Origin of the sequence: Kerstersia gyiorum, from assembly GCF_048595715.1 — a bacterium.
Classification (GTDB): Bacteria; Pseudomonadota; Gammaproteobacteria; order Burkholderiales; family Burkholderiaceae_B; genus Kerstersia; species Kerstersia gyiorum.
This window is the reverse complement of sequence record NZ_CP169556.1, coordinates 1034549-1092219: the sequence shown is the minus strand read 5'-3', so window position 1 is coordinate 1092219 and position 57671 is coordinate 1034549. Positions and strand designations below refer to the sequence as shown.

Annotated in this window: 48 protein-coding genes, 1 tRNA gene and 2 pseudogenes (1 of these 51 cut by a window edge); 18 read left to right on the top strand and 33 right to left on the bottom strand. The window is 58.0% G+C overall.

The window, feature by feature from the left end; genetic code table 11:
- The first annotated feature begins 62 nt into the window (after positions 1-62).
- Positions 63-3650, top strand: a complete 3588-nt coding sequence (locus ACEW7X_RS04785) for an AAA domain-containing protein (protein ID WP_127773415.1) — start codon at positions 63-65, stop codon at positions 3648-3650.
- Positions 3651-3688: 38 nt separating this feature from the next.
- Here ACEW7X_RS04785 and ACEW7X_RS04780 read toward each other — a convergent pair whose 3' ends face one another.
- The gene (locus tag ACEW7X_RS04780) at positions 3689-4054 is read right to left on the bottom strand and encodes a type II toxin-antitoxin system RelE/ParE family toxin (protein ID WP_127773414.1); all 366 of its coding nucleotides are present in this window, start codon (positions 4052-4054) and stop codon (positions 3689-3691) included.
- On the bottom strand, positions 4054-4344 hold the full coding sequence (locus ACEW7X_RS04775) for a type II toxin-antitoxin system ParD family antitoxin (RefSeq protein ID WP_127773413.1): 291 nt from the start codon (positions 4342-4344) through the stop codon (positions 4054-4056). Before ACEW7X_RS04775 ends, ACEW7X_RS04780 begins: the two co-directional genes overlap by 1 nt.
- A gap of 623 nt (positions 4345-4967) precedes the next feature.
- Here ACEW7X_RS04775 and ACEW7X_RS04770 point away from each other — a divergent pair.
- From ACEW7X_RS04770 to ACEW7X_RS04760, 3 genes are all read left to right on the top strand, one after another.
- On the top strand, positions 4968-5144 hold the full coding sequence (locus tag ACEW7X_RS04770) for a hypothetical protein (RefSeq protein WP_420177692.1): 177 nt from the start codon (positions 4968-4970) through the stop codon (positions 5142-5144).
- Positions 5141-6352: an MFS transporter gene (locus tag ACEW7X_RS04765; protein ID WP_420177691.1), complete on the top strand. Its 1212-nt coding sequence runs from the start codon at positions 5141-5143 to the stop codon at positions 6350-6352. The genes ACEW7X_RS04770 and ACEW7X_RS04765 overlap by 4 nt, the downstream gene beginning before the upstream one ends.
- 252 nt (positions 6353-6604) lie before the next feature.
- Positions 6605-7396 carry an alpha/beta hydrolase gene (locus tag ACEW7X_RS04760; RefSeq protein ID WP_420177690.1) on the top strand — a complete coding sequence of 264 codons (792 nt, stop codon included), beginning with the start codon at positions 6605-6607 and terminating at the stop codon, positions 7394-7396.
- A 341-nt stretch (positions 7397-7737) separates the two neighbouring features.
- Here ACEW7X_RS04760 and ACEW7X_RS04755 read toward each other — a convergent pair whose 3' ends face one another.
- Positions 7738-8502: an SDR family oxidoreductase gene (locus ACEW7X_RS04755; RefSeq protein ID WP_068374083.1), complete on the bottom strand. Its 765-nt coding sequence runs from the start codon at positions 8500-8502 to the stop codon at positions 7738-7740.
- A gap of 309 nt (positions 8503-8811) precedes the next feature.
- Between ACEW7X_RS04755 and ACEW7X_RS04750 the strand changes: the two genes are divergently transcribed.
- Positions 8812-9891 (top strand): RNA methyltransferase, encoded by a 1080-nt coding sequence (locus tag ACEW7X_RS04750; protein ID WP_420177689.1) that lies wholly within the window; start codon positions 8812-8814, stop codon positions 9889-9891.
- On the opposite strand, the gene ACEW7X_RS04745 is transcribed toward ACEW7X_RS04750, so the two are convergent.
- Both ACEW7X_RS04745 and ACEW7X_RS04740 read right to left on the bottom strand, forming a co-directional pair.
- Positions 9885-10961, bottom strand: a complete 1077-nt coding sequence (locus ACEW7X_RS04745; RefSeq protein ID WP_420177688.1) for an ankyrin repeat domain-containing protein — start codon at positions 10959-10961, stop codon at positions 9885-9887. The two genes, ACEW7X_RS04750 and ACEW7X_RS04745, sit on opposite strands and share 7 nt — an antisense overlap.
- 165 nt (positions 10962-11126) lie before the next feature.
- On the bottom strand, positions 11127-11807 hold the full coding sequence (locus ACEW7X_RS04740) for a hypothetical protein (protein ID WP_420177687.1): 681 nt from the start codon (positions 11805-11807) through the stop codon (positions 11127-11129).
- A gap of 439 nt (positions 11808-12246) precedes the next feature.
- On the opposite strand from ACEW7X_RS04740, the gene ACEW7X_RS04735 reads away from it, so the two are divergent.
- The gene (locus ACEW7X_RS04735) at positions 12247-12375 is read left to right on the top strand and encodes an entericidin A/B family lipoprotein (RefSeq protein WP_083969731.1); all 129 of its coding nucleotides are present in this window, start codon (positions 12247-12249) and stop codon (positions 12373-12375) included.
- A gap of 277 nt (positions 12376-12652) precedes the next feature.
- Here the strand turns inward: ACEW7X_RS04735 and ACEW7X_RS04730 are convergent, their stop codons facing one another.
- Together ACEW7X_RS04730 and dbpA are read right to left on the bottom strand one after the other, a co-directional pair.
- Positions 12653-14524, bottom strand: a complete 1872-nt coding sequence (locus ACEW7X_RS04730; RefSeq protein ID WP_420177686.1) for a DUF3857 domain-containing transglutaminase family protein — start codon at positions 14522-14524, stop codon at positions 12653-12655.
- 79 nt (positions 14525-14603) lie between these two features.
- A complete protein-coding gene (gene dbpA / locus ACEW7X_RS04725) occupies positions 14604-15992 on the bottom strand; it encodes an ATP-dependent RNA helicase DbpA (RefSeq protein ID WP_068374106.1) in 1389 nt (462 codons plus the stop codon).
- A gap of 212 nt (positions 15993-16204) precedes the next feature.
- On the opposite strand from dbpA, the gene ACEW7X_RS04720 reads away from it, so the two are divergent.
- Positions 16205-17740, top strand: a complete 1536-nt coding sequence (locus ACEW7X_RS04720; protein ID WP_420177685.1) for a phospholipase D family protein — start codon at positions 16205-16207, stop codon at positions 17738-17740.
- Between the two features lie 25 nt (positions 17741-17765).
- Here ACEW7X_RS04720 and yddG read toward each other — a convergent pair whose 3' ends face one another.
- Positions 17766-18659: an aromatic amino acid DMT transporter YddG gene (yddG, locus tag ACEW7X_RS04715; RefSeq protein ID WP_420177684.1), complete on the bottom strand. Its 894-nt coding sequence runs from the start codon at positions 18657-18659 to the stop codon at positions 17766-17768.
- 138 nt (positions 18660-18797) lie between these two features.
- On the bottom strand, positions 18798-19982 hold the full coding sequence (locus ACEW7X_RS04710; protein WP_420177683.1) for an MFS transporter: 1185 nt from the start codon (positions 19980-19982) through the stop codon (positions 18798-18800).
- A 168-nt stretch (positions 19983-20150) separates the two neighbouring features.
- Here ACEW7X_RS04710 and ACEW7X_RS04705 point away from each other — a divergent pair, with 168 nt between their 5' ends.
- Positions 20151-21077, top strand: a complete 927-nt coding sequence (locus ACEW7X_RS04705; protein WP_420177682.1) for an AraC family transcriptional regulator — start codon at positions 20151-20153, stop codon at positions 21075-21077.
- Between the two features lie 20 nt (positions 21078-21097).
- On the opposite strand, the gene ACEW7X_RS04700 is transcribed toward ACEW7X_RS04705, so the two are convergent.
- From ACEW7X_RS04700 to ACEW7X_RS04690, 3 genes are read right to left on the bottom strand one after another with little or no spacing between them, the layout of a single operon-like run.
- On the bottom strand, positions 21098-21421 hold the full coding sequence (locus ACEW7X_RS04700; protein WP_420177681.1) for a DUF3817 domain-containing protein: 324 nt from the start codon (positions 21419-21421) through the stop codon (positions 21098-21100).
- Positions 21422-21450: 29 nt separating this feature from the next.
- Entirely contained in the window at positions 21451-22458 is a 1008-nt protein-coding gene (locus tag ACEW7X_RS04695; protein WP_420177680.1) for an arsenic resistance protein, read from the bottom strand.
- Positions 22459-22463: 5 nt separating this feature from the next.
- On the bottom strand, positions 22464-23591 hold the full coding sequence (locus ACEW7X_RS04690; protein ID WP_420177679.1) for an NAD(P)/FAD-dependent oxidoreductase: 1128 nt from the start codon (positions 23589-23591) through the stop codon (positions 22464-22466).
- A 130-nt stretch (positions 23592-23721) separates the two neighbouring features.
- Here ACEW7X_RS04690 and ACEW7X_RS04685 point away from each other — a divergent pair, with 130 nt between their 5' ends.
- The 4 genes and pseudogenes from ACEW7X_RS04685 to ACEW7X_RS04670 all read left to right on the top strand — a co-directional run bounded on the left by ACEW7X_RS04685 (position 23722) and on the right by ACEW7X_RS04670 (position 26337).
- Complete coding sequence (locus ACEW7X_RS04685) at positions 23722-23964, top strand: hypothetical protein (protein ID WP_420177678.1); 243 nt, start codon at positions 23722-23724, stop codon at positions 23962-23964.
- Between the two features lie 65 nt (positions 23965-24029).
- Positions 24030-24105 (top strand) — tRNA-Gly (locus ACEW7X_RS04680).
- Between the two features lie 232 nt (positions 24106-24337).
- A pseudogene (locus tag ACEW7X_RS04675) lies at positions 24338-25663 on the top strand (tyrosine-type recombinase/integrase); the annotation flags it as partial.
- Positions 25664-25713: 50 nt separating this feature from the next.
- The gene (locus tag ACEW7X_RS04670) at positions 25714-26337 is read left to right on the top strand and encodes a response regulator transcription factor (protein ID WP_130487182.1); all 624 of its coding nucleotides are present in this window, start codon (positions 25714-25716) and stop codon (positions 26335-26337) included.
- Between the two features lie 290 nt (positions 26338-26627).
- Here ACEW7X_RS04670 and ACEW7X_RS04665 read toward each other — a convergent pair whose 3' ends face one another.
- From ACEW7X_RS04665 to ACEW7X_RS04640, 6 genes are all read right to left on the bottom strand, one after another.
- Positions 26628-27608 (bottom strand): hypothetical protein, encoded by a 981-nt coding sequence (locus ACEW7X_RS04665; protein WP_130487183.1) that lies wholly within the window; start codon positions 27606-27608, stop codon positions 26628-26630.
- A gap of 16 nt (positions 27609-27624) precedes the next feature.
- Positions 27625-28461 carry an abortive infection family protein gene (locus ACEW7X_RS04660; RefSeq protein ID WP_130487184.1) on the bottom strand — a complete coding sequence of 279 codons (837 nt, stop codon included), beginning with the start codon at positions 28459-28461 and terminating at the stop codon, positions 27625-27627.
- 92 nt (positions 28462-28553) lie between these two features.
- The gene (gene tnpC, locus ACEW7X_RS04655) at positions 28554-30095 is read right to left on the bottom strand and encodes an IS66 family transposase (RefSeq protein ID WP_420177910.1); all 1542 of its coding nucleotides are present in this window, start codon (positions 30093-30095) and stop codon (positions 28554-28556) included.
- Between the two features lie 65 nt (positions 30096-30160).
- Entirely contained in the window at positions 30161-30490 is a 330-nt protein-coding gene (gene tnpB / locus ACEW7X_RS04650) for an IS66 family insertion sequence element accessory protein TnpB (protein WP_253104750.1), read from the bottom strand.
- Complete coding sequence (gene tnpA, locus ACEW7X_RS04645) at positions 30487-30894, bottom strand: IS66-like element accessory protein TnpA (RefSeq protein ID WP_420177454.1); 408 nt, start codon at positions 30892-30894, stop codon at positions 30487-30489. The genes tnpB and tnpA overlap by 4 nt, the downstream gene beginning before the upstream one ends.
- Positions 30895-31329: 435 nt before the next feature.
- On the bottom strand, positions 31330-32037 hold the full coding sequence (locus ACEW7X_RS04640) for a hypothetical protein (RefSeq protein WP_130487185.1): 708 nt from the start codon (positions 32035-32037) through the stop codon (positions 31330-31332).
- A 496-nt stretch (positions 32038-32533) separates the two neighbouring features.
- Between ACEW7X_RS04640 and ACEW7X_RS04635 the strand changes: the two genes are divergently transcribed.
- Positions 32534-32881, top strand: coding sequence for a hypothetical protein (locus tag ACEW7X_RS04635; protein ID WP_130487186.1), 348 nt, complete (start codon positions 32534-32536; stop codon positions 32879-32881).
- Positions 32882-32903: 22 nt separating this feature from the next.
- Here the strand turns inward: ACEW7X_RS04635 and ACEW7X_RS04630 are convergent, their stop codons facing one another.
- From ACEW7X_RS04630 to ACEW7X_RS04610, 5 genes are all read right to left on the bottom strand, one after another.
- Positions 32904-33767: a phage integrase N-terminal domain-containing protein gene (locus ACEW7X_RS04630; RefSeq protein ID WP_130487335.1), complete on the bottom strand. Its 864-nt coding sequence runs from the start codon at positions 33765-33767 to the stop codon at positions 32904-32906.
- A 760-nt stretch (positions 33768-34527) separates the two neighbouring features.
- A complete protein-coding gene (locus ACEW7X_RS04625; protein ID WP_130487187.1) occupies positions 34528-35694 on the bottom strand; it encodes an STY4528 family pathogenicity island replication protein in 1167 nt (388 codons plus the stop codon).
- A 157-nt stretch (positions 35695-35851) separates the two neighbouring features.
- Positions 35852-36337, bottom strand: coding sequence for an ASCH domain-containing protein (locus ACEW7X_RS04620; protein WP_130487188.1), 486 nt, complete (start codon positions 36335-36337; stop codon positions 35852-35854).
- Entirely contained in the window at positions 36321-36914 is a 594-nt protein-coding gene (locus tag ACEW7X_RS04615) for an EVE domain-containing protein (protein WP_242611467.1), read from the bottom strand. Before ACEW7X_RS04615 ends, ACEW7X_RS04620 begins: the two co-directional genes overlap by 17 nt.
- A complete protein-coding gene (locus ACEW7X_RS04610) occupies positions 36905-38491 on the bottom strand; it encodes a GNAT family N-acetyltransferase (protein ID WP_242611468.1) in 1587 nt (528 codons plus the stop codon). The genes ACEW7X_RS04615 and ACEW7X_RS04610 overlap by 10 nt, the downstream gene beginning before the upstream one ends.
- A 292-nt stretch (positions 38492-38783) precedes the next feature.
- On the opposite strand from ACEW7X_RS04610, the gene ACEW7X_RS04605 reads away from it, so the two are divergent.
- The 3 genes from ACEW7X_RS04605 to ACEW7X_RS04595 all read left to right on the top strand — a co-directional run bounded on the left by ACEW7X_RS04605 (position 38784) and on the right by ACEW7X_RS04595 (position 40459).
- Positions 38784-39062: a DUF1778 domain-containing protein gene (locus tag ACEW7X_RS04605; protein WP_130487189.1), complete on the top strand. Its 279-nt coding sequence runs from the start codon at positions 38784-38786 to the stop codon at positions 39060-39062.
- The gene (locus ACEW7X_RS04600) at positions 39050-39574 is read left to right on the top strand and encodes a GNAT family N-acetyltransferase (RefSeq protein ID WP_242611469.1); all 525 of its coding nucleotides are present in this window, start codon (positions 39050-39052) and stop codon (positions 39572-39574) included. The genes ACEW7X_RS04605 and ACEW7X_RS04600 overlap by 13 nt, the downstream gene beginning before the upstream one ends.
- Positions 39575-40024: 450 nt before the next feature.
- Positions 40025-40459: a transposase gene (locus ACEW7X_RS04595; protein ID WP_420177677.1), complete on the top strand. Its 435-nt coding sequence runs from the start codon at positions 40025-40027 to the stop codon at positions 40457-40459.
- A gap of 1135 nt (positions 40460-41594) precedes the next feature.
- Here the strand turns inward: ACEW7X_RS04595 and ACEW7X_RS04590 are convergent.
- The 10 genes and pseudogenes from ACEW7X_RS04590 to ACEW7X_RS04545 form a co-directional block, all read right to left on the bottom strand.
- A pseudogene (locus ACEW7X_RS04590) lies at positions 41595-41922 on the bottom strand (nucleotidyl transferase AbiEii/AbiGii toxin family protein); the annotation flags it as partial.
- A gap of 75 nt (positions 41923-41997) precedes the next feature.
- Positions 41998-42141: a hypothetical protein gene (locus ACEW7X_RS04585; protein WP_420177943.1), complete on the bottom strand. Its 144-nt coding sequence runs from the start codon at positions 42139-42141 to the stop codon at positions 41998-42000.
- A 235-nt stretch (positions 42142-42376) separates the two neighbouring features.
- A complete protein-coding gene (locus ACEW7X_RS04580) occupies positions 42377-43201 on the bottom strand; it encodes a nucleotidyltransferase domain-containing protein (RefSeq protein WP_420177676.1) in 825 nt (274 codons plus the stop codon).
- 190 nt (positions 43202-43391) lie between these two features.
- On the bottom strand, positions 43392-44402 hold the full coding sequence (locus ACEW7X_RS04575; RefSeq protein WP_068372033.1) for a hypothetical protein: 1011 nt from the start codon (positions 44400-44402) through the stop codon (positions 43392-43394).
- Positions 44403-44601: 199 nt separating this feature from the next.
- A complete protein-coding gene (locus ACEW7X_RS04570) occupies positions 44602-46053 on the bottom strand; it encodes a TolC family outer membrane protein (RefSeq protein WP_420177675.1) in 1452 nt (483 codons plus the stop codon).
- 120 nt (positions 46054-46173) lie between these two features.
- A complete protein-coding gene (locus ACEW7X_RS04565) occupies positions 46174-47532 on the bottom strand; it encodes an HlyD family type I secretion periplasmic adaptor subunit (RefSeq protein WP_420177674.1) in 1359 nt (452 codons plus the stop codon).
- A 2-nt stretch (positions 47533-47534) separates the two neighbouring features.
- The gene (locus ACEW7X_RS04560; protein WP_420177673.1) at positions 47535-49346 is read right to left on the bottom strand and encodes a type I secretion system permease/ATPase; all 1812 of its coding nucleotides are present in this window, start codon (positions 49344-49346) and stop codon (positions 47535-47537) included.
- 244 nt (positions 49347-49590) lie between these two features.
- Positions 49591-50424, bottom strand: a complete 834-nt coding sequence (locus ACEW7X_RS04555) for a hypothetical protein (RefSeq protein WP_130487206.1) — start codon at positions 50422-50424, stop codon at positions 49591-49593.
- Between the two features lie 79 nt (positions 50425-50503).
- A complete protein-coding gene (locus tag ACEW7X_RS04550; RefSeq protein WP_420177672.1) occupies positions 50504-53371 on the bottom strand; it encodes a TonB-dependent receptor domain-containing protein in 2868 nt (955 codons plus the stop codon).
- Positions 53372-53836: 465 nt separating this feature from the next.
- Entirely contained in the window at positions 53837-54769 is a 933-nt protein-coding gene (locus tag ACEW7X_RS04545) for a helix-turn-helix domain-containing protein (RefSeq protein WP_068372012.1), read from the bottom strand.
- 258 nt (positions 54770-55027) lie between these two features.
- On the opposite strand from ACEW7X_RS04545, the gene ACEW7X_RS04540 reads away from it, so the two are divergent.
- Together ACEW7X_RS04540 and ACEW7X_RS04535 are read left to right on the top strand one after the other, a co-directional pair.
- Positions 55028-56299 (top strand): MFS transporter, encoded by a 1272-nt coding sequence (locus tag ACEW7X_RS04540; RefSeq protein WP_420177671.1) that lies wholly within the window; start codon positions 55028-55030, stop codon positions 56297-56299.
- Positions 56289-57671, top strand: the 5' portion of a protein-coding gene (locus ACEW7X_RS04535; RefSeq protein ID WP_420177670.1) for an ABC transporter ATP-binding protein. It continues 387 nt past the right edge of the window; the window shows 1383 of its 1770 coding nt (coding positions 1-1383); its start codon is at positions 56289-56291; the stop codon falls past the right edge of the window. The genes ACEW7X_RS04540 and ACEW7X_RS04535 overlap by 11 nt, the downstream gene beginning before the upstream one ends.

The window sequence follows — 57671 nt, the reverse complement described above, 5'->3', positions numbered from 1 at the left end:
TTTATACTGAACCTTACTCCCATTCCCTCTGCCTAACGGCATGTTCCTGTTTGTGGCTTGTTATGACTCTTGGTGACGACTCACGTATCTTGCAAAGTTGGCGCGCTTTCATCGAGGCCAGCGAAATAGAGAAAAGCAGGATTTCCTCAAAGACCGTCAGCCAGGATCAGCAGCATCAGTCGCAGCCCGAGACTTGGGAAGAAGATGAGACCGGCATTACCATTACCCTGCCTCAACACAAGTTCGAGCTGCTCAAGCGCCGCTACGTGACGGTGTCGGAAGACGGAACACCCACAGCGGCCTCCTTGCAGCTCGGCTTTCCTGTTTTTACCATTCCATCGCTGCACTCCACTGCCTTCCTGCCACTGTTCCGCTTCAGCCTGCCACCGGATTGGCTACTGCAGGATCAGCCCTACCTGCATGTCCCGCTCAAGCAAGGCAACCTGGTCAAGCCGATGTTCGGTGCCTTCCGCACCGTGCTGGACCTGGACCCTGAGGAGCTCGGCAAGGATCGCCATGCTCTCAGTATCATGACTGCCTGCATGGGCCGGGAAGAAGGTGATTGCGCCAGTGTCTACCAGGACTTCCTGGCATGGCTGAACGACAACCAGACGGCTCCCAGGCGCCAGCTGTTCCAGGAAACCGGCTTCGATATGCTGTTCAGCGAAGAGAAGCTAGAAAATGCTCAGGTCAAGCGGGTACTGGTCGAGTACGACACGCTGGCAGCCAGCGGCCTGGCCTCCTACCCGCTGCTCGCAAGCTATATCAAGAAGCAGGCCAAGCCTGGCGATACCCCACCCTGGGGCACACTGCCCTACGGCCTGTTCGAACGCGAACACGCGCTGGGACGCGGCCAACTACATACGCTGTCGCGCATCGCGGCCGGCGATGAACTGGTAGCTGCCCAAGGCGCGCCCGGCACCGGCAAGACTACGCTGTTCATTTCCCTGATCGCCGGCCAGATCGTCAGGCGCGCACTGAGCATCATTGCCGGGAAGAATGCCAATCTCGGCGTCATTGTCACGTCTACGGCGATCAAGGCAGTCAGCAATATCGTCGATGATCTTCGCAAGGACAGCGCTTTCGCCGACCTCAACTGGCTGTATTTTGTCGGCGGCAGCAAAAAGCGCATCGAAGAGGAATGTCAGCGCCTAGACGCCCTGCTCGCCGAATTCTGCGTGACGGAGTACGACGCCCAGGTGCAACAGGCCAGCCGTGCCGCGCTGCTGGCCCTCCAGACCGAGATCGACCAGGGCCACGCCGCGTACCAGGCGCTCGCTGCCCCATTCGAACAGGCTCGCCAAGCCCTGGGCGAAGAAGCCCCCCACACCACCCAGGATCGTTTGGCGCGCGTGCGGCAAGCCTTGCTGGAACGTGCCGGGCAACTGGGCCTGACGCCGCCGTCGAGCGAAGGCGATGAATTGGCCGGCATGCTGGCGCATTGCGACGCAATATACCGCCAAGCCGAAGCCACCGTGCAAGCCGACCTTGCGGCCCGAACCGCACTGCGCGCCAGCCTGGCCCGACTCGGCCGTCCGCTCTTGCCTCCGGAACGCTATGCTGACTGGCTGGCGAGCGATCTGGCCCAGGCTCTGGCCCACCATTTCGGAAACTACCAATCTTCCCTGCTGGGCCGCATCAGCAGCCTGTTTGGCGCAGGCCGCCACGAACAGGCGCGTGCCCACCTGCGATCCCTTTACGCCAGGGAATTGTCCGAGTTCGGCCTGTACCAGGCGTCATTGGAAGAGATGGCAGCGTTGGCGCGCAACCATAAGGATTTTTTCCAGCACCATCATGGACAGCAACACCTGGCCGTGCTCCAACAAGCGCCGGACTCACTTGAAACCGCCCGCTCCCTCTCAGCCCTGGCGACCGAAGCCAGAGAAATACTGCACCAGGAAGCCTTGCTGAGAACTGTGCTTGAGGGTGAACGGCAATTGGCGCAACACTACCCCGAAGGCGACTGGCCCAATGTCCTGCGACTGCGCTACGTCAAGCAGCAACGCGCCATGCTGGAGTACGCCATCACCTTCCTGTGGCAGGAAAATCTGAGGTGCAAGGATGAGATCGCTGAGGTGCTGCGGGTTTGGTCAGACCAGATCCGAGGCCAGAAGAACAGCGGCTACTACCATTGGCACGACCGGCGCGAGGAGTTCTTCCGGTTGCTGTCGCTCGCCTATCCCGTCCTGACTTCCACGCTGGTATCGGCGCAACGATTGGCCGGTTTCCACAAGCTTGAGGACGCATCATCCCATAAGCCGTTCCATCTGGCGCTGATTGACGAAGCGGGGATGGTGTCGGTGGAATCCGTCGTTCCGCTGCTGGCTCGCAGCGAACGTGCCATCATGGTGGGCGACCCGATGCAATTGGAACCCATCAGGATCTTGTCGCAACCTATGACCGAATCCCTGCGGGAGCGCCATTTCCAGAACCGGGACACACTCTACGAAGCCATGTCCCCGATGCTGGCGACCGCCTACCATCGCGCTGCCGGCACCATGAGTGGTGCACCTGGCGAACTCGGTAGCAGCATCGTGCTCGATGAACATCGCCGTTGCCAGCCAGCCATCGCCGACCTGTTCATCGCCATCGCCGGCTACCGCGGTGTGCATGTGATGACCTCCCCACCCGCACCCGCTATTGCGCAAGCTTTCGAACGCATGGGCAGCCACCCGCTGATGTTCTATGGCGTGGAGGGCCGTGCCGGGACACAGGTCAATACCAACCTCGACGAGCAGGAAGCCATCGGCGCCGTCCTCGACAAGCTAGAAGAAGCAGGCTATGACCTGAAGCGACATGTCGGCATCATCACGCCCTATGCGAACCAAAAACGCGCGCTGATCAGGCTGCACGGCACGCGGCTGGCGCACACCGACGACAACAATCGCATCGGCACGGTCCATCAATTTCAGGGCACGGGGTTCGAAGTAATCATCTATTCCCCCGTCATTTTTCGTCCGCAGGACCGGGACGGTTTCCAGAACAACAAGCCCAATCTGCTCAACGTCGCCATCTCTCGCGCCAAGCAGCAATTCATCGTGGTCGGCAACCACCGCCGCCTGCTGGCAGCGGGCAAGTCCCTGGGCACGATGGCCCGCATTGTCGGCAACGGCTTCCTGCTGGACAGCGAAAACCAGAGCGCGTCTTTCGAAACGGCCCAGGCACGCCAGCCCAACCCGCGCTATGTGCTGGACTGCGACCACATCGCCACCTTCGAACGCCTGCTTCAGGAATGCACCACCAGTTTCCGTATCATCGTTCCCTGGCTCAGGCTGCGTTCTATGGAAGAACATCCCCAGCTGAACTTGCTCAAACGGGCGCAAACTCGAGGAATCGCGGTTTCCGTCCATTATGGCTACCATCACCAGCGCTATGACACCGGCAAAGAGGACGACGCCGAGCTGGTGCAGGCGTATCGCGACACGCTGGGCACAGCAAACGTCATCCGCATCCCGGAAGGCACACATGAAAAAATCCTGATCGTCGACGACACGACACTGGTCATCGGCAGCTGGAACTGGCTGTCACATTCTTACCATCGCTATTGCGCGCTACCCGCGCAACGCCGCCTGGCCATCCGACACGAAACCAGTGTGCAATTCGAAGACCCTGATTTTTGTGCGCAGTTGCAGCAGCGCATCAGTGCGTAGGAAATCTCATCAATCGAGCCACCATACACGGCCGCCAACTACACCCAAGACTTATCTCCCTCCAAATGCCGCGTCAACTCCATCGCATCGTGCAGTACGCGGCCGATGACGATCATGTCATTCTCTACCCGATAGATAAGAAAATGCCTAGGCCTGTGAACCATGCCGCCTGCCACACGAGCCCGATCGCGGCTTAAACGTAGATGCCAGGATCGCATCCCGCCCCCCAGTTCCGAGCGTTCACTGCTTCCTGCACGAGATGGTTGCGTCGCAATGTCGCGCAGCGCGGTGACGATTAGTGTCTCATAGCGCTTGCGCGCCAAGTCGCCAAATCGCTCATGCGTCCAGGCCAAAATATCGACAATGTCTTCCTGCGCGATGGCCGATAGTCGATACCGCATCATTATTTTCTACCGGCAACACGCTCGGCGGCCTTGCGGCCAAGTTGCCCGATGGTGTCTTCAAGCTGGTCATCCGAGATATCCGCATAACGACCGGCCTCAATATCCGCCCAGCCTCGATTAGCCGCTTCACGCAATGCCAGGATCTTCGCCGCTTCCATACGCTCACGCTGCTCGATCAAGCGCAGTCCTTCGCGCAGAACCTCACTGGCATTCTGGTAGCGTCCTGTTTCCACCATGGACTCGACAAAGTCGTATTGATGCTCGGTGAGCACCACGTTACGTGTAGGCATGATATTGGGCCTCCATTGTGATACCTGAATGTAGCATCATTGGCATATTATGCCAATTCAGGCCTTTCATGGTGCGGGAAGCTTAAGAAATATCTTTATCACCTTAACCACTCCCCAAAACTAGTACAAAATTCAGCCATCCATTAACCGAGGTGTACATAAAACATCTTTTAAGTCAATGGATTGCTCGGTAGTCGGTTAGCCCGTCTCCCGCTCCATATATAGTTCTGCAGAGTTCCACGGAAGTCTGCAAGTCATTGAAAACAGGGGCTTCGGCCCCTTTTTCGTTGCTGCAAGTTCCACTGCAGTCCAGCCACCATCAATCAATACTGCCCCACCCACAACGGTACGGGTGACGGCTGTCGCGGCTTGTTGCCGGGTCTATCCGACGCCACGCGCATGACGCTGCTGGTGCGCCGCATGATAGACAGCCCTTGCGCCAGAAAGGCCTGGCGGATACCTTGTATCCAGATTCCGCATCTTGGACGCAGGTGCTAACGCAATTGCACAAGGCGCAGGTGCCCAGTTGTTCCTGCAAACCGGCCCGATCGGCGCACAAAATATATCGTTCTGACGCCTACGGTCCGCAAGATTGCCGCAGGAATCCTGACCAAGAGTGGGAGATGAAGCACACCATTCTTGCCGGGCTGTCGCCGCAGGCATTGGAAGGCACTCGCCAAGCCAAGGGAAAGATTTCAATTCACTTTGATAAGACGGGCGAATATCCCAGCAACACAGGGAGCCAGGCTGAATGCCGGCCGCCCCATACACTCCTGCAAAACATAGTCACTGAAAAATGAAAATCAAAGGATCGCCATTCTCCTGGGTCAGTTTCGCCATGATCGTGGGCGTCATGGGGACGGCGCTCATCAGCCCCCTGTACGGTTTGTACAAAGACACCTGGCAGTTGCAGACCAGCGACATCTCGCTGATGTACGTTGTCTATATGGGCGGCGCGCTGCTCGGCCTGCTGTTCCTGGGGCGCCTGCCCGACCGCGTCGGCTTTCGGCCGATGATGCTTTGCGGCCTGGCACTGTCCTTGATTGGAACCGCCATTAGCCTGTTCGCCTGGGACATGACGAGCCTGAATGTCGGGCGCTTCATCGTGGGCGTGGCGTCGAGCATGCTCACTACCAGCGCGACACTGGGGCTGTCCAGGCTGTCACGGCATGCCAACCCTCAGCATGTCGCCATGATGACGGGGTTTCTGATGGCATTCGGCTTCGGCCTGGGGCCGCTGGTGGGCGGAATTATCGGTCAATGGGGTCCGGCACCTTTGGTCATCACGTATATCCCTACCCTGCTGCTTGGCGCCCTGGCACTGGCTGCGCTGTACCGCCTGAAATTGCCTGAGAGCGCTCGGGCTGCGCCGGGCCAGCGGCTGCGTGTGCAGGATATTCTGCCCTCGTTGACCTGGCCGGAAGCCAGCGCCTCCAAGGCCTTCGCTCTCACCTGTTGCCTGCCCCTGATGGCATTTGGCGTCTTTGGCCTTTACACCTCGATGGCGCCGCTGTTCCTGGATCTGCTGCTGCCATGGCATGGCCCGGTGGTGAGCGGTACCACTATCGCCCTGATTCTCTTTACCTCCGCCGCTGTGCAAGTCCTGACCGCACGCCTGCCTACCCACTTGACTGGCGCGCTCGGTCTGATCAGCCTGGCCTTGAGCAATGCGCTGCTGATGGTGAACCTCTGGATCAGTTCAGCAACCCTGTTTGCGCTGGGCGTTCTGCTCACTGCACTGGGCCATGGAATGACCATGATTGCCGGCATGAGCATGGTCAATCGCCTTGCCACAGCCAATAACCGCGCAGGATTGCTGGCCACCTACCTGGTGGTTGGCTATGTCGGCAGCATGGTTCCCATGATGGGCATAGGCTGGATTGCCGATCATTGGGGCATGAATGCCGCGATCTGCACTTTCTGTTCGATGGTCATCCTGAGCGGTAGTCCAGTTGCCGTGATGTTTCACCGACATCCGAAAATCAGGCCGGCTGCAGCGCAAGCCTAGTATGGTTCATACTGAATACCCAGGTTTTCGACGTCAATTTATAATGACTGATTATTGATATCATTCACAATAAATTCAAAAAACCTTATGTTGCGCCGACGCTTCCTACTCATGGCTGCATGTATGCCGGCTTGTCCCTTCGCCCAGTCACCCACAGCCCCCGCCCAATCCCAGCCCCCCAGACGCCGCTGGGACGAGCCGATTGGCCCGACGGTCGCGGATTTGCCGTCTGAGTATTACGAATTTGATCGTTTGCTGTTCGATTCCCGAGATGGCAAGCGCCATTACCGGGTGTATATCGGAGTGCCGCGCAAGCCGGCGCCGGCCCAAGGTTACCCGGTCATCTACATGCTCGATGGCAACGCCGCCATGCATACCCTGCAAGACCAGGATCTGGCCGCCTTGTTCACGGACAACCCTCCGGTACTGGTCGGTATCGGTTACGACGTGCCTTCCCGGCACGATGTGATGGCGCGGGCTTTCGACTACACGCCCCCCATCCTGAACCCGGACGGTACAGCACAGACAGGTACCGTGAACCGGGGCCGTCCCGGCGGAGGCGCTGACCTCTTCCTGGATATCATCCAGGAAGCCATCCGACCTGCTGTCGAAGCGCGTGTCTCTCTGGACCCGGCGCGGCAGACCCTCTGGGGGCACTCGTTCGGCGGCCTGTTCACCCTCTACACCCTGGTTACCAGGCCGCTCATGTTCCAGCGCTATGTCGCCGGCGACCCTTCAGTCGGCTGGGGCGATGACGCGCTGCTGAAACGCGCAAACAGGTTTCATGCAGACCAGGCGCCAAAGGCCATCGTCAGGGTGCTGGTAGGCCGAGGACGTCCCGCCGCCAATCCCGACGCTACCCCAGCCCCCTCATCCGGCCCGGTTTCCACGATTCCGCCTGGCCGGGAAAGCACGCATGCGCTGGTGAACAGGCTCGCGCATGAAGGCATGGACATTACCTTCCAGGCGTTCCCGGAGCAAAGTCACGGTGAACTCTTTGCCACCTCATTGCGTCCTGCGCTGGCATTGGCCGCAACACGCTAGCTACCCTGGGCGCATAGCGACGGCAGCCCCTAGCTGCAGCAAAGGGGCTTCAAGCGCAATCATCACTATCACGGAACGCCAATCGCGTTTGATGCTGCTGGACTCCAGCAGGTCATCTAAGGATGATAATCCGCGAAATCCAGCCCTAGCCCATCGTCGGATATCAAAATACTAGTGCATGCGCCCACCTGCTGAGCCAGGCTGTGCATGACCGCCAGTTTTTGATTCGGGATGAAATACCAACCTGTCGCGACAGCCCAACCCGCCAGTATGCTTTTGCCTTGCCGCGTCATCGGCGGCAAGGTGAAAGTCTCGCCCTGCCAGGGCTGCCGCAGAACCGTTTACTGCGCCGTATACCCGCCATCAATCACCAGTTCGCTACCTGTCACGAACTTCGATTCATCCGAGGCCAGATACAGAATGCCGTAGGCAATGTCGTTGGGTTCGCCCAGGTGGCCCACCGGATGCAGGCTGACGAGGCGTTTGTAGGCATCGCTCTGTTCATCCTGCGCCAGTTCCTGCACCAGCGGCGTCCAGATATAGGCCGGATGAACCGAGTTGACGCGGATGCCGTAGCGGGCCTGGGCGCAATGCAGGGCGGCTGATTTGGTAAAGATGCGCACGCCCCCTTTGCTGGCGTTGTAGGCGGCCAGGTTGGGGTCACCGATCAGGCCTTCGATGGAAGATAGGTTGATGATGGAGCCACCACCGCTTTTCTTCAGTGCTTCAATGCCGAAGCGCGTGCCCAGGAACACACCGTCCAGGTTGATGTCCTGAACCTTGCGCCATTCGGCCAGCGTGGTTTCTTCCACATTCTTGCCCAGCGCAATCCCGGCGTTGTTAACCACGACGTTTAGTTTGCCGAAGGCATCAAATGTGGCGGCAATGGCTTTTTCCCATTGATCTTCCTTGGAAGCATCATGCTGCACGAAGATGGCCTCGCCACCCTGCGCCTTGATCGCGCTGACGACGGCCTGGCCTTCTTCGACTTTCAGATCGGTTACCACGACCTTGGCCCCTTCCCGGGCCAGCAATTCTGCCGACGCCTTGCCGATACCCAGTGCAGCGCCCGTAACCAGAGCGACTTTTCCTGCTACACGACCCATTTCAATCTCCTTTGAAAAAGCATGAACGACAAGATGGCACTTAGGCCGGGATATGCATACAGGGTACTCTAATAAAAGGAAAACCGACGACTCGCCTCTCCAGGCCGTCAAGTACGCCCCGACAGCCGTGCTTCTGCCCACCAGCGGGAAAAACTCAACGCCACCAGCACAGGCATAGGCCGGCACCTGCCGCCATGATTGACATGGCACAGGCATCGTCACGCCATCGGTTCAACGCATGCAGCGATGGACGACCGATGCTCCTATCGGCCTGCGCAGCCATCTGCAGGCAAGGTAGAATCCGCTCCCATGCGTTTCTCTGATTTCATCCAGCGCCTGACCTCCCTCAATGCCCTGCCGGTTCACCGCGGCCGCATCCTGCGCGCCTGGCTGAGCGGGCAGGCGCTCGATAGTGGAACGCAGCGGCGGCCCGCCGAGCATTTTCTGCCGCTGAGGCTGCGCCAGGCCCTGCCCGCCCTGACGGCGGAGCTCGATGGGCTGGCCCACGTGCATTCGGAACATCCGGGCAATGATGGCTCACGCCTGCTGATACAGCTTGCCGACGGCCAAATGGTGGAAAGCGTGCTGCTGCCGCGCGGCGGGCTGTGTGTTTCCACGCAGGTGGGCTGCGCCGTGGGCTGCCGTTTCTGTATGACCGGCAAGAGCGGCTTGCTGCGTCAGGTGAGCAGCATGGAAATACTGGCCCAGGTGGTGCTTGCGCGACGTCTGCGCCCGGTCAAGAAGGTGGTGTTCATGGGCATGGGCGAACCCGCCCATAACCTGGATAACGTGCTAGAGGCAATCGAGCTGCTCGGCACCGAGGGTAATATCGGGCACAAGAACCTTGTGTTTTCCACCGTGGGCGACCCGCGTGTCTTCGATGCCTTGCCCAGGCAGCGCGTTAAACCGGCCCTGGCGCTTTCATTGCATACGACCAAGGCTGACTTGCGCGAGCATTTGCTGCCGCGCGCGCCCAAGATTGCGCCGGATGCCTTGATAGAAATGGGGGAACGATATGCACGTGCGACGGATTACCCCATCCAGTACCAATGGACACTGCTCAAAGGCGTCAATGACGGCGATGACGAGCTGGACGCCATTCTGCGTCTGCTCACAGGCAAGTTCTGTGTGCTGAATATCATTCCCTTCAATAGCCTGGAAGGCGATGACTACCAGCGCCCTGATCCGGAACGGATCCGCCACATCATGCAATACCTGCACGGCAATGGCGTGCTTACCAAGGTCAGGAACAGTGCCGGGCAGGATGTGGACGCCGGCTGCGGGCAGTTGCGTGCACGCGCCGTGGGTGAAGGGAAAGTGGTGGAAATGCGGCGCCGGCGTCCTGGGCAAGCGGCGGCACAGCCGGTGGCGCTTGCCATGCCTCACTGATAATCGCCATCCAGCACGCCATTCATGTACTTGGCAGGGTTCGCCATGAAGGCCTTGAAGGTGGCCAGGTCGGCGTATTCCTCGTGCTCGATGTCCCAGTAGCCAATGCGTCCTTTGGTCGGATTCCAGACAAGGACGACATCGGTGTAATCGCCGGATTCCTTGCTCAGCCGCAACACCTTCCTGCGGCCGGCTTTCATCGGAAAGATGTCTGTCAGCGCAAAGAACTCAAAGAAACCGAAGTCGCAATCCGGCAATTCGATACGCCGTTGTTCTCCCTGCAGGAATGCCAGCATTTCCGGCGGCAGCTTGTAGGGTTCAAGCTCACGCAACCTGTGCGCCACGCTATGCAGCTCGGCAGGTTCCAGTGACCGGAAATAGGCAGCCAAGGCTTCATCGCCTTCTTCCAGAGCCACCGTGTAGGGACGCTCGCCATCCCGGCTCGTTGCCAGGACGTCCGCGCCATGATCCACCAGCAGGCGGCACATGCCCTTGTCGCGGTTACGCGCAGCTACCAGCAACGGGGTCGCACTATCGGAGAAAACCTGGTCCTTTTCCTTGAAGTTGACGTCGACGCCATGCGACAGGAAAAAATCAACCACCCGTTTCTTGCGCTCGAAGACGGCTGAACGGAAAGCCTGACCACCATGTTCCGCTGCGGCATGACCAAGGGCATGGATTTCCGCCAGGTGTTCGGTTTTTCCACCGTACAGGGCCTGCATATAGGCATCGCCGCCCACTTTCCGTTCGGCATGCACATCGGCGCCCTGCTGTACGAGATAGCGCATCATGGCCGGATCGGTGTAGCGTGCAGCAATCGGAAAAGCCGGTTCATCGGCCTGGTTCAAGCTGGCGCCATGCTCAACCAGCCACTGCACCGACGCACTCGCATTGACGCACAAGGCCAGTACCAGCGGCCTTTCCTGGATGTGTTTGCTCAAGGACAGCGGGGCTTCTATATCCCAGCCTGAAGATAAAAAGGTATCCAGGGCGACAGCATCCCCTGCCAGCAATGCCTCGACAACGGGCGGCACCTGTTCAAAACTGCCCAGGTCTGCGATCTTGATCATAATAGGGTCATTTCCAATTTATGTGCCCTGCCGCCTTCACAGTACGGCAAGGTATGCAATGCCAGGCAGCCCCGGCGGGCGGCCCCCGCGCACCAGGGTGCCACAGCAATCACGCAAAGTGCAGACCCGGCCAACGGCCAGAACAGCCATGGCCCGCCGCACGCTTCAGACTGACGCCCGCAACGCGGCAAGCATGCGGTCATGTGCGGCCTTGAGGGCCTGGCGATCGCACAGCCCCTCGCCATGCGCCCAGCGATAGATGATGTCCTGCAAGGAGGAGGCAGACACTTCCTGCGGCAAGGGCGAAGCCAGTTTACGGGCCAGGCCACGCGTCGGGCTGCGATCCTCCCCTGACCGGCAGCCTTCGTCGAGCATGGCGGTCAGGGCGGCAACACGGCCTGTCTCACCACGTTGCTCTTCGATCAAGGCCAGCAGGGACAATCCAAACGACACCGGCATCCAAGCAATGTAGTCGCCGGTAAAGCGTTCTGCGGCCAGTGACGCAAGCTGCGCCCTGGCATTTTCAATATCGCCGGCAATATAGGCATCGTAGGCATCATCCACCCGTTCCTCCATGCTCTGGGTCGGCGCGGGCAGCGCTGGCGCCTGTGCCAGGTGGGCGGGCGTCACGCTGGCGGCATCCTCGTGCCATACCGCATGGACGGCAAGATTGCCGGCCCCCTTGATTTCCGTCCCGTCGATGAAGGACACCACGGCGTATTCCCCTTCCTCGTCTTCCCAGCTGACCTGGTCTATTTCCGGCGAAAGTCCGGTGGCATATAGCACCCGATACCCCTCGCCCACGTCCCTCAGCGTGGTATTTTCAATCGGCGCCTCAGCTTGCATTTGATCCATTGCTCCCATGATTTTCGTGCGGCATTTTCCAACGGGCCGCCGCCAGGGCTTCCGGATATCCGGCCTGAAGCCCTGGATTGTCCACGCGGCGGCGCAACAAATTCAGGCTGAACATGATACGGGATCAACCAGCGCCCCTCGTGTCCAGTCGTATCGACCCGTATCCGCAGGCGAATACCGGCAAACCTCGGCGAGGCCGCCATGCAATCATCCGCCAGAACGCGCCAAACATGACAAGGCGCAAAACGCAAAACGCGGGACATTCGTAACCGTGTCTTCCAAGCAGCGGCAGGAATGCCAACTTTTGCTATTCTGGAGATCAACACCTGCTACGCGGCGAACGTTGCGCCGCATGCTCATGAACCAGGCACTGCCCGCCTGGGCCGCCATCAGTTCTTCCATCCTTATCCTGATTTTTCACGGAGGTTGTATGAACAAAAAAGCCCTTATCCTCGCAATCGCAATGCTTGCCACCACCCTCGCCGGCTGCAATACGGTGGATGGCATAGGCAAGGACATTGAACGTGGCGGTGAAAAAATCCAGGAACAAGCCCAATAGTGTCGCCCGTTGTTCCCAGGTTTTTTCAGACGTTTTTCCAACCACTCCGTTTCTCTTGATCCAGACCGAATTGCCTCGGGTAGCCTTGCACGGCGCCCGAGGCAATCTTTCTCCGCCATGCCAGGGCCAATCCCCCTGTCGTCATCAGATGTTCAGCCAAGAACGCCTGGGGGTGCCCGCCACCTGGCCACGGCTTCAAGCCATGGCCTGCATCATCAAGAGACAGCCAGCCCGCAAGGGTTCCCCTGGCCCCATTCAGGCTGACGGCAACTGACCATCAAGACTGGGGCAACTGAACCGCCAGGTGCAATTTTTCAATGCAGCGGCGGCTTTCCTCGATCAGCTTGCCGAACTCGGCGCTGTTGATTTCGTCGTGGCTCAACCAGCTGATTTTCTGCGCTTCGCGGTAGCGGTAGTGGTAGCCCTCAGGCGTCGGCTCGGCCTGCAGGTCGATGTCGAACCAAGTGCTGCGCACCTTGCACTGCTGGGCAGCTTCGTCGATCTTGCCGCCTGACAGCGTGACGTCATAAGTGACGATCTGTGGTTCGCCCTGGTAGAGATCGGCCAACTGCCCTTCGCTGCGGTATTTGATGAAAGCTTCCCATTGGCCAGCCAGGTCTTCGCGATCATAGAAATACTGCGCGCCACGACGCTCCAGGGCACGGCCGTCGGTCAGTTGGGCCTTGATGACATAGCCGGGCTGCACCACAAAAGTGCTGTCGTCACGCTCCAGCGTGCAGTCCCTGACTTCCTTGGCAAATTTCCGGCATAGTTCCTGGTCCGTGCTGGTACGGCCGGAAAAGCGGTCCGTCACGCTGACATCCATCAGCAGTGCATTGGACAAGGCTGCCTGCGCTTCGACCCGGGCTTCACCACCAGGCAGGTAATGCTCGCTGCGTGTCACCAGCAGAATGTCGCTGGGCAATTCCATGGGGATAGTTTCGCGTCGCACCTGTCCGTCCGTCCCGAGTACCAATGCCCAACGCTGCTGGATATCAGGCATGGTACGCCCCGGTGCGAACACCGGGTTGGTCGGGTCCAGCCACCAGACCTCGCCATCCACCTCGGCGCGCACGATGGCGTGGTTGGGCGCGTACATGCCGGGAATCAGAAGGTCACGGGCCATGTCGCCACGACTGACGAGCGTCGGTTCGGCCTTGATGCCAGCAGCCTTGAGCATGGCGCTCAGCAGCACCGCCAGATCTTTGCAATCGCCATATCCGTTGCGTTCGATTTCCGCCAGCGTAAAGGGCACGTAGCCGCGCCCGCTGGCACGCCAATCGCCCAGATAGCGATAGGTGTCGTTGATGTACTGCATCAAGCCGGCCACTTGCTGCGCCACCGGCTTGCCCTGCACCGCAGCAACCGCCGCAGCCGCGCCCTTGGGCAATTCAGCAGAGAGAATTTCGTTGTAACGCACCGCGAACGGACCGATATTTTCCTGCACATCCAGTGAACTTCCGAGTTCCAGGCGAGGTGCATGGCGCAGGTAGGCGTTACCGGCTTCGTTGATGTAATTCAGGTACAGCGGTGGCTGCTTCAGGCTAAGCCTGATGGTTTTCTTGTCGGCACTCTGTTCAATGTCATAGGCATCCATCATCTCGCCACGCATGACCATCGGCCGCTCCGACGTGAACTTGGCTTCGAAACGATCATCGCGCACCGGCATGGGCTGGCGGTTGAAGACATAGTGAAACTGCGTGCTCAACGGCTGGGCAGAAAAGTGCTCGCGCAGGGTGTAGCTGATACGGGTACCGACACGCAGGTTGGGGAACGCCAGGGATGTCTGGTGTTCGCGCAGAAAACCCTGGTCGGGATTGGGCGCCGTCCGCGTATCTATCTGCGAGGCGTCCAGCGGAACCGGTGGTTCTCCCGGCTGGGTCACTTCAGCTTTTTCCACCGTCAGGCTGTCATTCTCGGCATAGCTGCGGTCAATCCGCGACAGCATGTCGCGGCCACTGGGCTTGAGGATGGTGAAACTGTAGGTGCTCAGGCAATCCGTGCTGTTGTCGGCGTTGAACTGGCAGTCGAACTCAATTTCACCGGCCAGGGGCGCTTCGGAGACCGGTTGCAATGCCGCGTAGACTGGCGTAGCTGCGCAAAAGACGCTGACCGCAAGAAGGGAACGGGAAAAAGGGAGACGGGACATCAGTACCTTGGTATGAAACGTTTGAGCCAGGCAAATTTTGCCACGAACCTGGCCCATCCATTTCATGGCAGGCCCTGATTCAGAATTCCTCCAGAAAACGCATGCGGAAGCGTTTCCCCTTGATATTGCTGTTGGAAAGCCGTGAAAACGCCTGTTTGGCGATCTTGCGGTCCAGGGCCACGTAGGCGTTGTATTCGGTAATGTTGATCTTGCCCACTTGTTCGAATACCAGGCCGCCGTCTCCCGTCAGCGCCCCCAGCAGATCGCCCGGGCGCAGCTTGTCTTTCTTGCCCCCCTGGATGCAGAGGGTGATCATGGGCGCGCGCAACGGACGATCCGCCTTGGGCCGCAAGGCCTTGATGTCGGCCCAGACCAGCGGCGTGCCCTGGTATTGCTCAATCAGGTTGGCCCAGCGCATTTCGTCCGGCGAACACAGGTTGAGCGCCAGCCCCTTCTGGTCGCCCCGGCCGCTACGGCCGATACGGTGGATATGAACCTCGGTATCCTTGGTCACGTCCACGTTGATCACCGCCCCCAGGTTCTGGATATCCAGGCCGCGGGCCGCCACATCGGTGGCCACCAGCACGGCGCAGCTCTGGTTGGCAAACTGGATCAGGATTTCGTCGCGCTCGCGCTGTTCCAGGTCACCATTGAGCGCCTGCGCGCTGATGCCTGCGGCCTGCAGGCGTTCCACCAGGTCATGGCTGCGGATCTTGGTATTGCAGAACGCCAGCGTCGATACTGGCCGGAAATGCCCCAGCAGGGTTGCCACGGCATCCAGCCTTTCGTTGTCTTCGATTTCATAGAAGATCTGCTCGATGCGGCTGGCATCATGCTGCGCCTGCACCTTGACCTCGACCGGGTTGCGCAGGAACCGGGCGCTGAGTTTGCGGATGTTTTCCGGGTAGGTCGCCGAAAACAGCAGTGTCTGGCGCTTGGACGGGCAACGCGAGGCGATGGCGACGATATCGTCATGAAAACCCATGTCCACCATGCGGTCGGCTTCGTCGAGTACCAGCGTGCTCAGGCCGGACAGGTCCAGGCTGCCACGTTCCAGGTGGTCCTGGATGCGGCCCGGCGTCCCCACCACCAGATGCGCGCCGCGCGCCAGTGATTCCACTTGCGGACGTGCCGACGTTCCCCCACACAACGTCAATATCTTGACGTTAGGAATCAGGCGCGCCAGCCGGCGCAGCTCCTGGGCCACCTGTTCGGCCAATTCGCGAGTGGGGCAGACCAGCAACGCCTGGGGCGTCTGCTGGTGCGGCCGCAGCGTCTGCAGCACCCCGAGGCCGAAGGCAGCCGTCTTGCCGCTGCCTGTCTTGGCTTGCGCGATGAGATCACGGCCCTCCAGGATAAGCGGCAGGCTTTGTGCCTGGATGGGCGTCATCTGTTCGAAACCCAGGCTTTGCAGGTTTTCCAGCAAGGCGGGCAACAGGGGCAAGGAAGAAAATGGCGTCTGGGTCACAATAGAACGGATCGCTAAAACCGCGAAAAATGGAATCGACCGACAGTGTATGCCGGCCTGGCCTGCTGCGGGCGCAGCAAAGGCGTGCCAGCCAGAAATACACTGCCTGAATCCCGCAAGCAGGCATAGGCCCGCGCTGCGCCAGCGCCGGAAATTTATGTGACAATCCCCACACGACATCGACACGTAGACGCACCAGGCAAAGGACAGCCATGTTACGTAGCGGGATTGCCATCATCGCGGCAGGCCTGGTGTCCTCCTGTGGCCTGCCCCCGCTGGATAACCGCAGTGAATCCCAGGCGACCATGACGCAAGAAGGACTGGATACACGGCTGGGCCAAAGCCTGGCACCGTTGGCCGCACAGCACCCCGGCCTGTCCGGCGTACTGCCGCTGACGGACTCACTGGATGCATTCGCCGCCCGCATTCTGCTGATCGCCGCTGCCGAACGCAGCGTCGACGTTCAATACTATATCTGGCGCGACGACATCACTGGCAACCTGCTGCTACGAGCACTCCACGACGCCGCACAACGCAAGGTACGCGTACGGCTGCTGCTCGACGACAACGGCACGAATGGCCTGGACAGCAAGCTCGCACTGCTGAACGCCGAGCCCAACGTCGAAGTGCGGCTGTTCAACCCCTTCCCCTTCCGTGTTTTCAAGCCGCTGGGCTTCCTTACCGATTTTCGCCGGCTGAACCGGCGCATGCACAACAAATCCCTCACCGTCGATGGCCAGGCCACCATCGTCGGCGGGCGCAATATCGGTGACGAGTATTTCGGCGCCACGCAAGCTGTCGCCTTCGCCGACCTGGATGTACTGGTAACCGGCCCGGCCGTCAACGCTGTTTCCCTGGATTTCGACCGCTACTGGAACAGTCCGTCCGCCTATCCGCTGGAACAACTGATTTCCCCCCCCGGCAGCCGCAAAACCCAGGCGTTGCTGCAGGACGAAGCCAACGCCGCGCTGGTGCCCAAGGCCCATGCCTACGTGCAGGCCATTACCCAATCCCGCTTCATCGAAAACCTGCATGCCGGCCAACTGGCTTTCCTTTGGGCCCCGGTACGCCTGGTCAGCGACGACCCTGCCAAGGCCTTGGGCCAGGCTTCGCCCGACAAACTACTGATGGCGCGCCTGGCAGACGTACTAGGCACGCCAACCCATTCGGTCGACCTGATTTCCCCTTACTTCGTGCCTACCAGTCAGGGCGTGGAAGCCTTCGGCAAACTGGCTGAACAAGGGGTGCATTTGCGGGTTCTGACCAACGCCATGGAAGCCACTGATGTACTTGCAGTACATGCAGGCTACGCCAAATACCGCGTGCCCTTGCTGGAACAAGGCGTGGAGCTGTACGAATTGCGGCGCAATTCCGATTCCGAACGGCCCAGGGAAAAGGCCGGCCCCTTCGGCAGTTCAGGCTCCAGCCTGCATGCCAAGACCTTTGCCGTCGATGGCGAACGTGTTTTCGTCGGCTCGTTCAACTTCGACCCGCGCTCGGCGCAGTTGAACACCGAACTGGGCTTTGTGATCGAAAGCGCCGCACTGGCCCAGGCCATGTCCCAGGCCTTCGATCACAGCGTGCCCCGTTACGCCTACCAGCTGGAACTGGATGACAAGCATGAAATCGCCTGGCTGGAACAAGGCCCTGATGGCGTCATCCGGCATACCAGCGAACCGTCAACCTCATTCTGGAAGCGGACGTACCTGCGCCTGTTGTCCATTCTACCGATAGAACCTTTGCTGTAGCGTTCGTGCAGGCCACCCGGCTGACCTAGCCTGTGCGTGCACGGCTGCGCGTTGCCACCCAGCAAAGTATTGAGCCTGCGCACACCATGCCCGCCCCCTGCCAGAACGCCAGGGACAGCGGCGTATTCAATAGAAGCGCGGCCAAGAGCGCCGATAGCACCGGTATGAAATATGAGGCCCCCGCCAGGATGGTGACGTTGCCATGCAGAATGCCAACATTCCAGGCCGCATAGCCAAACCCCATGGCCGCTGCCGCCAGCAACAGGTACACCACGCTCTGCCATGACCAATTCATGGTTTCGCCGCCCATGGCGGCATATTTGATCCACAGCGCCAGCGCGACCAGCATGAAGAAGAAGGTCACGCCATTGCGGCCTTCTGCCATGCGCGCCGTCACGGTGCAGTACACCGCCCAGATCACCGCGCCGGCAAAGGCCAGGCCATAGCTCAAGGGGTTGTCGCGCACGTTTTCCCACATGCCGCCGATATCCAGCCCCTGATCACCGCCCAGCACCCAGCACACGCCTGCGATCGCGATGACAAAACCCGGGATAATCAGCCAGCTGGCTTTCTGCCGATTGAACAGAATGGCGAAAACCATGGTCAGCGCCGGCCACAAGTAATTGACCATGCCGACTTCAATCGCCTGACGACTGGTATGCGCGTAGCCAATGGAAAGCGCCAGGCACAGTTCATAGGCCACGAACAGCAAGCTGCCCCAGAACAGATAGCGGCGGGGAAATTCGCGTATCCGGCTGGGGCCTACCGTTAGCAGCAGGAAAATGGAAGCCACTGTATAGATCAGCGCCGCGCCCCCCGTCGCCCCGAAGTACTCGCTGACGCCGCGAATCAGGCCAACAATGGCACTCCACAGCACCACCGCGATCAAACCCACCAAAGTCGCCTTGCGTGCATTCATCTCTTGCAACCTCTTCCATGCCACCCTGCCGCCCCCGATGGCCGGGAGCGGCGCAACCATCTAGTTTATCTGCTGGTGCGGGCCGGCCCAATGCCCGGTGCCATGAAGCATGGCACGCATGGAAGACCGAGCGACGAATCAGGCCTGGGCCAGTATCTGCTGCTGCGTATTGAGGCGGTTGCGCATGCACCAGGCCAGCAGGCAGGCCACGCACAGAACGCACAGGACTGCACCCAGCGTATAGCGCAGGCCCATGGAATCCGACAACAGGCCGAACAGCGGCGCCACCATGCCACCGATGGACATGGCCAGCCCCAGGGTGATACCACTGGCGGTCGCCTGATTACGTGGCAGGTAATCCTGCGCCAGCGTCACCTGCGGGGCAAACGGCAGGAACATGCACAGCCCCAGCAGCAGGGTGCAAACCCAGGCCATGGTAGGCGAAGACGCCAGCACCAGCCCCGCCAGCGATGGCAGTGCCAGCAGATAGCCCATGCGAATGGCTGGCATGCGTCCCCAACGGTCGCCTATCCAGCCGCCCAGCAAAGTGCCTGCAGCGCCTGCCGCCGTGAATGTCGTCAATGCCGCCGCCCCTTCAAACGCTGTGCCGCCCAATTCGCGCGTCAGATACAGCGACAGCATGGACACCACCGTCACGTAGGGAATCGACCAGCCGACAATCACCCCGCACAGCAGGAAAAACGCCTTCCAATCATTCTCCGCCAGGATCTTCCTGCCCCCCACGGCCAGCGCTGCCGGCTGCGACGCCACCACCCGCCTGCGGCCATCGTTGCGGGTCCAGACCATCCAGACACCGAGCATGAACAGCGCCGGGATCACCAGCAGCCAGCTGAGGCCCAAGGCGCCGCCACCAACAACCGCAGCTGCCAGCAATGGCGCGAACGACGCCCCGATCGTGCCACCCACCGAGAAAACACTCATGGCTTTCTGCGAAGCGCCACCCGCCACCCGGGCGGCAACCGTTGCCGGCGGATGATAGGCCGCAATGCCCAGCCCACACAGCGTTGCTGCAATCCAGCTGCCCCAGTAGGTCGGGCTCATGCCCATCAGCACCAGGCCGATGGCCGCCACCATGAAGCCCAGGGGCACCATCCACGGGCGCGCGGCACGATCCACGTACAGGCCGAACAGCGGCTGGACAACACTGGACAAGGCCGTGGCGGCGAGCATCAGCCCGCTGACGGCGGTATAGCTGTAGCCACGTTCCAGCGCCAAGAAAGGCAGCAGGGCCGGCACCAGCCCCTGGTAAAAATCGTTGACGGCATGGGTACCCGTCAGCAGGCCAAGACGGGCGCGGTTCATGAGGCCCTCCCGGACGGGCGGGCAGGCATGGATGGCATGGACATCATTGATTCCTCGATACAGGTAAATGGAAATGGGAATCAACGCATCTTAAAGATCGGCCGAATTGCAATCCTGCGAAAAAAGCACAACAATCGTCGCGAAAATGACAAGCGGTCAGGAATACTCATGCCAGATGTCCAACCTTCGCCTGACGACCTTCAGTGGGCGACCACGCGCCCCGGCCTGGTCCGCGTACCAGACCCGCATGCCTCGCCCATGCAGGGCGAACACACCGCCAGCCCTGTCGTGGCCTACGGCACGGACATGCCGGCCAACGCCCATATTCCGCCTCATACGCATAGGCGGGCACAATTGCTGCACGCTACCGAAGGCGTCATGCTGATCCGTGCGGAATACGGCAGCTGGGTCGTGCCGCCGGGATGCGCGGTCTGGGTGCCGCCCGGCATCTGCCACGACATCCGGATGGCCAACCAACCCGTCGCCATGCGCACCATCTTCGTGGAACCGGGCCTGCGCCCCACCCTCTGGCCGCACTGCCAGGTCATCGAAGTTGCGCCGCTGCTGCTGCAGCTCATCCTGGCGGCAACCCGACTGCCGCTGGACTACCCGGCAGGCGGCCGGGAAGAACGCATCATGAGCCTGATTCTGGATGAGATCGAAACCGCCCATCCGCTGGCGTTGCATGTGCCCATGCCCGCCCATGCCGGGCTGCGCGAACGCTGCCGGGCCTTCATCGCCAGCCCGGCCGATGCCGCCAGCCTGGAAAGCTGGGCCGATGGCCTGCACATGCATCCCCGCACGCTGGCACGCCTGTTCCAACGCGAAACCGGGCTGAACTTCGGCGCCTGGTGCCGGCGTACGCGCCTGCTGCTGGCCGTACCCATGCTGGCGTCGGGGGCTTCCGTGCTGGAAGTGGCCCTGGCGCATGGCTACGACAGCCCCAGCGCCTTCAGCGCCACCTTCCGGCAACATTTCGGAACCACCCAGTGCCTATCAGCCAGGCCGATCAACCCGGCCTGTGGCCTTCCTGGCGGCACCAGGCTGAACCTCGGGGCAAATCCTGGGAAAAACCGTCTACCTGCCGGGTGGTGAGGCCCGGCCCTGCCAGATGATCAGCGCTGCGCCACGTGACCAGACAGCAAGCCACGGCGCTGGAACCAGATTTCCAGCGGCCAGGTCACCAGCGGCGGAATCGCGGCCAGAATCGCCAACCAGGCATCGCTGGCCTGCCAGCGCAGGCGTTTCGCCGCCACGATTGCCACGACGAAATAGACCAGGAATGCCAGCCCATGCAAGCGTCCGAACCACCAGACCAGCTGATCCGTCGTGCCCGAGCCGTATTTGAGATACATGCCCAGGAGCAGACCGGCCCAGGTAATTGCCTCTATCAGCGCACATACCTTGAAAAGCCTTGCAATACCGGACTGCTGTGCCATAAATCCACCCATTTTGCTGACGATGAGAATCAATCCGGGATTGTAGCCCGCCCCATCGGCCCGGCGGGACCGCAGCGCGCCTTCTGGCCAAGCAACAGATGGCGCAGCAGTGCCAGATGGGGAAACTCCAGCAACATGCCGGCCACGATCGCGGCATACACCAGCGGCTGCCCTGGCAATACGGCCATCGTGACGGCCAGCATCAGGGGTGCGTTGCGCGCCGCCAGCGTCATCGTCAACAGAACATGCTCGGGATATTTCAAGGCACACCAACGACTGACGGCCTCGCCCAACAGAAATGTCACGGCGAAAAACAGCATGGCCCCCAGCAACAGGAAAGCGAAATTTTCAGCCTGCGACACAATCACCGTGATATTCGCCGAGAAAATCTCCAATACCAGCACTGCCAGCACCCAGGGCACCAGACGGTCAGTCCAACGCAGTACCTGCTGAAAACAGCCATCACTCAGGAAGTGGCGCAAGCCCTGGTGCAGCAGCACGGCAACCGCCAGCGGCAGCAAAAACCATTGCCATAGCGTTATCCACGGCATACCGGCGTCCAACGCCGCCTCCTGCCCGGCAAATAACGGCAGATACACCGGGTACAGCAACAACTGCATGGCCATGTTCAGGGGAATCAACGCCGTTCCCAAGGCCACATTGCCATTGGCAAGACGCGTGAAGCCCAGAAACCAGTCGGTACATGGCGCCATGAAATAGATCGCCAGGCCAAGCATCAGCAAAGGCTGCCCCGGCAACACCAACCGGGCAATGGCGTACCCCAGCCAGGGCACGACGGCAAAATTGAGCACTACGGCCAAAACCAGAAAACCGGCCTGGGTTGCGGACCGGCCTATCGCCCCACGGCGCCCGGGCACGCCAAACAAAAGCAGGCTCACCAGGCACAGCAAGGTCGCATCGACATGCCCCTCCAGCCAGGCGGCAGCGGGCGGCATCACCTCGCCAATCAACGCCCCGCCCAGCATCGCAGCCACCAGCAACAGGGAAAATCCCGCGCCCGGCCATTGCCTGCTCATCGTTTTCAACACTCGCAACCCTCGCAGCATTCACTATTGCCAAACGGCCCCCATGCACCGGCCCCGGCTTGCAGCTGTCCAGCATCCAGCCCCAAGCGCTCTGCAATCTGGGCGGCCACCAAACCGAAACGCTGCCGGAACTTGTAGATGAAGCAGTAAATCCGCTCGTCCTGACGCACCTGCGGCCCCACCAGAAACAGGCCTGCCGCGCGGGTGGACTCATCGCAGGCACTCAGGGCAATCGCACCATCGGGGCGCCTGTCCCACAAGCCCGAAATCTGGCAGGCGCCGCCCCCTTTGACAAACCCCGTACCCAACACAGGCGGCTGGGCGGCGCTCCACTGCCTGCCATCCGCTGCTTCAATCCGGAAACCGCCGCTGCGCAGGCGGCTTACACCCGTCACATCCACGCCGAACACGATCTCCAGGCGCTTGCTGTCCAAGGCCTCATACATACGCTCACGGCTATAGGGCGACAGTGACAGGCTGGGGTCGTAACTCCCTTGCGGGTCCCAACTCTGCTTGCGCACCAGCAGACGCACCTTGCAGCCCTGCCGCACCAAATTCACCGTCGCATCCACGCCGCTTTCATAGCCGCCGATCACCGTCTGGTGCACGGGCCGGAATGCCTGCCAGTCTTCCACCTGGGCATAGTGATGACACCATTGCGCGCCAGGAAACGGCGCAAGCGCCGGAAACTGGAACTCACCGGCAGCCCAGATCAGAAAACGCGTCTGCAGCACGCCCTGCTGCGTGCGCACCTGGAACCCGCCGCCAGGCAAGGCTTCCACCAGTTGCACGCGGCAACGCGACACCACCGGCAAATCGTGACGCGTCACCAGCAAAGAAAGGTAATCGGCATACTGCGCGCCCGAAGGATGCTCCGTGCCACTGAAAATCGCCGGGGAACTGTACTCAGTCACCGCATTGAGGTCCGCCAGCCCAAACGGATTGCTATGAAACGAAGGCGTGATGAACCGTGTTTGCCTGGGCCAGCGCCGAAACGATTCACCCACATCCCCGGCTTCCAGCACGCCGTAGCGCAACCCTGGCAACCGTGCCAGCGCCACAGCCATCCCCACCCCGGCGGCTCCCGCGCCCACCACCAGGACATCAAGCTTGCCTGTCAACATGAACGAACACTCCCTGCCGCCCCCCAGGATTCCTCTACAGACCTGCCCACCATTGCCATCACTCCCCACAGAACATGAAATGTTATAACATATTTAAATTGAGATTCATTTCCGCTGGAGCCAGAACGTCATGTCCGCCCTCATCCCCCGCACTTATGAACAATGGCGCCACTGCATCGAGCGCGAATGTGGCATCCCCCTGACCGCCGCCTTCATTGCCCAGCGCTTGGCCACCTGGCGGAACCCTGAGGTAGAAGAAACCCGGCGATTCCGCAAACGGTATGGCGACGCCCACTGGCAGGCCGTCCTGCACTGGTTCGAACAGGCGGCCCAGGAAGCGCAAACTGAAAACGCCCGGCCAGAACCCACCTGACTTGTCAGAAATAAATTTTTAGGTGTATTATTGCGATCTGTTCGCTGCTGCAACGGCGCGAAAATGCGGGAGTAGCTCAGTTGGTAGAGCGCAACCTTGCCAAGGTTGAGGTCGCGAGTTCGAGACTCGTCTCCCGCTCCAATTCATATTCTGCAGACGTCCACTGGTTTCTCAGTGCGTCTGCAGTCAATTGATTCGAAAGAGTTTTCGCTCTACGGATCGTCCAGCGAAGCCTACCGGCCTCCACTGTCAACCACCCCAAAGTAGTACACGTTTTAGTACACGCAAATACGGGTGGCGCGCAGTGCGCATTGTTTGCTGAATCACTTTCCCCTTGAGCAGTACACCTCTCCTGACTCAAGGAGATGTGCGCATGGCGCTTACCGATGCCGTTGTCCGGCAGGCCAAGACCACCGGCAAAGCCTATACCCTCAACGATAGAGACGGACTGTCACTGTTCATCAGCAGCAAAGGCGCCAGGAAATGGCACTTTCGCTTCTGCTGGATGGGTGCGCAGCATCGGCTGGTGCTGGGGGCTTATCCTGAGATTTCGTTGCGGGAAGCACGCGATGAGTGCGAGGAACTGCGGGCGCAGGTGGCGCGTGGCGTTGATCCACGTGTTTATCGTTTGCAGGCCAAGGCGGCTGCGCTGGCTGCACCGACGAATACGTTTGCAGCGGTATTCAAGGCTTGGCGTGACTTCAAGGCGCTCAGTCTCAAACCCGGGCGGCAAAGCACGCTGTCGCAGATTGATCGGATATTCCCCAAGGATGTACTGCCCAGGCTGGGGCAGTTTTCTATCTTCGAGGTAGACAACCCTCACCTGCTGGATGTGCTGCGAAGGATTGAGCGGCGTAAAGCTTTCACAACTGCAGAGAAAGTCCGCACCTGGCTCAGGCAGTTATTCCGCTATGCGATGGTTGAAAAAGGTCTGCGCTACAACCCGGCGAGTGATCTGGATATTGTCGCGGCACCGAAACCGCCGGTTTGCCATAACCCGTTTCTGCGCATGGAAGAGATGCCGGTGTTCATGCGGGCGCTGCGGGATTATGGCGGGTCTGAGGTGACGAAGCTGGGGCTGCGACTGCTGCTGTTGACTGCCGTGCGGACGGGGGAATTGCGGCAGGCTACGCCGGATCAGTTCGATCTGGAGCGCGGCCTATGGATCATTCCGCCAGTGGTCGTCAAGCAGTTGCAAGTCAAGTTGCGTCGGGAAAACAAGACTCTTCCACCCTATGTCGTGCCGCTCTCGCGGCAGGCTATCGAGATCGTGGAATATCTCTTGCAACAGCAAGCCCGGCGTCCAGCACAGCACTATCTGCTTGCCCATCGCAGTGACCTCAAGCAACGCGTCAGTGAAAACACGCTCAATGGTGCTTTGCGGCGCATGGGATATGCCGACCGGCTGACAGGCCATGGTATCCGCGCCACGATTTCCACGGCATTGAACGAGCTGGGGTATCCAAAGGAATGGGTTGAAGTCCAGCTGTCGCACGTCGATCCTAATCAGGTGCGGGCTGCGTATAACCATGCCGCCTATGTTGAACAACGGCGGACGATGATGCAGGCTTGGGCGGATCGGCTGGATGCATGGGCTGATGGCCGGGATGTGTCGAGCGCTGTCATGACGCATCCCAGTCACGCTGAGAATTTCCTTGCCCAGCACACAACGCCTGTTGCATCTCAACGGGTGACAATGGCTGCGCATGGACAGGTCGATGGTGCAGCCTTTGTTCGGAGGGCTGGGACATGACTGAGCATCTTGAGCAGAGCCCGCCCATCATCATTGTTGATCGCTGGTCCATGACGCGTGTGGGATTGCGTACCATTCTGGAGGAATGGAATTTCTGCCCCGTGGTGCCAGTCGCTGATTGGAATGGCTTGGCGGCGTGGCATGGGAGAGCCATCGCGCTGCTGATCGTTGGAACCGGCCAGGCGGGAGATGGGCTTGATCATTACGTTTTACGGATCAGGCGGAATTTCCCTGGCGTGCCGGTGGTTTTCCTGTGCGACAGGCAGCCCGCCTTGCATCTGGCGCTGGCGCGGAAGCTGAGAGTTAATGGATGCTTGTTCAGGCAAAGCGATGAGTGCGCAATTCGGGCGGTGGTGAGCGTGGCGTTGACGGGAGATATCCACTATCCACGGGTGGATGGCGCCGCGGCGGGTGATGGCCCTGCCTGCCATGATTTTTCGGTACTGAGTACGAGGGAATTGGCGATTCTGCGGTTACTGCTGCGGGGGCAACGGAACAAGGAGATTGCACGTGGGTTGTGCCTGAGCGAAAAGACGGTCAGTGCGCATAAGCTGGCGGCACTGCGCAAGTTGAATGTGAAGTCAGTACTGCACGTCAGACCTCCGGATGAAACAATCTAGCAACAGCAAGGGCCGGCCTGATGGACCGGCCTTTTTCTTGACCTTTTCGAGGTAAGACCATTGCCCCCTTCCATTACCTTTTCACCCTTGGGGCATTTACTATGGCTGCTAACGGCCATGAGCTGTCATTAGAGGTCGGTGGCAGCGGTCACTTGATGTTTGATTTCACCTGCCTACACGGCTTTCCGCACGGGGCTGGTGGAATGATGGCTTAGGCAGACCACGTAGCTCTGCTAGATTAGGGGCCAGCATCTGGTCGCGTGATGGTTCGTCCGTTTGTGGTGCCAATGCTAGCTCCCGCCTCGGAACAGGGCCGAGCGCGCTGTGATGCGCTCGCCGTTTGACAGCAATTGCACCAGCCAGTTGTTCTTGGAGTTGATAAAGACGTTGCTCAGCACGACGTCGAATTTCTCCTTTGATACGACCATGGTTTCGCTGTCCAGGTCGGCTAGCGTACCAGCGAGGTAGTCCGGGAGCCTGACCAGTTCATCAAAGCGGTGCTTGCCCGTCTTCTCTGGAATTTCAAAGCTAAGGGTGGCCAGAGAAGCGCCAAGGTTCTGAGCGTTCCGCTGCTGCGGTGTGGTGAACTCGATTGCCTGGATAAGGTAGTACACGTACGCTAGGTCAGACACCACGGCATCATGGCGCTCAAAGAGTGCATCTCGGTCAGAAATCCAACGGATTACCCTTGCGCTCACCGTCTGGTTGAGCATGTTGCAAAGGGTCGCGATCATTGCAGCCACCAGATGAATCTGCCTGGCCAACTTCGCATTCACACCCTTGTGGCCCAGATCTCGTTCGAAGGCCTTCAGCCGCTTGATGGCGCTGCGGTGATAGTTGATGTCGCGCGCATCCTGGTAGAGCGAAAGGCGGTCATCCATGAAGGATATAGCTCCGGCGACTAGCGCGTTCATGGCCTCTATGCTCAGGTAGTCGCGCAGCAGCGCAGCCTCTCGCCTCATGACGAACGAGACGCTGAACGTCACAGGCACCTCACAGGTCAGATACTGGATAAGACCAAGCGGAACCTTGCTTGTGTTCTTCAGATCCTTGGGTGCCACGCCGGCTATGTACTCGCAGATGTTCTCCGCCTTGTCATGGGGTGCGACAACTACAAAGCTAAAGACGTCGTTCCCCTTATTGACGTCACCAATACAGTAGTCAGAGACCACTGACCATGGCATGCCAGCTGGATAGCGAGCGAACCACTGCTTCAACTGTAATCGCATTGTCGCAGTGGCTTGAACTAGGACGGGAAGCAGGTCAATCATGGCTTAATGGTAGAGACTACCTTCCGTGTGTCGCCAGCTTTGCTAACAAATAGCTGGCGACCGTGCCAACAGACTCAATCGCTGCTTTGGCCTCGGCATCGGTAAGTGTCGGCAGCCACGGGCGACCGTGGCCAGAACCCTGCTTGTTCCGGACGCGGTTAACACCGAGCGCGGTGGCGAACAGACCTCGCTCCATAGCACGGACAGGCGACTCGCCCTGACCTTCCGGTATCTCCGGCACCGCAAGATCAAGCGCAATGAAGGCCATGCCCAACAAGGCCTGAAAGTTAGCTCCCGTGGGATAGCTGCCCCGTATTGTCATAAGTACGTGGGCAGCAGTGGCCTCAAGCAGGTCCTTGCCCGTTCCAGCCACAAGGGCCGCATCCTCGGCGCCTCGCTGTGCGCGCCGCGCGTAGCCCAGGAGTGCATCGGTCAGCTCCGGGCCACGAAGAGCTGTGAGCACTTTCGGGGAAAGCATCCCGTCGTCTGTGAGGACAAAGCCAACGCTGTCGCAGGCCGACTTGGCGTTCGCAATCGCCTCGGAGCCAACGAAGTTTGGTGCGCCAGCGCGGAAGCCGCCACACGCACGAATCTTTCCGAGGAGACCCATGGCCAACCGCGAGGCGGCGGTGGGATTGGCCGTCATCGCCTCGTACAGCACAGCTCTGACCCGCTTGCCCTTTCCGATCAGCTGCCCCTGTTGCTTGGGATCGAAGGTCGCCAGCCCGGACGCATTGATTTGGAATTCGATGTCCGAATGCGATGGCTCTCGATAGCTTCCGTTATTACCCGAGTCGTCTACCAACTGGGAAAATGCGTGTACGACCGTGTCAGTAACAGGAATGTTCGGCATCAGTTCCCTTTCTTTAGTTGTTCGAAGCTCGATGTTCGTAACCGTCCGGTCAACGCACATTGACGAACGGCCGCGTTAGCGGCCGTTATCTTTTAGCTTGTCGTGTCAGGTTGCCACCGATGCGGCAGCAACTCCTCGATCCGACTGTTGGGCTGCGTCGGCAAGCGCGTGAGCACATCCTTCAGATAAGCATACGGATCATGCCCATTGAGCTTGGCCGACTGGATCAGGCTCATCACGGCAGCCGCCCGCCGTCCCGCCCGCAGCGATCCTGCGAACAACCAGTTCTTGCGCCCAAGCGCCACCGGCCGGATCTGGTTCTCGATCCAGTTGTTGTCGATGGGCAAGCGCCCATCATCCAGGTAGCGCGTCAGCGCTGCCCAGCGTTTTAGGCTGTAGTCCAGGGCACGGCTGATGCCGCTATTGCCCGGCACCTTTTCCCGATGCGCCAGCAGCCAGGCGTGCAGCGCATCAGCCAGGGGCCGCGCTTGTTGTTGCCGTAATCGCTGCCGTGCTTCCGGCGTCAAGGTTTTGGCCTGGGCCTCGATGGCATACAGCGCCTGGATCGAGGCCAGCGCCTGTTCGGCGATCTGGCTTTTATTCGCCTGGTGCAGTTCGTGGAACTTGCGCCGGGCATGTGCCATGCAACCCACTTCCGTCACGCCTAGGCCGAAGCTGGCTTTGTAGCCCGCGTAGTCATCACAGATCAGGCTGCCTTGCCAGTCGCCCAGGAACGCACGGGCATGAGACCCGGACCGGCCCTCGGTAAAGTCATACACCACCGCTCGCAAGTCCTGGAACACGCCTGGCGCATAGGCCCAGAGGTAGCCGCGATGCGTGGCCTTGCTGCCAGGCTGCAGCACTTGTACCGGCGTTTCGTCGGCATGCAGTACGGGCTGCGCTAGCACCTCGGCACGCAGGGCATCAACCAGCGGTTGCAGCCGCACCCCGCAGACGCCCACCCATTCTGCCAGTGTGGAGCGCGCCAGTTTGACGCCAGCCCGTGCATAGATCGTTTCCTGACGGTACAGCGGCAGGTGATCCGCGTATTTGGCGACCAGCACCTGGGCCAACAGGCCCGTTGTTGCCAGACCTTTGTCGATCACCTGCGCGGGCACCGGCGCCTGGGTGATCGTCTCGCACTGGCGGCAGGCCCACTTGCCACGGATGTGACGCTCGACCGTAAAAGTGCCCGGTACATAGTCCAGCTTCTCGGTCACGTCTTCGCCAATGCGTTGCAACTGGCAGCCGCACTGGCAGGTTGTGTTGTCCGGCTCGTGGCGGATCTCGGTGCGCGGCAGCGCCGGCGGCAACGCCTGGCGCTTGGGTGCTGTAGCTGTTGGAGCCGACGGTCGCGTGCTGCTCAGCTGCAACAGCTCCTGTTCTATCGCCGCCAGATCAGCATCCACCGCATCATCCAGCAGACTGCCTTGTTCGCCCGCCAGGCGCTCACTCTTCTTGCCGTAGCGGTAACGCTTGAGGATCGCCAGCTCGTGCGTCAGTTGCCCGATGCGCGTTTCTTTGTAGAGATTGTCCTGGTTCAGCCGTTCGACCTGGCCCGTCAACTGCTGCACCAACGCTTGCAAGGCAGCGTTATCCAGTTGGGTCAGGTCGGGAACGGGCAATTGAGACATGGCGCCAATGATGCCATGCAGCATGCCATCACGCCATTGCCGATGCCCCCGATTGCGCGCTGTGGCTACAGCACGCTCAGGCTGCCATCCGCATTCATGCGCTGCCACGGCAGACCCACCACCAGGGCGCATGCCTGTTCCACCGACAGGTTCACGTGACTGCCCAGCGTCGGCCATGCGAACTGGCCCTGGTGCAGGCGGCGTACCGCCATCCAGATACCGAAGCCATCGTGGATCAGCACTTTCATGCGTGTACCACGACGGTTGGCGAACAGGTACGCGTGATGCGGCTGCGCTCGACCGAACACCGCCACCACCTGCATCAGCAACCTGTCCATGCCGCTGCGCATGTCCACCGGCTCCACGCCCAGCCAGATGTGGTCGATGCGAATCATGTCAGCAACACCTTCAGACACACTGCCAAGCGGTCGGCGTACTCGGCGGGCCAGTGAAGGCGAACAGGGCCTTTGCTCGACGGCAGTTCTACTGTGATCTGCCCCCGGACTGAGGAGGCATGCATAGGGGCGAGCGATGGATCCGTCATCGTGGCAGGTTTCAACTCGATGAAGTCAGGCGCCGGGCGGATCATTGTGACGTCCAGTCTCGATGCTGATGCTACTGCCAGATATGGCTCCCGTATCCACTTGCGCAGCAGATTGGCATTGACGCCATGCGCCTGCGCTATCGCCGCTACCGAGACATGTGGCTGCTGACATTGCGCGACCAATTCCGCCTTGTATTCGTCCGTGTACCGACGGCGACGCCGACGGCCTGGGCTTTCTTCTAACTTTAAGAGCATACGTGTCCACCTGTTTAAGTGGACACGTATGCTCTTCGATCTCTGGCAACCATTCAAGGTGGGTTCGCCGGACGGTTACCGATGTTCGTTAGATGAAGCAGCACTGTGCCAGAAACTGGCCTCAGCGGATGGCAGAGTTGGAAATGGTTTGAGTTTATATGCTCCGCAGAATCTCCACATACATGGTGCATATGCCACAACCTCGGCGTTGCTATGCCGCAGCAGGCTTGGTTTGCAGCCACGCCGCTGCTAACTGCTAACGACTTGCTTGGAAGCAGGCACTGGCCGTCGAGTGTCGAATAGCAGCACTGGGGCGAAAGCAGTCAGCCGCAACTGGCTGCTTTCGACCCAAAGCGGACATAGCTGAATTTCAATTGGCTAGCATTCAATGGATCAACTCAGCTGCACCGATAAGCGCTTTCGCGGCAATGTAGATTAAACGTTGCTCAGTGCGTAAGCTGCTTTCGTTCGAAGTTGTTCGATTTTCTTAGCCAGGGACCATGCCGCCATTTCCTGCTGATCATTTTCGAACTTATCTAGATGATCCCAGTAGTCACGATGGTGAGCCTTATTGGGCGATTCAATGATGTCTTCCAGGATGGCTGAAAGTCGCTGAAGTGCTGACTTCCTTCGGTAGATTTCTACTACATCTAAGGCAGCCAATTCGGATGTCAGTTGAGCATTTACTGCATCGTTATCGCGGTTGAGGGCGATGCACCATTGGCCGTGCGCAAGCTTGTTCCTCAAGAGGCTGGGATCAAAGATGAACTCCTCAATAAAACGCTGAAGCCGTTGCTTTACGTTGGGCCCATGGCTGCCTTTTGCACCCTGGACACTACGCATAGCAAGCTCGACACATTTGATCCATCCTTCTTTCACACCGCCAGCCTTTGTGGCGACTTTCACTTGTTGGATTTCGTCGAGGGTTAAACCTTTTGGTGTGTGCAGAATCTTCGAGAAAAGAGCCTCAGCGAGGGCGCAGTAGATAAGTGCGAGAACCTTAGTGTTGACGTGAACCGCAACATTGTTACTCGTTAACAGAAGAGCATTCAATTGACGGTTAATATGCCTCCAAGAGCGCTCCAGCTCTTGCGCATTCTTAGTCTGAGCGCGAAACACGTCCACGCGCTGCTGTTCTTGCATGCTTTCCTCGGTAGATAAAGGACACTAGGACAATGCCCTTTATCTACCCGGAATCGAACCGGGATTCCGGCCCCAAAAGAGCCGGTGCCTTACCAAATTAGGCGATAGATCCATGTGCATTGTGCCACGGCGAACGTCCGTTTTTCAAGCAGTCTAACGTGCTATGGATCGTCCGCTTCTGGCCGATAACAGACACTGAACAGCAGCCACCACGGATTGATTGCATCAGCCCTGCAAAAACTGGATACTAGCACCGTCGCAGAACCAACTGCGACCCGGGGTGAGAGCCGGGAACTACAGGCGGGACGAGACCGCCGCCTTTGCTGGCGGCTTTTTATCGTCCCGCGCCATTGCACGCCTGTCTACGGGCGGGCCTTGGCGGGGGTGCGCTTGCGCACGCCGGGTACCTGTAGCCGGTCTCTCAACCCTGTCTTGTGCCCGCCCACCCCGTTTGAGAGCGGGGTAGCGGGATAACCGCTACTACAGGAAGTGCATCATGGCTACAAACCCAAAGGCTGGCCGTTCGCGCCAGGAACCAAGTCATGCCGAGCAATCTGGCCCCTATGACTTCACCTCCCTGCCATTTGTCTACCGTCCCAAGCGTGGCTTCAAGAATGCCAGCAACTGGAAGGTGAAACCCACTGACAACTACGCGCTGGCGCTGCATTACGGCGAGTGGTATGCCGCAGAATTCATGCGGTATTTGCGATCCGACCCGAGCCGGGCGGGCGGCAACTCCCTGGGGCTGATTGCCGCCGCCATCGACTACCAGGATAAGTCAGGCGCTTCCGGGTACTGGGTTGGCTTCTTCTCGCATCTGGAACGAGTGCTGTGCCAGCGATAGCCCACGCGTTTGGATGCCCGACTCAGCGCCCCAGATAAGTCACCGTGATCTGCAAGCGCTTGTGCCCAAGCTCCTCACTGATCTGCTGACGGGCCTGGGCATCGCGTTCCTCCTGCTCTGGCGTCAGCACATCGCTCACCGGCCCACCCGCGGCAGGAGCTTTCCACCCTGTCAGCATTTCATAGCGCATCTGTGCATACCTATGACGCAAACCGTGCATCTTGCTCAGTCCTGCCGCCTTGCATTGGCCATCGTAGACGTGCTGCTGCTGGATGTAGCGCTTCTCAGTCGGGATCAATGAATTGTTCCCAACCATCTGGTGGGCACGGTTCAGCACCTCTCGCTGGGAAGCGGTAAGGATGGGCACTTCCCTGTCCTTCCCTCCTTTGGTCCATGACGATTTCAGCATCAGCCTGTCGCCACGGTCTGCATAGCTGGGGCTGAACTTGATGCACTCCTGGCGACGCAGCCCAAAAGCCGCTTGCAGTTCCAGGCTCATGCGGACATAGGGATCGGTGACGGCATCAAGTCGATGATCCAAGACCTGCGCTTTGCTGACATTGGTGACGAAGCGCCGATCAGGAATACCCAACTGCGAGTTGTCGGCAGCAATGATGCCGCCTTTGCCGATCTTTTCAGCCCACCAGCGCAAATGCGCCATGCGGTTCTTCAGCGTCCCGGCGGACAAGCCTTCGGCCTGCCAACGGTCCAGCAATGCCTGCACATGCTTTCCTTTGAGGGACGTCGCCTTCATTTGGCGGAAACCGGCTTCCTTCAACTGGCGGGCCACCAGCGTCAAGGAACGTCGGCGGTCTGCCTGGGTGGTCAAGCTGCCATCCCGATTGCGTCGGCAAAGTTGTTTGAGAGTCCAGGTCAAGTCGTCCATGGTGTTCCTGTTCAGCGAGTTTTCGAAGGTGTATTCCTGAGTCGTCATGCGATTAATGTTGTTGCCAACTCGCGCAAAGCGAGATGCCCTGAAGGGCCAAGTGCTTGGTGCTCAGATCACCAATTGCCTCGAATGAGGCATCCGCCTTGCTTCCTGTGGGAAGGCCGGACGGAGGAACGGAAAGGGACAAATACGGAAAAGAAAAAATGGCTGATTAGCTTGGATGAACCTCCTTGAAAGAATGGGGAAAACAACGGGTAGCGCCGCCAGGAAATAGTGGGCGGACGTAGGGACGCCTGAGCGATATATCGCGAGGGAAATGAGGTCAAATAGACCGATGGAAAACTGCGGCTCAACCCTGTAACAGGGACGATGCGCGAACGAGCCTTGGCGCATCTGGGAGGCTCCATCCTCATGGACGGGCACGCTGGGAGCCTTGTGCCCTGGATGCCGGTTGGGTACGGCGGCGCAGTGCGATAGACGCATCAGCACTGCACCAGTTGCCGGTGTTCAAACCCGCCGGCAGGTGACTGCACGGACAGTATCTGCCCCCATCATCATGTGGGCCAGACTTAATGCGATACGCGGCACACCCGCATTGTTGCTGCACCTCGCGCCGTCGTCACTGCGGTGGGCAGTGACGACGGCGTCGCATATGCTGGTATCCAGGATGGTGCAGTTTGGATGCCTGTGGCTACCGCAAATATCAGCATGTGCCGCCTCCTCTGGCACGCAGCCGCCAGCGCAAGGCCACACGCTGTCAAGCGTGGGCATGGCACGTTCCTTTCTGCGGCTGAATACCCAAAGCGTCCTTAATCTGCGCCAGGTACATCCTGGCCACCTCCGGTGAAGCAGGAGGCTGCGATTCCGTTTGCAGCACCGTCGGAACAGACCTCATGGTGCCCGTTGCTGCAGGCTGCTTCGGCTGTGCCGCCCACAACCGGAACTCCCCCTGGATCGCCTTGCGGATCAAGCCAAACAAGTAGGCAGCAGGTTTAAGCACCTTCCCGAGCACACAACGCGCAGACCACTCATCAAGCACCTGCTGACGCTGCGGGTGTGCCAGCCGCTGCAGACGGTAAAGCGCATCGTGTTGCTGATTCAGCACCAATGCCTGGAAGCGTTCGGGCAAACGTAGATCACCCATGCCAGGGTCTGAGCGCTCTCCGCGCACACGCAATACGTACGTACTTTTTTTAATAAAACTACTACGTACTTTACTGTTCGGTGCATCAGGTTCACGCCGATCTTCCGAACCACGATCTGCCGTTTCAGCGACGTCGGACGCTGCTGATGAACCGGAGTCATCACTTCCGCTCGGTCCATCATCGGGCGTTTGCAAACCCAACTGCTGAGCACGCATGCGCAACGCGATAGGCATCTGCTTCAACAGACTTACGTCGGCGGCAACTTCCGTGAGAACACTCAGGGCAATCTGGCGCACAGCAGTGCTGGCATGGGAAAAGGATTGCTCCAGCAAATCGGTCCACGTCAGATCCAGTTCGCAGGCGGTTCGGATGGGCAACGGTGCCAAGTGAACGGTGTAGTGATTGGTGGAAAGATGGCCCGTCAACGGGTTGCGGACATGGGCGTCAATGTGAATCCAGCGCGTCAGGCGCAGCACGGTCAAGGTACGGGCCACCGTCTCGCGTGAAGCTTGTGGGTTGTCGGGCACGCAGGCCAAGAACTGGCGCAGTTGCGTGTAGCTGATCCCCGTGACATTTCCATCCGCATTGGCACTGGCGTGCAGCACCATCCAGGCGTTACGCTCCAGCGGCATCAGCCGCTTGTCGAGCAACAAAGCCGTGGGAACGGCAGGCAGAAGAGGAATATCGTCAGGGGTGTTGCTCCTGGCAACAGCTTGAGTACGGGAAATCATCATAGTGTTGTCTTTCAGGGATTGCGGCCCATGGCCGGACAACTTCATGACAACAGATCCAAGGCTGCACAGCAGCAAACAATCCGAACTTTGACGCAACCGTATTTCTTACCCTGCAGGGCATGCATGCCTGCAGATTACCCATACTCATGCACAACGTGGCGATTTCCGAACAAGACGCCCCACCGATTTTTGTTTAAAGACATTAGGCCAATTCAGTACTTCGATCACGCCTTACCCTACCGCCACGCCTGGGAAGCAAGGCCTTGTTCATCGCATGCAACAAGGGAGCGTCACTAGCGATATTAATGAAGAACTGTGGAGGGTGAAAATTGCCCGAAACGTCTCGCAGCTTGTCCAGTGGAATTGGCGACGATAGCTTCATGGGATCAGTCAAGCCAAGTGCAAATGCTTTTGGCAAGCCGGAAAAATATTCAAAGAACTCTTGACGTCGAAGACCAGAAACCGCCCCAAAACGTTTCCACAGCGTACTAGGCGCGAGAGTGTACAGATCAGTGACCTTGGCACATCCAACCACGCTACCCACCGGCATCTTCACATAGATCCAGACAGTTGCGCCGATGGAAACGTTCATCGGCCTGCGTCGAAGTTCAACGGTTTTCGTACCATCAAAAATCCCATTTGCATAACGCTCTTCAAGAGAGATTAGGAAGTTATGCGGGGTAATCATGCGGAAATCCTTCAAGAAGTATGTTTTCGATCTGCTCGGATGTGATGATGCGACTTGTTCGTAGCTGATTCGCTTCGCCACAGCCAAATTTCTTGAGGCTTTCCAACGGTACCGGATTTTTCATTTTCATCAAATTATCGAAGACGACTACGGTCTTGATTTTCGATTTTCCAATCGCATCGAGGTCACTAACTTCCAACACTGATCTGTCCAAGTCACCCTTATCGACCGCGCCCTCTGCGCGCAGGTAGGCGTTGATCACCCTCGCCACTGCCACTACAGCCTTCAGTCCTTTTTTACGAGTCGATTCATAGAAGAACATTAGGCTCCCGCGCTTGAACGATTTCAGCGTCCTTGGCGCACTCAAGTAATGGCGCTGCTGGAAAAGCAAGGCTTTGGAGTGGGCGAGTAATTGCATCTGATCCAGGTGATCAAGCAAGTGTTCAGCGTAATCACGTTGGATAGGCACGAGCACGCCGGGCCTGTCAGACATACAGATCAGCGTCGGAGAAAGTAAAGTTTCCAAAGCAAAGACTGTTAGATGTGTACGTTGACCATCAGGACGCGTCAATTCCACGTATTGATCGGCCGCTCGGAAAACTGGCACGATGGTGGTAGCGTGATATCACTCACGGCCTGCAACTTGGCGCGAAGCTCTGACCAATTGCGAGGAAGGAGCACGCTGTGGAGCGAGACCTTATTCAACTCCCGAGCGTCATCCAAGCCAGTGAATCCAACCTCCAACGCCACCTCTCGAACAGAAGCTTGTCGTGGCGCGAGATTCAGCCGTACGCGCTGAATCTCTTCTCTAGCCCTTCCTAGTAGATGAGCGATCATTTGACGCGCAGCGTCCCGCGCACAGATCATGCGCTCATCCACAGCCAAGAAAGCATCACACGTTCCACCTCTGAGACTGCTAGGCCACATCAGATAGCCAATGACTCTATGGTCTTCCAGCACAATAAAACGATGCCGAGCCCTACTAACTCCGTCGTCCGCAGCCCACAAAGTGGATTGATCAGCTACAGCTACACCCAGGTTGCAAAGCAATTCACGAACATCCGCTTCGCGCCCGGGTATGAGCTCTACTAATTCCAACGTGTCACGTGTGCTTGCAGCGACAGCGCTGGACCTGCTGTTGAGTTCACCAAGGATACTGAAGGCCGACGGAGAAAGGACTTCAATACCGTAGCGAAAACGCAGCATCGCTGACGCATTGCGAATCGCCCCATCGCTGGTGACTAAACCTGCTAGGTTATGATGAATTGCCGTTGCTAGATGCCGCAGATCGGAGAGATCATTAGCGGTCAATGCGCTCGCAGCGAAACGCTCAGGAAAGACTAAGGGAGCGACCTCCTTGGTGAACTGCGCCATAACATCGTCGGAAGGCACGGCAAACTTCGGGAAGACCTGTCCTAGACCCTGCATGGGATCAGTCTTGCCATTCGTAGCAGATCGTTTTAGCTCGACGTCAAACTCAGTGCTCAGCGCGAGACGACATACGCCTAGACGTTCTAGCGCAAAAAGGTCTACAACATCCTGGTGACGCGCTCTACGCGGCCCAAGATCGAACATTACATTAAGGTCCAGAAGATAAAGCTTGGTCGCTGATGATGGTTCGACAGCGAGGCCTAGAGGATCTCGGTGGCTCAGCCCGCTAGTCGCAAAAAGTTGTTGTGTCCGTAATTCGTGGCTACGCAAGACTAGGGTACGCCCCCTAGTCTTGCCTCCTGGCACAGTGCCATGCGCATAGAAATCCTGGCTTTGCCAGAACTCTTGCGAAGCGCGGAGATCTTCTGCAACCCGTGCACCAATCGAGATGTAGTTCAACGCACTCAACTGGTCTTTGAGCGCATTTAGCAGAGATTTGGCAATTCCGTGCCGACGGTGACCCGGATTTACATGAATCTGCATGATGTGCCCACGAGGGAAAGTGCTGGCGAACAATAAATGTCCCGCGTATTGAATCTCGTCAGCCCCGCGAACAATCGCCACAATGAGTCGTTCGCTGATAGCAGCCTCTTCATAGACCTTGAAGGGAAACCATCCCAATGCCGGGCGGTCGCTTTCAGCGGCATCAACTACCTGCCTCACGTACGGCAGGACGTCCTGCCGTTTCAGAAGCAACTCCACTGAGAGCTGTTGGATATTCATGCGGTATGCACTCCATCTGTATCGGATGATGGATGCAACTGTAACAAATTCGTTGCATTGACTCAGCTAGGTTGAGGCGTCTGCAGCACAAAAACCTCATGCATCCCATGACTGGGCCGCTTCATGACAACCGATCAAACTGCGTGAGGCATCAAACAATCCGAACTCCGGTGCAACGTGTCCTGGCGCTCTTTCGACATAACCTGGCCATCAAAGTTCGAAGAAGGGCACGTTAGTCATTTGTGCTAACATAGCCAACAAATAGCAATTTCATCGCACACTGGAGGTTCCCATGACCGCAACAACAATGCGTTCCGGACGCATCGGTTTTCGGGTGCTCCCGCAGCAAGAAGCCGTGCTGCGGCGAGCCGCCGAAGCCAGCCACAAGTCCTTGACCGACTTCATCCTTGACAGTGCCTACCAGGCCGCCGAGCAAACCCTGCTGGATCAACGCCTGTTCTTGGTTGCGGGTAGCCAATCTCAGGCTCTGCTGGATTTGCTCGACCGGCCAGCACAGGTCAATGAAGGTCTTCAGAGCCTGTTCTCTCGCACTGCGCCGTGGGATCGCTAATACATCTGACAGCGCCACAGGCGCTGGATGCCAGCCATATCCTCGACGAGTTCGATTGCGGCAAGGACAGCATGAACGAGTGGCTAACTCGACATGCTAGCCAAGCACAAGCCAGCGGCTCCGCCAAGACTTATGTAGTCGCGCACAATCGGGATCCGCGTGTCGTTGGCTACTACAGCCTCACCGTAGGTCAAATCGACACGCTGGAAGCGCCCGAACGGGTGCGCCGGGGCATGGGCAGCTACCCCATTCCTGTGGTAATTCTGGCGCGGCTGGCGGTCGCACGGCAGTTGCATGGACAGGGGCTAGGCATCGGGCTGCTGCAAGACGCGATCCGTCGCACCGTGGCGATTTCCGAACAGGCGGGAGTACGGGCTCTGTTGACGCATCCTATTGACGCAACAGCCGAACGGTTCTACCTGCGCTTCGGCTTTGAAGCCTCACCTGTACGTGAACAGCAACTGCTGCTTCTACTCAAGGACGCACGCAAGCTGCTGCTGTCGAAGCCTTGAAGTACGCATGTTCTCCAACCGGATCAACACCGCTCTTGCCAACCTCCCCCAACTAGTACACAATCTAGTCATCCATTAACCGAGGTGTACAGAAAACATCTTTTGAATCAATGGATTGCGCGGTGGTCGGTTAGCCCGTCTCCCGCTCCAGATTCTGAAAAAGCCCAGACTTCGGTCTGGGCTTTTTTGCGTCTGCTGACGTCCACTGATTTCTCAGTGCGTCTGCACTCAATTGATTCGAAAGCGTTTGCGCTCTACGGATCGTCCAGCGAAGCCTACCGGCTTCCACTGTCCCCCCCCAAAGCAGTACACGTTTTAGTACACGCAAATCCGGGGGGCGTGCAGTGCGCATTGTTTGCTGAGTCGCCTTCCCATTGAGCAGTACACCTCTCCTGACTCAAGGAGATTGACCTGTGCCGTATCTGGGCAGGCCGGGACGGCTGGGCCACGTTGGCGCTGGTCATCGACTGCCATACCCGCGAGTTGCTGGGCTGGCATCTGTCGCGCAGCGGCAAGGCCTGCACGGCGGGCAGTGCCCTGGAACACGCCTTGATCGCCCGTTTCGGTACGCTGGGACGAGTGCCGGTGCCGTTCCTGCTTCGGTCAGATAACGGGCTCGTTTTTACGTCACGTGACTACACCGCGTTAGTGCGCAGCTACGGGCTGCGTCAGGAGTTCATCACGCCACACTGCCCACAGCAAAATGGCATGGTCGAACGCGTGATCCGCACACTGAAAGAGCAATGTGCGCATCGTCACCGCTTCGAAACCCTGCAGCATGCCAGCCGCGTGATTGGTGACTGGATACGCTTTTATAACCATCAACGGCCCCACCAGGCGCTGAAGATGAAAACCCCGGCTCAAGCCTACGCTTTAGCCGCATAAGTTGAGCAGGTTCTGCTGGGTCATTACAGCTGCGCCGGGAAAACAAGAGTCTGCCGCCCTATGCTGTACCGCTCTCGCGGCAGGCTATTGAGATTGTGGAATATCTGTTGCAGCAACAGGTCAGACTGACCAAATCTTAAGGTATGCGCCCTATTCAAGCAAATCGAAACAGCACTTGCGAAGCACCGGATCACTGAATATAGTTTCTTTCGGCTGAAGGCCATGAAACAATAGTGCGTGCAAGCCCACTTCAGCTTGCGATCAATCCAATTCCTCCGGAAATTTTTAGAAAATTTAAATCAAAGCATCAACCCACCGCTAATACCAAGCGTGCCACATACAAAAACCATGAATAATCTCACAGAGCGAGAATATCTTGTCACTAGAAAATATTACATTACACATATGATTTTCGGATGGCTCGGGGGTGCCGCGATAACATATCCATTCTGGAACAGTGATTTTGCATACAAAAATATAATTTTTGCCATTGCTATTTTTGGGACAATCTTCTACCCAGCTGCAAAATGGATAGTTGAGCAATTCACATTAAGAATTACAAAAAATGAATTCTGGTCTAGCGCATCATTCAATCGCTCAGCAAGAATATCTGGGTTGCTGGGTGCATATTGGGGAACAATATTTATCCTAACAGCACCCATTCTTATCATATTCATCTTAGTCTTTGTTATAAAAAAAACATTCATCCAAAACAAGGCCTCTTAAATTCCAATGAGAATAATGGCTTCTTCTATCCATTCATCATCTATGAGAGCACCAAGACTTGCCATGATCAACGAATAGCCTAAAATTCCAACTTCTGGCCTTTCTTCGTTGCATTACCGCCGCCAGGCTTCGATGAGGACCTTGGCCAGAGCCAGGTTGATCCGACTAGTTTTGGCCCCTCTGCTCAGAGTCAGTCAATCCAAGAAGCTCGTCAGCGCATGAGCATTCATGCATGTATGGCATCATCAGCCATGGTTGGATTCTTGAGTACGCAGGCATCAGCAGGTCCTTCAAATCCGAAGTCCGTAGGCCAGTCCTAATTGGCATGAGCGAAACGCTCAAACGGCTACCGGACTGACATAGGGACCTTCTTGCGCTAGTTTCAGACTCAAGGTGACTTAAGCATCGCTCATCTCCCAGAATACAACCTGACATCAAGCGCATCAGCCTGCGCCGCAAAGTCTCGTAGACGGCGTTTCTGAAAGGTTGCCAGGTTGGCGAGCTTCCAAACGCAACTCGGGCAACTGGTCAGCATACGGGCATTGCAACAGCGGGTAGTCCACTTCCGTCATGCCAACGAACGCACGTTCATATTCGACCGCGATGTCCTTGTCGTTGCCGAACAGCACTTCATGGATGTGCCGGTTGTGCCCTGCCAGATAAACCACGAAGCACTCGACCATATAATCGGTCAGGCCTCCGGTCTGGAATAACTGCCAGACGCCGAACAGATCCCGCAGGAACAAATTGATGACCGTAGCACCTTTCATGGCGAAGATGTCGTTATCGAACACGTCGGGTGCGATGTTCAGCTACAGGCGGACGGTGTCGGCGTAACGAGCGGCCAGTTTGGGCGACACGCCGAAGGTTTCAAGCACGGCAAGATCGAACGGCGCTCCCCGAGGAAGCTCCGCCTGCAGGCGCTTGATTATTTGATATCGTGAATGCTCACTCATGTGCGAAATACACATAAAAATCTAATCAATCACCATTGGAATTGATAGATTTTCCTTTGAGATTTACCCTATGATGGAATTTCACGACTAGATTTAATCATAATCTGTCAGGTTGAAAATGCAGCGAAGGCATCGCTAAATACCTGCAAATCTTCATGTGTCAGCCACAATGTGGAAAACTTCATTTTCTGTCCTGATGCCCATGCCGTGACATTTGGAACGCAGCGGTATCTGATTATCCATTCACCCTGTACATGGCCTGGACCTCCCCAAGCATCCACCCAGAGAAAGCTTTCAGCCGGGCGACAAATTCCCCAACCCCCGCATCTGGCTCCACCGCCTGCGCCAGGAAATAACGCATTTCCTCTTCCTGCCCCGGAAACTGCAGCAAGAAAAAATCTACATGTCCATCCAACGATGACGGCCAGGTGATGGCGGTGGCGGGACGCAACACATTGGTCGACCGGATCAGTTTCCGGGACGCTTCCCGGATTAGTCTGCGCACGGTTGCGGGAGACTGCGGCTGCGCCAAGGCTTGCAGGTAGTTGCCCAGTACCCGTTCAAAATCGCCATTGATGGCGATTGCCAAGGCCCTGGATGGACGAAAAGGCGCGATATCAGCCGCCAGATCCGGTCCAGCTAAACAGCGGCAATGGTGTTTGATCCAGTAGCGCCACGCCATGCTAGTTTCGGGTGCTGCCAGGTCATCAAGAGAACCGATGTCAAAGTCGATTTTGCTGACGATAAGGTAGGCGCCAGCCAATTCCTGCCGGATTTTTTCGATCTGCTCACTATCTTTGTCCGTGGGTGGACGATGCAGGATCAGGCAAAGATCCAGGTCAGATTTTCCGGGTATTGCGCGCCCTGCCGCCACGCTGCCATAGACGTACAGGCTATGCAGTAAAGGCGCGGCATCCTGCCGCAGGCAATCACGGACGGCATGCAGGACGGGCTGAAATTCAGCTTGCCAGGATGCATCTGGCATCGTCGCAATACATGCCTGAAAATCGCCCTCTTCAGCCAAAGAACCCCTGTTTTCGCTGCTATCTACCCGCGTCATGTTTTTTCCCACTATCGCGTGTCGTCCAGATTTCGGATTTATTGATAAGCATGTTGCCTTTCATACTGACTGCCGTCACAGGAAAAATGCCTATCCCTGAACAACCATTCCCCACAGGATCGCACCTCACATGCCAATATTCAGCAAACCAACACTCAAAAAATCAGTATTAATTTATCCAAAGGAAAAACTACTTTTTTTCGACACCGTTATCCTGCCAACCTTTCACAACTGAGGATGGAAATACCATCCTCTTCATCAAGCCGTCTTCACCATTCTGATAAACGAGCAGGGTTTGCCTACCTATTCTTGATTTTATATCAACAGGCCCAACAAGATAATAACGCTTGCCACCGACCGGAGCACATAAGCTATCACCAGCAACGGCATTAAAAATCTCACACCCCTCGTAATTAACCGTTAAATAATGATTATTCATCCCACCCACGCTGATCAACTGGGCGACTCTCGTCACAACAAATGATGCATTATTTGACATTACCAACAAAGCCGCAATTCCTACAAAACCAGCCAGACAAGATCGCGTCACCAGATCCCACTTTGTTTTTGCTGCTGCAACCATAGACATCAGCAAGGCTTGCAGAGCCAGCCATGCTCCCAAGGCTGCCCAAGACCACTCGACTGGGACACCCTCATGGTCTTTATAAAACACAATAAATACTTGCATATGATACAAGCACAGCAGAACACCAATCACCAATCCAGTGATAAAAATACCCCATTGCTTCCAACTAACGGCGGCTTTCTTTCCACGTATGGTCACCCAGGCCACAAATACCAACAATATCCCGACAACAATTGATGCAGCCACTTCAACCTCGGTCGACGCTGAAAAACAATAAACACACCCTAGAAAGCACAACATAATGCCAAAAAGAGTGGAGCACAAAACAGCTGCCCCCCTAACACTCGGATCCGTCTGTGAAAAAAAGATATATAAAACGACGCCACCCAAAGCCATCAAAAAAGCAAGAACCACCAGCAAAAACAGGGTCGCAAATGCTGCACCAACCAACGTCACCAAAATCTCGGACGGTTCAAAATCAGGGACAAAGCCGTTAGAAACAAAAAACACCAACAAAAACAAACCGCCAAAACACAAAACAAAAGCCCAAGCACTTAACATCAAGCTCCGCGGCCTGATGCTCAAAGACAGCCACGCAATCAGATTTTTCTCCACCGCAAACCTCTCAAATATTTATTAAATAGCCATTCATATCAGAATCACTTCATTCTGATAAAGTCAACCCTCTACCCATATTCGCCTAGCGGGACAGATACAACGACATCACCCAGAAAAATAAAACCGATTTTCGAAAGCGGTCAGCCCCCCAGCAGCAAACAAAAAGCCGGATACAGCAATCAGTCACTAACGTTTTTCAATTCCCCTCCTGCGCCACCAACTGCCCATTCAGCGCCAGCACATCGTCCTCAGAAAACCGCCCGGCATAGAATTGCAGCTTGGCATAGGCCTGCAGCCATTCCACATGACTGCGTATCAGGTCCTGCCGCGCCCGGTAGGATTCCCGTTCGGCATGCAGGGCATCCGTGTTGGTGCGTTCGCCGCCAGCCACGCTTTTATGCATGGCCGCAATCAGTTCCATGCTGTCAGCGACATTCTGCTGCAAGGTTTTCACACGCTCCGCGCTACCGTGATAAACCCGGTAGTACTGTTCCAGCGTCGTGACCGTGCTGCGTGTCACTTGTTCCAGCTCATGCTGGGCCTGTTCCAGCCGATGGCTGGCTTGGCGGGTGGCGTAATAGCTGGAACCGCCACTGAAAATGGGGATGGAGACTTGCAGGCCGATTGTGTTGCTCCTGTAATCGCGCCCTTTGTTATTGATGGTGTCGGAGACGATGCGCTCATGCGTGGCAAAGAGTGACACCCTGGGCATGAATTGGCCTTTTTCCCGTTCGACGGTCAGGTCGTTGTAACGCACAGCAAGACGCGCCGCCTGGACCTCCGGGTTCTGCTGCTGGATGTCTGCCTGCAGAACCGCCAGGTCATCTTCCGGTAAAGCCGGTGCGCCTGAATGCGGATTAATGTCCAGCAGCGCTGAGGCCGTGACCGTTGCCCCCACGATGGCAGACAATTCCCGCAGCCGGTCAGCCAGCGCATTTTCATGGTTCACCAGTTCTGCCTGGGTGGCGCCAAGCTGTGTGCGGGTTTCCAGTATGTCTATGCGCGTGCCCTCGCCTTCGGCCATCAAGCGTTCGTTGCCATTCAGCATGTCCTGGTAAACACGCACCTGCCTGCGCGCCAACGCCAGCGCATCCCGGGCCAGTACGGCATTCAGATAGGCGTCGATCAGCGTTACCGCCTGCTGCTGGAATTGCAGCCGATACTGGATATCCGCATATTCCGCCTGTGTCTTGCCCATGCGGTAAGTGCTGATGGCCGAATAATCGAAAAGCGTCTGTTCGACCGTCAGGCCGGCCCGGCGGCCATAGAAGGTATCTTCGGCGCGCACATGGCCGGTCAGTGGGCTTTCGTAATACTCCGTCTGCTGCGTGCGGTTGCGCATGTAGTTGATGGAGGCCTGCGGCAGCAAGGCGGCGCGGGCAAGTTTGCCGGCGTCCTGCCCCGCCAGCTGCGCCGCACGCGCACCCTGCACTTGCGGGTCATTGAGCAGCATGCGCTCATAGGCCTGCACCAGATCCAGTGCGGGCAACTGTTCCGCCTGCCTGTCCGATGCCTGGTCTTCAAGCTGATGCGGTGCGGCGAATGCCACGGGTTGTATCTGGCGCAGCATCAATACGGATGGTGGCTGGACGCCAGCAGGTTCTGCCTGAGCATGATGGCCGCTATCCAGGCAAAGCAACAAAGCCACCACTGCTATCGACACCGGATGAGACAAACGCCCGATGGCCCGCCCTCCTCGAATGCCTGCCCGCTGCCCCCTTTTCCCGGTTCGCCGCCCACCCATTTCCGTCATCTCCGGCCCAGTCATTTATTCCTCCGTCAGCGCCAGGCGGGCACGGTCGCGCAAGGGTTTGAGCAGATAGCTCATCATGGTGCGTTCGCCAGTCTTGATGAAGGCGGTCACTGGCATGCCCGGCTGTAATTGCAGGCCCGGCAGCACCTCCCTGCCCTGCAATTCATCAACACTGATTTCGACGTGGTAGTACGGCACGCCCTGATAAGGATCTTCCAGACGATCTGCGGAAACGGTCTTGACGGTGCCTGGCAACCTGGGGGTCGACGCGCGATTGAATGCCGCGAATTCCAGCTCTACTGGCTGTCCGACATGTATTTTGTCCACGTCCTGAACAGGCAGGCGGCCTTCAACTATCAAAGGCTGGTCCAACGGCACGATGTCCATCAGTTTGTCGCCGGCACTGACCACGCCGCCCTGGGTGAAAACAGCCAGGCCGGCCACGATGCCCTCGGTGGGTGCCAGAATCTGCATGTTGCCCACGTCATATCGCGCGCTGTCCAGGCGCGCGCCGAGGTCTGCCGTACGCGTGCGGGTTTCGGCCAGCGCCGTGCGCAGCTCCTTCTGATAATCCTCGCGCTGCTGCACGAGGCGCAGCTGGTATTCCTGCACCTGGCCCTGCAACTGTGCCAAACGCCCCTGGTCATCGGCAACGGCCCCGGCCAATTGCAGGAACTGGCGTTCGGACTCAAGCAAACGGTTACGCGCCAACAAGCCATCGGCCGCCAGCGAACGCTGCCCGGCCAATTGGCGCTCAAAGGCCTCGCGCTGGCTCAGGCGAGATTGCAGGATGCGCTGCAGGCTGTCGCGCTGCTCGCGCAGGCCGCGCAAGGTGGCCTCCAGGCCATCGAGCGTGATTTGCTGGGCTCTGCGGCGGCTGTCGAACAATTGCCGCTGCGCCTGGATGATCTCCGCCCCCTGGGCCTGTCCCGCCTGCCCGGCCTGCAGCAGGCGCTCATCGAAGCGGATGTCGCTCAGGCCATCACGTTCTGCCATCAAGCGGTTCTCCATCGCCAGGCTGCTGAAGAACTGGAATTGCAGGGAATCCAATTGATTGGCTGCAACATTGGGTTCCAGCACGACCAATACCTGCCCCGCCTGCACGCGCTGGCCTTCGCTGACCAGAATGCGTTCAACCCTGCCGCCGGTGATCGGCTGCACTGCTTTCCGATTGCCGCTGACCACCACCTTGGCTTCTACCGGCACCCCGGCATCCAAAGGTGCCAGCATGGCCCAGCCGAGAAACCCCATCACACCGACAAGCACGATGAGCCAGCCCAGGCGCACAAAGTATCGTTCGTCCACCGACAGCAGTTCATCCCTGGCGTCGATCAAGCTGGCGTCCGCGGGCAAGGCCCCTGTGTTCACTGGCATGCTCATGCTCCTTCCTTGCGTTGTGCATAGTTCATCGCCGCCCCGTAGGTGGGAATGGGCATGGCCCGAGGCTGTGGCATGCTGGCAGGCGCCCTGGGCGGCGCGCCACGCTGCATGCGCTGCATCACCTCGGCCAGCGGGCCGAAGTCGGCCTGGGCGCCGGCGTGCAGTACCAGCAGTTTGTCGGCCAGCTTGAGGATGTTGGGTTTATGCGTAATCAATACGAGGGTGATGCCGGCCCGCTTGATGCGGGCGATGGCCTCAGCCAACATCGCATCACCCGCCTCATCCAGGTTGGCATTCGGCTCGTCGAGAACCACGAGGCAGGGTTCGCCATACAGGGCGCGGGCCAGCCCCACCCGCTGGCGCTGGCCGCCCGACAAGCCCATGCCGTTTTCTCCCAGTTGCGTCTGGTAGCCGTCGGGCAGTTGCAGAATCAATTCATGCACGCCAGCCATCTGCGCAGCGGCAATGACCTGTTGTTCATCCACCCGGCCAGCCTCACTGGCCGCAAACCGGGCGATGTTCTCTGCCACTGTCCCCGCGAACAACTGGACATCCTGCGGCAGGTAGCCGATCAGCGCCCCCAGGGCTTCCGGCCGCCATTGGTCCAACGGGGCACCATCCAGCCTGACTTTGCCGCGCAAAGGTAGCCAGGCATTGACCAGGCAACGCGCCAGCGTCGTCTTGCCCGAGCCTGATGGGCCGATCACGACCAGTGTCTCTCCCGCTGCCAGCTTGAAGTGAATGCCATGCAGCACCGCCTGGGTCTGGCTAGGGGGAGCAGCCAGCAGCTGCTCGACCGCCAGATTGCCAGCCGGCCTGGGAAAATCCATGCCTTTTGCCAGCGGCGGAAAATCCTCCAGCAAACGGCTCAAACGCCGTTCGGCCTCCTTCACCTGCGTCCACTGGCGCGACGCGCCGATAATCTGGTCTATGGGTGCCAGGGCCCTGCCCAGCAGGATGGAACCTGCGATCATCATGCCTGCCGTCATCTGGTGTTCCAGCACCAGCCACGCCCCCAGGCCCAGCGCCAGGGATTGCACCGCCATGCGCAATGACTTGTTCCAGCCCTGTATCTTCGCCATGCGGGCACTGGCCAGGTTTTGCTCGCGCACATAGCCCAGATGCTGTCCGGCCCAGCGGCGGCGCAGGTTTGCCAGCATGCCCATGCCGGCTATGGCCTCGGCGTTACGTAAATTTGCGCCGGCATCGCGGCGCGACGCAATGGCCAGTTCCCCGGCTCTCTGCAAATGCGGGCGACTGACACGCTCATTGATCCAGGCCACGCACATCAGCAGCACCGTGCCGCCCAGGGCAAACCAGCCCAGTGCGGGGTGGAAATAAAACATCACCAGCACATACACCGGGAACCACGGCGCATCGAACAGCGCGAACAGCGATTGGCCGGTGGCGAACTGGCGCAGCTGCTGCAAATCCTCCAGCGGCTGCGCTGCGTTGAGCTTGCCCGTCCTGAGGTTGGCACTAAAGGCCGCGTCATAGACACGTGGCGCCAGCTGGCGGTCAAAGCCCGTACCCAGGCGCAGCACCACCACCGAACGCACCCACTCCAGCGCACCCATGAATGCGTACATGCCCAGCAAGATGACCGTCAGCATCAGCAAGGTCATCTCATTACCGGACGTCAGCACCCGGTCATACACTTGCAGCATGTACAGGGCGGGGGCCAGCATCAGGATATTGATAACGCCGGAAAACACGCCGATGTGCACAAAACTGCTTTTATAGGTCAGCAGGGCACGGGCCAATTCACCACGCGCACTCCCTGCCGGCCGGGATTTATCCGCCGTCATTACATCCCCAGCCTTTTTTACGGAAAAAAATCCCCCTCCCCACTGGCAAGGGGAAAGCCGAAATCTGCCTGCAAAGTGTTTTTGCAGGGGCTTCCGTAAACCGCTAGAATCAACGGCTTCCGGAACCCGGAACCTGGCCGCAAAGCGCCAGGCCCCGGTACTACCCGGTCAAGTGGTGGATCTTCCCGCTAGAAAATCACCAGCACTTTTCCGGTCAAACCTCTTGCATTTCTGGAATGGCTGCTTACGCGGCCAGCAGGAGGTCGCTTTCGACTTCGGCAGCAGCAACGGCATATGCATCAGCTGCAACAGCGCTGCTGGGAGCGTAGTCGTAGTAGCTGATCGACACGCCAGTGCCAGACAGTGCAGTTTGGATGTCTGCCCACGAGTCGGTGATATCCGAACCCTTGGACTCCAGGTACTTATCCAGCACCCACTCGAAGGCTTGAACACCGGTGTTGTCGAACGCCAGGCTGTACAGCACGGCAGAGTTCAGCGTTGCGTTCTCATACAGGCTGGCGTTAGCCAGGATGCTGGAAAGCACGGTGCCATCGGAGGCCGTTGCCGACACGCTGATAGCCGTGTTGCCGTTGTATCCCGAGCCAAACAACGTGGCGGCGTAGTCCACGGCGATATTGAAACCGTTGACTACCAACAGCGGATAGCTGGTATTGAACGCAGTCAGTGTGGCAGCATCCGGAGAGGGATTGTTGTCACCCGAGGGGGTGTAGCCGAGCGACAACTTATTCAGTGAACCAGATGTCACGAAATTGTAGGTACCATCGTAGCCGCCAGGGGTCGAAGGTGGCGTTGCAACTGCCGTATCCCACGAAAAGCCGCCAGTCGATTCCACCACGAACTTGCCACCACCGTTGATGGCATTGACATGATCTACGCCTTGCCCGGCGTACACGTTGAAGTCGTAGATCTTGTTGCCGGTTTGGTAAATTGCAATACCTTCGTAGATATTGCCGTTCGTGGCCTTCACCGAACCGATATAGGCCGGATCATGTTGCGTGTCGATGATGGTTTCATCGTAGCTATCACGCCAGTCGTCGATTGCAGTTTTCAAAGACATGATGTCTCTCCTGTTTCACAAGCCGGTCGCAACTCCGGCAAAATTTTTTCCGACCCGGATGGCCGAAACAGCGAAAAACTTAAAATCTGTACTCCAAGTTAGCTGTAACGGTGCGGCCTGGATAAAAGTTGTATCCCAAAGAGGTCGGCGTACCATCAAACTCATCAGTTAGATTGGCAATGTAAATTCCTGCTTTCAGTTGATCGTTAAATCGGTAGTTAAAGAACAGATCAAATTTGATAGTTTTCGGCCAAAGATAGGCATCTATCCAGCCATCTCCATTGGGCAATGGCCCTAATGAGTTGTTGCTGGGGTCTTGAGCATCCTTGATGTAGTAATAAGACGCACGTTGTTTTCCTCGGAAATGCAAGGTGCTGCCTATTTCCATTTTCCCGTTGTAAGGCGTCAGGGCTGCTGTGAGACTTCCTCGAATAGGCTCGATTAAGCTGGTTTCCATCCAGTTCCAGCCTGAGTAACATGAACTCGGCCCTTGGCTCCCTACCTGTGAGAAAACAGCATTTCCCTCTGCATCATAGGTGACGTAATAAGCGTTCCCGCTCGGCAGGAGCGAATTACACATTTTATTGTTATGCCGAAGTGGAAGAGTCAAATTACCACCCACATAAAACAACGGCTGTTTATAGGCAAGGTTCAGTTCAAAGCCATGACGAACGACTGCCGCCTCATTATTGACGTTAGCAACAGCACCCCCAACAGAGCTTTTGCCATTCATAACTGCATCGTTTTCCATCCATATCGGGCCGTAGCCAATGTAATTGCGTATGCGATTCCGATAATACCCAAGACCCACATTAAATTCATCTGAGGTCGTCAACCATCTTTCTTTATGATAGTTAACTCCCAATTGCAAGGAAAGATTTTTTTCTTTTTTCAGATGAGGATTGGCGACAAACAGTTGCTTCAACCAGGGGCCAGATGTATACATTTCATTGCTTGTCGGCGCTCGTTCACTGTAACCAATAGAGCCATATGCCATCAAACCCGTCCCTGGTTGTGTATATTGCAAGTTGAAATTGGCTTGCCTCAAATTAAAACCATGTTTTTTATCATCCAAATTAAAGCGATTATTCCCATTGTCGCTATCAGGATCCAACTTCATCTCATTGAATATTCTTGTACTTTCCGCATTCGCCATGCGTCGGGCTTCTCCAAAAGAGTAGCCTTGACTGCGATAAGCATTTAAGAGTGTTGTAGTATTAGGAACTATTCCCTCTTTTGCAATATTTCCAGTCCTAAATCTGGGAGAGTCCACATCCATTGTCACTCGCTGCCAACCAGCACCAGCACTGGCCTGCCATGGCCCATCCCCTTCAGTACTCAAATTCAGCGCAAAACCTGAAGATTTGTTTTTTGAACTGGGATCCCATTCCTGCGCAAGGGTATAGGGTAAGCCACGGTTCTTTTTGTCTTCCTCCAACCAGTCGGCTTCGCTGAAACTATCGACATCTTTATGAGTACGTCGAAACTCGAATGAAGAATCCAGGCGCAATGGGCCGACAAGCGATGCTTGGAAATGACTGGCATTACTCAGCTTGAGCCCATTGGAACTGTTATCTACAAAGTAGTGCATATCCTGACCAACGGCACCAGTACCCCTGACACCTTTCCACTGTTGATCTCGTTTTTGTTGCTCGTGGTATAGCATTATTTCAGGATTAATTAAATCCGAAACGACTGCCTTGTATTTCAGGCTGATAACCTGGCTTTTCATCTCGGTAGCAATAAACCAAGGATTTTTTGCCCAATATGCAGGCTCTGCAGTCCCCCAACCTTCCGGGATGATAATCTGAGGCTGCTGATCAGTCTGATATTTTGCGCGACTGTTTGCCGCAAACATCTCCAGGCTTTGCTGATAATCATCATTAAAATAATGGCGCAGACGCAGCATCTGTGATTCGGCTTTCTTTTCTGTACCTTCCAAAGCACCAGACTTTGCTGCCTGCTTGAGTTGATTCAGGCGTTCAGGAGAGAGCTGGCAGTTTTCCATTCCATCTCTACTTCCGCTACTGACTCCGCGAACCTGATAGCGGCACCCTCCCCCCCAATTGAGCTCTGGATTATTTATGTTGTCGTAAAAATTAAGGTTTCTTGCATGAAAATACTTCAGCATATCGCCATCATCAAAATGACTACCTATCTTATAGGCATCATTTTCACTGTCAGCCGCGCCTACCATCACATCCCAGCGCTCACTTCTTCCGCCCAGAAAGAATGAGCCAGACGGCTTTTGTCCATTCTTGTATTTACTGAACCCGGTAGAACCGCGAACCATCCCGCCAAAACTTCTGCCAGGAAGCAATATGTCGTCTAGGTCGAGGTATTTGAAATCAACAGAGCCGCCTAAGCTTCCCAAGCTACCAGTGCTGGCATTCACACCTCTGGTAACGTCAATGGATTTCAAAAACTGAGGATCAACGAAAATCGAGCCGGTCTGGCCAATATCTTTGGTAAAGGCATGGAAGTTCTGTGTAATACCTTCAAGCGACTGAGAAACACGCCCATGCCCCGCAATCCCCTGCACCCCTACAGACACTTCCGGCCTGGCATACAAACTGTTGACCGACGTCCCTGATATCTGGTCAATCAGGTCGCTCATGTGGCTGGCACCGCGCCGCTCGATATCCTCTTTGCTGGCCCCCGCCGTATTGCCAATCGTCTTGTTTTCTTCCGCCGTGCCTATGATCTCTACCGCGTCCAGCACCTGGGCATGTCCGGCATCCGCAGGCATCTGGGCAGATTGGGCATCCTGATCCCCGGATGGCAGGCGCTCTTGCACTTCCTGGGCCAGCACTGCCTGACCGGCCAGGACCAGTACGATGGCCAGGCTCAATTGCCGCGGGCGCACCGGTACCGCCGTTCCTGCTTGAAACGGCGCAAGCTTGCGGCGCCGCTGCCCGGCAACGGCAAGCAGTTCCGTGTGGCTCACTGCCTTGTCTCTAGGAAATTTCATTTGATGAATAAAAATAAACGATATAAGTAATGATAGGCATTTACATATTTACCGATGATCGCCCATCGCTCAGGCTGTGCTCTTGATGGCATCTTGCCCCGGTTGTGCTGGCGCAGACGCAGTGTTGAGGCCTGGCGCCTTATGGACAGGGCCGCACGCTGGGCTCACTACCCTCTGCCAGCCAAGGCCTATGATCACGAAAATATGTGCTGGCTGCTAACGGTTTACGGGAAAAATTTGACTATTCGAGAATATTTGTTGCGCCACAAAATACCGGCGAGCACCTGTGAGGCAATGGCATTCATGTCTCGCCAGGCGTTGCAATATCGAATTGAAAAATTGAAAACACCGGCCATGGCCGGTGTTGAGTGTGCTGGCCCGCAAGCGCCAGAAAATGCCAAGAATTGTCCGCAATTGCCAGCAATTTCCCGCCATTGCCCGCTATTGCCGCCTGGCCTGCATGCCCAGGGCGCATTGCTTGGGTGAAACGCCGGTATGGTTCCTGAATATCCGGCTGAAATGACTGAGGTTTGAAAATCCGCAACTGACTGCCGTTTCCGTCACGCTGACACCGCGCTGCAAGAGCGCCACGGCGGCATCCAGCCGTATGCGCGTCAGGCAGCTGTGTACCGAGCAGCCATACAGGGCCTGAAAGCCCGATTGCAGGCGTTTTTCGTTGAGCCCGACCGCACGCGCCAGCGTTTGCACGCTCCATTCCTGGTCGTAGCTTCGTTCCAGCAAGGCCCTCGCATCCAGCAGCCGCGGCCGGTCTGCCGGCACAGGCAGGCTGGCCCGTTGCTGGGCCAGGTTTTCCCTCAGGAAGCAGGCAACCGCTTCAAAGGCCTTGGCACGCAGATAGAGATCACGCGAAATGCAGCTGCCCGGATAGATGCTTTCAAAACCCAGCAGCTCGCCCGCCAGACGCTGCAAACTGCTGGAGGCAGGCATGACGCCAAGAAAAGCGTCCAGATGCGACTGGTCGCCCGAGGTCGTGCAGATGCGCTGTTTCAGGTCGTCCATCTGCAATCCGGTCAGGCTGGTCATGGCCGTCTGGGGAATGTGGATGCTGACCATGCGGAACGCGCCTTCGGATTCGCTGTCGAGCACATCCCAGCCCTTCGCATACTGGCCGGTTGCCATCATGATCGCAGATCCGGCCCGGGCATCGAGCACGCCGCCGTCGTCGAACGCCGCCTGCATGCGCCCCTGCAACAGGATATTCACACTGAATGCAGAAGGCCCTTCTGCCTCGAACGACCATTTATTGCCCGGCCGCCCGTTGATGCAGCTGATGCACAGGCCTTCGCAGGGCTGATACATGTGAACGGCATGCCGCCAATCCTCATGCACACGGTTCAGGCTTTCTTCCGACATTTTTCCGGGATCAAGGGCCTGTTGGGCGGATGGACCTGCGCTCCCCGACATAATTTCTTCCTGAAAAAATCAAATTTTTTCCGTAAACCGTTAGCGCAACTTCCCTGCAAACGTAATGATGTTGGATATCACTCTTATCTATTCTATCCACAAATCCTGTAGATAGAAATTGTCCATTGTGATTGACCCGCATTGCAATGCAGCGCTTTCCGCAATGCGGCAGAACATCCGCCTCCCGCAGGCTACGGACCACTCCGCATGTCGAAATCCTATGTTGTTCCGTCGCGCCTGAGCGCACGACAAGTTCTGCCAGCCATCGCAGGCATTTATATCAGCCAGACCATCATCACCGCACTGACGACGCAGGCTCTGCCGTCGCTGCTGCGTGATGCCGGGGCATCGCTGCAAGTTGCGGGCCTGACCGCCCTGCTCTGGATTCCCTGGGGCTTGCGATTCATCTGGGCGCCCGCCGTGGAACGCTGGCGGCTGCCCGCCCATCGGCTGGAACGACGCTCACGTACACTGATCCTGACGGGTCAGTGGCTGATATCCGCCATTCTGTTCCTGCTGGGGCTGGCGGCCTTGGCTGGCTTTTTCTCGCTATCCGCTCATGCCGGATGGATTCTCTGCGGCTTGCTGCTCGCCGCGCTGGTAGCCGCCACCACCGATGTCGCCAGTGACGGATTCACCGTGGAACAATTGGCAGCCCAGCAACGTGGCTGGGGCAACGTGGCCCAGGTCGGCGGCAGCTATATCGGCGCCATGCTGGGCGCTGGCGGATTTCTGCTGGTCGCCGGCAAGGCCGGCTGGCCCTGGGCCCTGATGGCCGCAGGCCTGGCAACACTGTTGCTCAGCATCCCCATGCTGCTGTTGCGTGAACCGCCGCGCGAACGCGAACTGGCGCAGGTGCACCGCCCCGGGCTGCTGCATGCGCTGCGCCGCCCGGAAATCCGTACCGGCCTGCTCCTGATGCTACTGGCCAGCGTGGGAGTGCGCCTGACGCTGGGCATGTTCGGCCCCTTCCTGCTGGATCGCGGACTGAGCCTGGAACAACTGGGCTGGCTTTTCGGTTCGCTGCATATCTTCGCCGGGCTCTCTGGCGCCTGCCTGGGCGGGCTGCTGGTACGGCTGGTCCCCGGATGGCGGGCCGTATGGATTGCCGTCGCGTTGAAAGCCTGCGTGCTGGCTGCCCTGGCGCTGGCTGCACCGTCCGCCTCGCTGACAGTCCTGATGGTATTGGTCGGGCTGGTATTCGCCGTCCTGGGCTTTGTCTGGGTCGCCTTGTATTCCGCCTTGATGGGGCTGGCATCACCGCTACAGGCAGGCGTGGATTTCACCCTATTCCAAAGTGCCGATGCGCTGCTGGCTGTTGCCGGCGGAATGGCGGGCGGGTGGCTGGCGCAGCACTTGGGCTACCCGGTCTTTTTCGGGCTGGCCGCAACGTCTGCAGTCATTGCGGTGATCGTGATCAGAAGCCAGGCTCCGTCCCTGGATGGCCTGGATCCGGAATTGCACTCCCATGGCTGCTGATTCCCGTCCCGCCTCCCCCAGCGCATGGAGCATCATGCGGCCGGTCGGCAGCCAGATCCGAGCCGCGATGATTCTGGCAGGGCTGGCTGCTTCGGCAGCGCTGGGCGCGCTGTGCGCACTAGCCTGGGCCGTGCATGGACTGCTCACGCAGCCCGGCCAGTGGCCCTGGCAGCCATTGCTGCTGGCTAGCTGCCTGACGGTGCTGGCCTATCTGCTGCGGCTGAGCGGCTTCAATCAATCACATCTGGCCGCGTTTCGCCTCGAAACCCATTTGCGCACTGCGCTTTCGGCGCATCTGGCCCGCGTGCCGCTGGGCTATCTGCAGCAAACGGGCTCCGGGGCGTTGGCCAAGGTATTGATGGATGACGTCAAGGCATTGCATGTTTTCGTGGCTGACAGCACACCGCTCTATGCCAGGGCATATGTCTCGCCCGTCCTGACCTTCATCCTGCTCTGTTGGCTGGATTGGCGCCTCGCACTGGCAGCCGCAGCCGTGCTGCTGCTGGGAATGGCGGTCGTATCTCTGGCCATGCGCGGCAGTATGGAAATGATGTCGCGCTATCACCATGCCAGCGAGAACGTGAGCAAGGCAGTGGTGGAATATGTGCAGGCCATGCCAGTGGTACGCACTTTCGACACCGGCGCCACCACCTTTCAGCGCTACCAGCAGGCGCTGGACCGGTTCCGGGACGTCGTGCAGCAGTGGTACCGCATGGCCGGGGTTTCATCGCGCCTGTCCGTCGCCATCCTGAACCCGCTCCCTACCCTCGCTGTCCTGGTCTGGCTGGGCGCCTGGCTGCTCAGCCAGGATGTACAGGCCACTTCCACCTGGCTGGCAGCCTTGCTGGTCGGCACCGGCATGGCCGAATCCCTGTTGCCGCTGATGTCGCTCAAGCACTTGGTTGCCAAGACGCAGATGAGCATCCACCGTATTCACGAAGTCATGGCCGAACCCGCACTGCCGGCACCTGATGCCAAACGGGCCAGGATGCCGGCAGATGCCAGCGTGCGCTTCGAACGCGTGAATTTCCGCTATGCGCCGGATGGCCCGTTGGTCCTGCAGAATGTGAGCTTCCACGTGCCGCAAGGCAGCATCACGGCGCTGGTCGGGCCATCCGGTGCTGGCAAAACCACGGTGGCGAGGTTGATTCCACGTTTCTGGGACGTGAGTTCAGGCTGTATCCGTGTGGGCGGCGTGGACGTCCGGGACATACCGCCAGACACCTTGATGCAACAGCTGGCCTTCGTTTTCCAGGATACCTTCCTGTTCGCCGACACGATTGCCAACAATATCCGGCTGGGCATGCCTGGCGCCACGCTCCAGGCCGTGATGCAGGCAGCCCAGGCCGCACAGGCTCATGATTTCATCATG

What these genes read in the sequence shown, in the direction of transcription:
- ACEW7X_RS04785 (WP_127773415.1), top strand. Translation starts at nt 63, where the DNA reads ATGACTCTTGGTGACGACTCACGTATCTTGCAAAGTTGGCGCGCTTTC.
- ACEW7X_RS04780 (WP_127773414.1), bottom strand. Translation starts at nt 4,054, where the DNA reads ATGATGCGGTATCGACTATCGGCCATCGCGCAGGAAGACATTGTCGAT.
- ACEW7X_RS04775 (WP_127773413.1), bottom strand. Translation starts at nt 4,344, where the DNA reads ATGCCTACACGTAACGTGGTGCTCACCGAGCATCAATACGACTTTGTC.
- ACEW7X_RS04770 (WP_420177692.1), top strand. Translation starts at nt 4,968, where the DNA reads ATGAAGCACACCATTCTTGCCGGGCTGTCGCCGCAGGCATTGGAAGGC.
- ACEW7X_RS04765 (WP_420177691.1), top strand. Translation starts at nt 5,141, where the DNA reads ATGAAAATCAAAGGATCGCCATTCTCCTGGGTCAGTTTCGCCATGATC.
- ACEW7X_RS04755 (WP_068374083.1), bottom strand. Translation starts at nt 8,502, where the DNA reads ATGGGTCGTGTAGCAGGAAAAGTCGCTCTGGTTACGGGCGCTGCACTG.
- ACEW7X_RS04750 (WP_420177689.1), top strand. Translation starts at nt 8,812, where the DNA reads ATGCGTTTCTCTGATTTCATCCAGCGCCTGACCTCCCTCAATGCCCTG.
- ACEW7X_RS04745 (WP_420177688.1), bottom strand. Translation starts at nt 10,961, where the DNA reads ATGATCAAGATCGCAGACCTGGGCAGTTTTGAACAGGTGCCGCCCGTT.
- ACEW7X_RS04740 (WP_420177687.1), bottom strand. Translation starts at nt 11,807, where the DNA reads ATGCAAGCTGAGGCGCCGATTGAAAATACCACGCTGAGGGACGTGGGC.
- ACEW7X_RS04735 (WP_083969731.1), top strand. Translation starts at nt 12,247, where the DNA reads ATGAACAAAAAAGCCCTTATCCTCGCAATCGCAATGCTTGCCACCACC.
- ACEW7X_RS04730 (WP_420177686.1), bottom strand. Translation starts at nt 14,524, where the DNA reads ATGTCCCGTCTCCCTTTTTCCCGTTCCCTTCTTGCGGTCAGCGTCTTT.
- ACEW7X_RS04720 (WP_420177685.1), top strand. Translation starts at nt 16,205, where the DNA reads ATGTTACGTAGCGGGATTGCCATCATCGCGGCAGGCCTGGTGTCCTCC.
- yddG (WP_420177684.1), bottom strand. Translation starts at nt 18,659, where the DNA reads ATGAATGCACGCAAGGCGACTTTGGTGGGTTTGATCGCGGTGGTGCTG.
- ACEW7X_RS04710 (WP_420177683.1), bottom strand. Translation starts at nt 19,982, where the DNA reads ATGAACCGCGCCCGTCTTGGCCTGCTGACGGGTACCCATGCCGTCAAC.
- ACEW7X_RS04705 (WP_420177682.1), top strand. Translation starts at nt 20,151, where the DNA reads ATGCCAGATGTCCAACCTTCGCCTGACGACCTTCAGTGGGCGACCACG.
- ACEW7X_RS04700 (WP_420177681.1), bottom strand. Translation starts at nt 21,421, where the DNA reads ATGGCACAGCAGTCCGGTATTGCAAGGCTTTTCAAGGTATGTGCGCTG.
- ACEW7X_RS04695 (WP_420177680.1), bottom strand. Translation starts at nt 22,458, where the DNA reads ATGAGCAGGCAATGGCCGGGCGCGGGATTTTCCCTGTTGCTGGTGGCT.
- ACEW7X_RS04690 (WP_420177679.1), bottom strand. Translation starts at nt 23,591, where the DNA reads ATGTTGACAGGCAAGCTTGATGTCCTGGTGGTGGGCGCGGGAGCCGCC.
- ACEW7X_RS04685 (WP_420177678.1), top strand. Translation starts at nt 23,722, where the DNA reads ATGTCCGCCCTCATCCCCCGCACTTATGAACAATGGCGCCACTGCATC.
- ACEW7X_RS04670 (WP_130487182.1), top strand. Translation starts at nt 25,714, where the DNA reads ATGACTGAGCATCTTGAGCAGAGCCCGCCCATCATCATTGTTGATCGC.
- ACEW7X_RS04665 (WP_130487183.1), bottom strand. Translation starts at nt 27,608, where the DNA reads ATGATTGACCTGCTTCCCGTCCTAGTTCAAGCCACTGCGACAATGCGA.
- ACEW7X_RS04660 (WP_130487184.1), bottom strand. Translation starts at nt 28,461, where the DNA reads ATGCCGAACATTCCTGTTACTGACACGGTCGTACACGCATTTTCCCAG.
- tnpC (WP_420177910.1), bottom strand. Translation starts at nt 30,095, where the DNA reads ATGTCTCAATTGCCCGTTCCCGACCTGACCCAACTGGATAACGCTGCC.
- tnpB (WP_253104750.1), bottom strand. Translation starts at nt 30,490, where the DNA reads ATGATTCGCATCGACCACATCTGGCTGGGCGTGGAGCCGGTGGACATG.
- tnpA (WP_420177454.1), bottom strand. Translation starts at nt 30,894, where the DNA reads ATGCTCTTAAAGTTAGAAGAAAGCCCAGGCCGTCGGCGTCGCCGTCGG.
- ACEW7X_RS04640 (WP_130487185.1), bottom strand. Translation starts at nt 32,037, where the DNA reads ATGCAAGAACAGCAGCGCGTGGACGTGTTTCGCGCTCAGACTAAGAAT.
- ACEW7X_RS04635 (WP_130487186.1), top strand. Translation starts at nt 32,534, where the DNA reads ATGGCTACAAACCCAAAGGCTGGCCGTTCGCGCCAGGAACCAAGTCAT.
- ACEW7X_RS04630 (WP_130487335.1), bottom strand. Translation starts at nt 33,767, where the DNA reads ATGGACGACTTGACCTGGACTCTCAAACAACTTTGCCGACGCAATCGG.
- ACEW7X_RS04625 (WP_130487187.1), bottom strand. Translation starts at nt 35,694, where the DNA reads ATGAAGTTGTCCGGCCATGGGCCGCAATCCCTGAAAGACAACACTATG.
- ACEW7X_RS04620 (WP_130487188.1), bottom strand. Translation starts at nt 36,337, where the DNA reads ATGATTACCCCGCATAACTTCCTAATCTCTCTTGAAGAGCGTTATGCA.
- ACEW7X_RS04610 (WP_242611468.1), bottom strand. Translation starts at nt 38,491, where the DNA reads ATGAATATCCAACAGCTCTCAGTGGAGTTGCTTCTGAAACGGCAGGAC.
- ACEW7X_RS04605 (WP_130487189.1), top strand. Translation starts at nt 38,784, where the DNA reads ATGACCGCAACAACAATGCGTTCCGGACGCATCGGTTTTCGGGTGCTC.
- ACEW7X_RS04585 (WP_420177943.1), bottom strand. Translation starts at nt 42,141, where the DNA reads ATGAGTGAGCATTCACGATATCAAATAATCAAGCGCCTGCAGGCGGAG.
- ACEW7X_RS04580 (WP_420177676.1), bottom strand. Translation starts at nt 43,201, where the DNA reads ATGACGCGGGTAGATAGCAGCGAAAACAGGGGTTCTTTGGCTGAAGAG.
- ACEW7X_RS04565 (WP_420177674.1), bottom strand. Translation starts at nt 47,532, where the DNA reads ATGCCAGTGAACACAGGGGCCTTGCCCGCGGACGCCAGCTTGATCGAC.
- ACEW7X_RS04560 (WP_420177673.1), bottom strand. Translation starts at nt 49,346, where the DNA reads ATGACGGCGGATAAATCCCGGCCGGCAGGGAGTGCGCGTGGTGAATTG.
- ACEW7X_RS04555 (WP_130487206.1), bottom strand. Translation starts at nt 50,424, where the DNA reads ATGTCTTTGAAAACTGCAATCGACGACTGGCGTGATAGCTACGATGAA.
- ACEW7X_RS04545 (WP_068372012.1), bottom strand. Translation starts at nt 54,769, where the DNA reads ATGTCGGAAGAAAGCCTGAACCGTGTGCATGAGGATTGGCGGCATGCC.
- ACEW7X_RS04540 (WP_420177671.1), top strand. Translation starts at nt 55,028, where the DNA reads ATGTCGAAATCCTATGTTGTTCCGTCGCGCCTGAGCGCACGACAAGTT.